Genomic DNA, 57,671 nt, shown 5'->3' with positions numbered 1-57,671 from the left:
TTAAAGGCCACGCAGGCAATTGCCGCGAAGAAGGTGGCTTCATTCAGCGGAGCGAACAGCAGCGCCGCCATACCGACCAGCGAAACCACCTGCCCAATCGTAATCACGCGGATGCGGGCGATTTTGTCGGACAGAATACCGAGGACCAGACGACCGGAGAGGTTAGCAATGGAGATGACGGTCACCGCGTTGGCCGCCGTGGCAGCATCCAGTTTCACCATCCCCTGCGCGATATCTTTCGCGACGCCGATGACATACAGGCCGCTCATGCAGGCCGTCAGGAACATCACCGCCAGCATCCAGTACTGCGGTTTACGCATGGACTGCGCGAGGGTGAAATCATTCTCCACGACGCCATTCACGGATTTCACTTCCTGCTGCGGCGCATCCTTCATCAGCGTGGCGCCGAACAGAATCATCACCAGCACGATTGCGCCCCAGATCATGAAGGTTTTTTCGAGACCGACGGACGCCAGCAGATGGGCATCGATAAATTTGAACCCGAGGCTGCCCAAACCATAAGAACCAATGGCAAACGCCGAGATTAAGCCTTTACGTTCCGGGAACCACTTCACGCAGTTTGACAGCGTCAGCAGATAGCCCGCGCCGTCCGCCAGTCCCACCAGCACGCCCGCACTCAGCCAGAGCATCATCAGGTTGCTGGAATGCGCGGTCAGGAAAAAGCCCAGCCCCAGCAGGATGCCGGACGCCATGGTCACGCGCTTCACGCCAAAACGCTCCTGCAGCTTGCCCGCGACGGAAGATGAAATCGCCAGACCCAGGCTCAGCAAACCAAAGGAGAACGCGACCTGGCTGACCGGTGCGCCGAGTTTGTCAGAAAGCGCACTGTTAAACAGGCTCCAGGTATAGACCGATCCCAGCGCAAACTGAGTGACGATGGTGCCAAAGAGCGTGAGCCAGCGCGTGCGGTTATAGGTTGATGTGTTCATGGCAGTTGTCCTGCAAGATAAATTGAGGGAATTCGCTGAGGACAACGATAAACAAAACCTCAATATGCCTGGGGTAAAACGGCATGAAATGCAGGCGGAACGGAATGAAATGCCTGGAATCGGGAATGAACGACCTGGCACGGGAATAAAGCGACAGCATGTTAGTATCTGCTATCGCTGTAAAGCCCGTGGGTATTGTATTCGAGATGTTATCGTAACGTTTAAAAAAGTAACAACTCTAGAAATTGGCGCTGACGCCGAGGGTGTATAAAAACTCCTCACCGGTGGTGGTATGCTCCCCCTGAGCCAGCGAGGCATAGGCCGCCATGTGCGTATTAAAGGGAATATCCGTTCCCACGGTGACATCCATCCAGCTGCCATTTTGGGCAGGAGCTGGCGTTTGCGGCATACCAAACTGCGATTTCCACTGGTTTTCACCAAACTGTTGGTTATAGCTGATCTGCGCCCAGGGCCGGAGATCGCCGTACTGGGTGTTAACGCGCCACCCCAGCGTGCTGACGCTGGCATGCCAGAGCGGGTCCGTAACTGACTGTGTCGACGCGCTATCACCAAACTCGTTGATCATCATGGGAGCCGTGCCGTCGTACCGCCACGCCACCACCGGGCCGGTGGTAATTCGCGCTGAAACGGGAAAATTCCAGCCTACGCTCATCGCCCCCTCTGTCGTGCTGCCAGACGGTATATTCAGAGCAAGACCCGGCGCATTTTGCGAAGACTGAATACGCTCCGCGAGAATATCCTCATAGCGCGGTTGGTGATCCGCGTCCCATGTATAGCGTTCCGCCGTATTATTTTGGGCGTCTGAAACGATATATTCCTGTTGCCAGGCAGACGCTGTATTACAAAAAAACAGGCAGGCTGAAATCCCCACCAGGCCAGACACAGCATGGCGACCACTGATTTTTTTTATCATCTTCAACGCGACCCCAGAGAGAGCCGAATTCGGCGATATTTGTCGTTATTCAGGAAGAGCTTAGAGAGCATATGGCCCTGTATTAACTATTGTCTTTATAGTAAACACGTCAAGCCAGTCAGAACGAAATTTTTGCGAAATCAGTATCAATAAGGGAGATGACGGATGGAACGTTGCGGTTGGGTAAGCCAGGATCAGCTTTATATCGACTATCACGATCGGGAATGGGGCGTGCCGGAAAGGGATGGCAAAAAGCTCTTTGAGATGATCTGCCTGGAGGGCCAGCAGGCGGGGTTATCATGGATTACGGTACTGAAAAAACGCGAAAATTACCGCAGCGCTTTCCACCAGTTCGACCCCGTCGCCGTCGCCGCGATGACCGATGAGGACGTCGAGCGACTGGTGCAGGATGCCGGCATCATCCGCCATCGCGGCAAGATCCAGGCCATCATCGGTAACGCACGCGCTTATCTGGCGATGGAACAAAACGGCGAATCATTTTCAGATTTTGTCTGGGCGTTTGTGAATAACGATCCGCAAGTCACGGAGGCGACCACGCTCGCGGAAATTCCGGCCGCCACTCCGGCCTCGGATGCGCTCTCGAAGGCCCTGAAAAAACGCGGCTTTAAGTTTGTCGGCTCCACCATCTGCTACGCCTTTATGCAGGCCTGTGGCCTGGTCAACGACCACGTTACCGGCTGCTTCTGTCATCCGGGAGGCCATCATGATCCGCAAATGGCAAAATGAAAATACCGCGCCGCTGCTGAGCCTGTGGCTGGAAAGCACCACGGAAGCGCATCCGTTCATCGCGCCGAATTACTGGAAAGAGAATGAGGCCATGGTGCGGGACGTTTATCTGCCGTCCGCTGAAACCTGGGTCTGGGAGCAGGACGGCGAACCTTGCGGATTTATCAGCGTGATGCAGTCTCAGTTTGTCGGCGCCCTGTTTGTGGCGCCGTCATGCATCGGGAAAGGCATCGGGCGCGCGCTGCTGAACCATGTTCAACAGCGCTTCCCGCACTTAACCCTGGAGGTGTATCAGAAAAATGTCCGGGCGGTGAATTTCTACCATGCTCAGGGCTTTCGCATTGAAGACAGCGCCTGGCAGGATGACACCCAACACCCGACGTGGATCATGAGCTGGCAGGCGGATCAAACGCCGTTAAGGTAAGCTCGGGACCCGTATATTTCTCGACCCAGGCCAGCGCCGTGTTCCCTGCGCAACCATTCCCCAGCTTCGAGCTGGGGAGATCTTTGGTCAGCACGTTAACCGCCCCGTTTTTACAGATACCGCCTTCGGCGAGCTCAAGGTCAGGCCATGCGCCCTGATGAATGCAGATCACGCCCGGCTTAATCCCGTCGCTCACCACCGCCCCTGCCAGCACCTGTCCACGCGCGTTCCAGACGCGCACCACGTCGCCGTCCGCAATCCCGCGCGCTTTCGCATCAAGGGTATTCAGCGTGATGGGCTCTCGCCCGGCGACCGCATACTGCTCGCGCAGGGAGGTATAGTTAAGCTGGCTGTGCAGACGGTGCGCGGGATGGGCAGATAACACCTGCAGCTGATCCGGCCGGGCGTTGCCGTGCCATTCGTCCGGCTCGAGCCACGTGGGATGCGGCGGGCAGTCAGCATAGCCAAAGCTGGCGATGCGCTCGCTGTAGAGCACGATCTTGCCGCTCTCGGTTTTCAGCGGGTAGTTATCCGGATCGCGGCGGAAATCGGCAAAACGAACAAACTTCGCGTTCTGTTCGCTCTCCGGCATTTCGACGATCTGGTTCGCCTCCCAGAACTCAGTAAATGGCGGGAGCGTCACGCCCTGCGCCGCGCCGCGCTGTCCGGCAATCTGGTAGAAGGTTTCCAGCCATTCGAGATCGGTTTTTCCCTCGGTAAAACGCGCGCGACCGCCCGCTTCCCATCGCTCGCTCAGTTCAGCAAACACGTCGAAATCATCACGCGCCTCATCGCGCGGGGCCACCACGCGCTTCATCGGGACCATATGCTGATTGCTGTAGTCGCCGGTCATGGTGAGATCGTTACGCTCAAACGAGGTGGTCGCCGGGAGGACAATATCGGCGTGTTTCGCCGAGGCGGTCCAGAAGCACTCTGAAATCACCACCAGCTCCGGCTTCTGCCAGGCGCGGATCAGGCGGTTGGTATCCTGATGGTGCGTGAAGTTCGACCCGCCCGCCCACCAGATAAATTTAATATCCGGGAAGTGGCGGTCGAGACCATTGTGCTGATAAAAACCGCCCGGATTTTCCAGGGCTTCAACAATACGCGCCACCGGGATTTTATCCACGGCGTCCACGCCGCCCTGCACCGAACCTTGCAGAGACGCCAGCACCGCCGCTTTACGCGTGGGGTTACCGCCATTGGCAAAGTGATAGGAGAGACCAAAACCGCCGCCCGGCGTACCGATCTGCCCCAGCATCGCAGCAAGGGTCACCAGCATCCAGTGTTTCTGCTCGCCAAACTGCTGGCGCTGCATCCCCCAGCCGGACATCAACATCGTGGTGTTTTTATGGAATAACGCCGCCAGTTCGCGGAATTTATTCGCAGAAACACCGCAAATCTCTGCCGCCCACTCAGCCGTTTTGGCCACGCCATCCGTTTTACCCGTCAGATAGTCGGCGAATTTATCGAAGCCGGTGGTACAGCGCGTCAGGAATTCGACATCGTGCCAGCCGTTTTCCACCAGGGTATGGGCGATACCCAGCATCATTGCCACGTCGGTGCCCATATGTGGGGCAATCCACTCGGCGCTGTCGCCGAAGAAATCCAGGGTTTCAGAGCGCATCGGGTCAATGCAGATGATGCGCTTGCCGCTTTTGCGCAGCGCGTCGAAATAGCCAATGCCCTGCTCGTCGCTGGCATTCCAGGCAATTTTCAGCGTGTTAAGAGGGTTAGCGCTCCACAGCACCACCACGTCGGTATGTTCCAGCACCAGCGGCCAGCTGGTCTGCTGCTGGTACACCTCGTTCCCGCCCACGACGTACGGCATGATCGCCTGCGCCGCACCGGTGGAGTAATCCCCCAGATGACCGGTATAGCCGCCCGCCAGGCTCATATAGCGCTGCAGCAGCGTCGACGCCTTGTGCAGCACCCCGTTAGAGCGCCAGCCGTAGGACCCGGCGAAAATGGACGACGGACCGTAACTGTCGCGAATGCGCTTGTGCTGGGTGTGGATCAGCGCCAGCGCGTCATCCCAGCTCACGCGAACAAACTCATCCTGACCGCGAATGCCCTGCGGCTTGTCAGGTGAGGCGAGAAAACCTTTACGCACCATCGGCCAGCGCACGCGTGTTTTGCTGTGCACCTGATCGCGAACGACGGTCTGTAAAGAGTTGGGATGTTGTGTTGGCAATGCTCCGCGAGACGACAGAACATTTTCGCCATCGGTTTCGACCAGCATTGGCCCCCAGTGGGCGGCGGTCAGAATGGTTTTCGTTGAGGTGCTCAAGCGTGCGCTCCTGGTTGCGTGCAGGTTTTACGGCCTTCTTGCTGAGACCGTTTATGGTTTGTCACAAATTTCAGAGTTATACCCGGAATTTTCTCCGTATCTGGACGTCATAATCAACTGCCACGTTCGCCGTGGCAAAGAATAAAAAGGATTAAGGAAAGAAGATGAAAAAACGCGTACTCGTTATTGCCGCTCTGGTGAGCGGTGAACTGGCTGTTTCTGGCTGCACAACCAACCCTTACACCGGTGAGCGCGAAGCGGGTAAATCCGGCATTGGCGCGGGTATCGGCTCGCTGGTCGGCGCAGGCGTTGGGGCGCTCTCCTCCTCCAAGAAAGACCGCGGCAAAGGCGCGCTGATTGGCGCAGCGGCGGGCGCGGCCCTGGGCGGCGGCGTCGGTTATTACATGGACGTGCAGGAAGCAAAACTGCGCGACAAAATGAAGGGAACCGGCGTGAGCGTGACGCGCAGCGGCGATAACATCATCCTGAACATGCCGAACAACGTCACCTTCGACAGCAGCAGCGCAACGCTGAAACCCGCGGGTGCGAACACCCTTACCGGCGTGGCGATGGTGCTGAAAGAGTACAACAAGACCGCCGTGAACGTGATTGGCTACACCGACAGCACCGGCAGCCAGGATCTGAACATGCGTCTGTCCCAGCAGCGCGCCGACTCCGTGGCCAGCTCGCTGATTACCCAGGGCGTTGAAGCAAACCGCATCCGCACCAGCGGCATGGGCCCTGCCAACCCTATCGCCAGCAACAGCACGGCGGAAGGCAAAGCGCAGAACCGCCGCGTAGAGATTACGTTAAGCCCAATTCAGTAGGTAAAAGCAAAACGGCAACCCCGTTGCCGTTTTTAGTGTTTGCTCCCTCTCCCGTGGGAGAGGGTTGGGGTGAGGGCATCAGGCCGCAACCTCCGGTAAGCGCAGCGCCACCGGGCAAATTACTTGATTCGTCCGATTTTCCCGCTAAGGTATTCTCACTAAATTCAGGGAAATCAGCGATGAGCAAACCAGCCCGGGCCACCATCAGCGACGTGGCGAAAGCCGCCAAAACCGGCAAAACCAGCATTTCGCGCTACCTTAACGGCGAGAAACACCTGCTGTCCGATGCGTTGCTGGCGCGTATTGAACAGGCCATTGCCGATCTCGACTACCGTCCCAGCCTCATGGCGCGCGGGCTCAAACGTGGCCGCACCCGCCTTATCGGGCTGATCATCGCCGATATCACCAACCCCTACTCCGTGAACGTGCTCAGCGGTATCGAAGCCGCCTGTCGCGAGAAAGGCTTTACGCCGCTGGTCTGTAATACCAACAACGAAGTCGACCAGGAGCTGCATTATCTGGACCTGCTGCGCAGCTATCAGGTGGAAGGGATTGTGGTCAACGCGGTAGGCATGCGTGAAGAAGGCTTAAATCGCCTGCAGCAATCCTCCCTGCCCATGGTCCTCATCGACCGTAAAATCCCGGAGTTTGCCTGCGACGTGGTCGGGCTGGATAACACCCAGGCCGCCACGACCGCCACCGAACATCTGATTGAACAGGGCTTCGAGGCCATTCTGTTTCTGAGTGAACCGCTGGGGATGGTCAACACCCGACGTGAACGCCTGAGCGCATTTCGCGCCACGCTGGAGCGTTATCCCGGCGTGATCGCCGAAAATGCCGAAACGCCGCTTCACGAAGCCGGGCAGCTCGACAATACCCTGCGTCAGTTCCATACGCGCCATCGTGGGATGCGCAAAGCGGTTATCTCCGCCAACGGGGCGCTGACGCTGCAGGTTGCCCGCTCGCTCAAGCGCATTGGCCTGCACTGGGGCAGCGACATTGGTCTGCTGGGATTCGATGAACTGGAGTGGGCGGAACTGGCTGGCGTAGGCATTACCACCCTCAAACAACCCACCTGGCAGATTGGCTATGCTGCTGTTGAACAAGTGGTTCGTCGTATTGAAGGCACCAGCGATGCCGTTCGCGAGCAGGTCTTCTCCGGTGAACTGATCGTTCGTGGCTCTACCGCGCGTTAAATTTCCCTTGTGATAGCGATCATAAATTCAACATCCTGACCTTTTCTTTGGAACCGGTTCCATCTAGCGTAATAGTATTGATATGTTGCGATGGAGTCCGAAGATGGGCAGAAAAATTATGGTGGTCACCGCCGCGTACGGTGCGGAACAGGTGCGGCAGGCGGGAGGTCAACGGGCGATGCTCCCTGTTATTGCTGGCGCGGGGGCAGACGGCGTGGAGATCCGCCGCGAGCTGTTCAACAGCGAAGAGCTGCTGGCGCTGCCTGCGCTGGGCGAATCCATTGAGCTGCTGGGCCTGCTGGCGTGCTACTCCGCACCCGCCGCCCTGTTTATGCCTGACGGCACCCTCAACCCGGACCTGCCCCACTATCTCTCTGAAGCCAACACCCTGAACGCCCTGTGGCTGAAGGTTTCCCTCGGCCATTTCAGCGACACGCAACCGCTCGACGCCCTGCGTACGCTATTGAACACCAGCGGTATGGCGCTGGTCGTGGAGAACGATCAGACCGACTGCGGACAGCTCGCGCCCATGCAGCGCTTCCAGGCCGCCTGTCGGGAAATGGCGCTCCCCGTCACGCTGACCTTCGACATGGGGAACTGGCTGTGGGTGGGCGACTCGCCGGAAGAGGCCGCGCGTCATCTGGCCTCTGCAGTGAGCTATATCCACGTGAAAGCCGCCGTGCCGCATAAAGATAACTTCCGCGCCGTCGCACCGGACCGCGCCGATGCACGCTGGCTGGATCTGCTCGGCCAGCTGCCTGCCGATGCCCCGCGCGGTATCGAATTCCCGCTGGAAGGGTCGGATTTAACCGCCGTTACCCGCCATTACGTCAACCTGCTGCGCGAGGAGTAAACCATGCACAAGACGCTGGATGTCATCACGATTGGTGAAGCCATGGCCATGTTTGTCGCCACCGAAACGGGTGAGCTGAGTGCGGTGGAGCACTTTATCAAACGCGTCGCAGGCGCAGAACTGAACGTCGCGACCGGCCTGGCGCGTCTCGGCCTGAACGTGGGCTGGGTCAGCCGCGTGGGGGATGACAGCTTTGGCCATTTCGTTCTCGATTCGCTGAAAAAAGAGGGGATTGATGCCACTGGCGTCACCCTCGACGGACGCTTCCCTACCGGCTTTCAGCTTAAATCTAAGGTTGAAAATGGAACCGATCCCATCGTGGAGTATTTCCGTAAAGGCTCGGCCGCAAGCCACCTCTCTGTCGCGGATTACCACGCCGATTACTTTGCCTCCGCGCGCCATCTTCATCTGAGCGGCGTGGCAGCCGCGCTGTCTGCCAGCTCGTATGAGCTGCTGGATCATGCCGCGACCACCATGAAAGCCCAGGGGAAAACCCTATCGTTCGACCCCAACCTGCGTCCGGTGCTGTGGAAAAGCGAAGCGGAAATGGTGGAGAAACTGAACCGTCTGGCGTTCCGGGCGGACTGGGTTCTGCCAGGCCTGAAAGAAGGGATGATTCTGACCGGCGAAAGCACGCCGGAAGGCATCGCCGACTTCTACCTGAATAAAGGGGTAAAAGCGGTGGTGCTGAAGACCGGTGCCGATGGCGCGTGGTTTAAAACGGCCAACGGCGAGCAGGGCGCGGTCGCGGCAGTGAAGGTCGAGAACGTCGTCGACACCGTCGGCGCAGGTGACGGCTTTGCCGTGGGCGTGATTAGCGCCCTGCTGGAAGGTAAAACGCTGCCGCAGGCCGTCGCGCGAGGCAACAAGATTGGCTCGCTGGCCATTCAGGTGCAGGGCGACAGCGAAGGATTACCAACACGAGCACAGCTCGGCGTTTAAATTCCCTCTCCCTGTGGGAGAGGGCCAGGGTGAGGCAGCAAGCCGCACCAGATAATTAAGCCACCGTGTACCCTACAGACAACGGCGGTAACAACCTCAACAACAGAGGCAAGCCTATGAACAGTTCGACCAATGCAGTAAAACGCTGGTGGTACATCATGCCAATCGTGTTTATCACGTACAGCCTGGCGTACCTTGACCGTGCCAACTTCAGCTTCGCGTCCGCCGCAGGGATCACCGAGGACCTCGGGATCACCAAAGGGATCTCCTCCCTGCTGGGTGCCCTTTTCTTCCTGGGCTACTTCTTCTTCCAGATCCCCGGCGCGATCTATGCGGAACGCCGCAGCGTGCGTAAGCTGATCTTCATCTGTCTGATCCTGTGGGGCGCCTGCGCGTCGCTGACCGGCATGGTGAACAATATTCCTGCCCTGGCCGCCATTCGCTTTATCCTCGGCGTCGTTGAGGCGGCGGTTATGCCCGCGATGCTGATCTACATCAGCAACTGGTTTACCAAATCTGAGCGCTCGCGCGCGAATACCTTCCTGATCCTCGGTAACCCGGTCACGGTACTGTGGATGTCGGTGGTGTCCGGCTACCTGATCCAGTCCTTCGGCTGGCGCGAGATGTTTATCATTGAAGGGGTACCGGCAATTATCTGGGCCTTCTGCTGGTGGGTGCTGGTGAAAGATAAACCTGCCCAGGCGAAGTGGCTTTCCGAAGATGAAAAAGCAGCGCTGCAGGCGCAGCTGGACAAAGAACAGCAAGGTCTGAAGGCGGTGCGTAACTATGGTGAAGCCTTCCGCTCGCGTAACGTGATCCTGCTCTGCGCGCAGTACTTTACCTGGAGCATTGGTGTGTACGGCTTTGTGCTGTGGCTGCCGTCCATTATCCGCAGCGGCGGTGAAAACCTCGGCATGGTCGAAGTAGGCTGGCTGTCATCCGTACCGTATCTGGCGGCAACCATCGCGATGATCGTCGTTTCCTGGGCGTCGGACAAGCTGCAGAACCGCAAGCTGTTTGTCTGGCCGCTGCTGCTGATTGCCGCCTTCGCCTTTATTGGCTCCTGGGCCGTGGGCGCAAACCACTTCTGGGTCTCTTATACGCTGCTGGTGGTTGCCGGTGCGGCCATGTACGCCCCTTACGGACCGTTCTTTGCCATCATCCCCGAGATGCTGCCGCGTAACGTGGCGGGGGGCGCGATGGCGCTGATTAACAGTATGGGTGCGCTGGGTTCGTTCTGCGGCTCCTGGTTCGTCGGTTACCTGAACGGTGCCACCGGCAGCCCATCCGCATCGTACATCTTTATGGGGGTGGCGCTTTTCGCCTCGGTATGGCTTACTCTGATTGTTAAGCCTGCTAATAATCAACAACACCCTGTCGGCGCTCGCCACGCCTGAATCCTTAAAAAATCAACGGAGATTAGCATGAAGCCGTCCGTCATTTTGTATAAAACCCTGCCGGAAGATCTGCAGAAACGCCTTGAAGAGCACTTCACCGTCACGCAGGTGAAGAACCTGCGCCCGGAAACCGTGGCACAGCACGCCGACGCGTTCGCGAGCGCGGAAGGCCTGCTGGGTTCAAGCGAAAAAGTGGATGTCGCCCTGCTGGAGAAAATGCCGAAGCTTCGTGCTACCTCAACCGTTTCCGTGGGTTACGACAACTTCGACGTGGATGCGCTTAACGCCCGCAAAATCCTGCTGATGCATACCCCGCATGCTCTGACGGAAACCGTGGCCGATACGCTGATGGCGCTCATGCTCACCACGGCCCGTCGCGTGGTGGAAGTGGCTGAGCGCGTCAAAGCGGGCGAATGGGCAAAAAGCATTGGTCCGGACTGGTTCGGTGTGGATGTTCACGGCAAAACGCTGGGCATTGTCGGTATGGGGCGTATCGGGCTGGCGCTGGCGCAGCGCGCGCATTTTGGTTTTAACATGCCGATTTTGTATAACGCGCGTCGCCATCACAGTGAAGCCGAAGAACGCTTCAACGCCCGTTACTGCGAGCTGGATACCCTGCTGCAGGAAGCCGATTTTGTCTGCCTGGTGCTGCCGCTGACGGATGAAACCCGTCATCTGATCGGTAAAGAGGCGTTTGAAAAAATGAAGGCATCTGCCATTTTCATCAACGCGGGTCGTGGCCCGGTGGTGGATGAGAAGGCGCTGATTGAGGCTCTGAAAAACGGTGAGATCCATGCAGCAGGTCTGGACGTGTTTGAGCAGGAGCCGCTGCCGGTGGATTCGCCACTGCTTTCGCTGCCTAACGTGGTTGCCCTGCCCCACATCGGCTCAGCCACCCATGAGACGCGCTACAACATGGCGGCCACCGCGGTCGATAACCTTATTGCCGCCCTTAGCGGAAAGGTGGAGAGAAACTGCGTGAACCCGCAGGTGCAACGATAGAAACGAAAAAACCCGCCAGAAGGCGGGTTTTTAAATTCTTTGCTACTGGGTTGGAAGCTTACAGGCTTACAACGTTACCAGCTGCTGGGCCTTTAGCGCCGCTTTCGATGGTGAAGGACACTTTCTGACCTTCGTCCAGAGATTTGTAGCCATCGTTCTGGATAGCAGAGAAGTGTACGAACACGTCTTTAGAGCCATCGTCAGGAGTGATGAAGCCGAAACCTTTATCAGCGTTGAACCATTTTACCAGACCAGTCATTTTAGCAGACATAGAAATTACCTTATTAACAAATATATTGTGCCTTCCGGCTTGATGGATTGCGTTACAGATTTTTAAGCGATGAAGGAAGGGTCACTACGAAGGGTATCTATGGATAACAATCTGGACTGCTTTACTAAACTGCTTTAGGTCTGTGTAACAAACCGACGGGAATAGTTATACCGATGTGGTAGAGGAATGACAAGCGTTATTTTCGCAACGCATAAAAAAACCCCGCCAGAAGCGGGGTTTTTTCGGTTTATTCTGTGGCAGCGACTGCGGCACTCCAGGCCTGGCTGAAGGCCTGATGCTGAGAGGCCAGCGGCCCAATCAGCGTATTGTACTGGCTTGCCTGCTGGGAGGTCGGGAACTGAATACCGTTGGCAACAAAGCTTACCTGCGTATTCTGCTGGGCAATAAAATCACCCACCTGGACCAGCTGCTGCGTGAAGATTTGCGCGGCCGGAATCAACGGTTGCAGTGCTTCTGACGGTTTGGTCACCACTTTCTCATACACTTTGTCGAAGACCGGTTTGAGATCGTCGCCCTGCTTCAGCGCAGAACGTGACGCGTCAGCCTGCATTTTCGCATTCTGCAGCTGCTGGCTCAGCACGCCAAGCGCACCGTTGGACTGGCGCAATGGTTCACGCTGCGTCATGTAATCCTGTGGAACGCGGATGGCGTTCACGCTATCCACTACCGGGCGGATACCGGAATCCATCGCCTGGCTCACCTGCTGTGAATAACCATAAAGAATGGCGTAATCGGACACAAAGGGGCCAAACTGTTTTTTCTGATCCGCAGTCAGCGTTGGCAACCGCTCGCCGCTGCGCATCACTGTATTCTGCAGAAAATCGATAAACGCTTTGCGCTGATCGCCTTCTTTATCAAAACACCCACTCAGGCTAACAACCATCAACAACGCCGCAATAGGCGCAAACCAGCGAGAGCAGGACTTTCCTGTCGCCATTTTATTACTCCTTTCACCCAAAAAAGCGCACACCGGCACACGCGTGCCCGACGCTGACAAGGATAGTCCAGGTCAGCCTTGCAAGATACTCTTTTCATGCAAAACGGCTATTGCCGATTTATTTCTTACCATTTACAAAAAAATACCTGGCGAAGCTGACATATGACTAATCAGGGAATTAGCATAACTCTCCATATTGCTGAATCGGATACAGCGATCGTTACCGCACGATTAATCACACCCGTGACGATCCTGGGTTGGTATTAGGGACTATTCTTAATTGGCTCTCTGATGTTCTTGATCACGATGTGAGATTTAAGAGGAGTCCTCAATGGAATATAAAGATCCTGAGTTTGAGCTGCTGAGCAGCCTGGAACAGATCATTTTTAAAGATGTACCGCAGACGATTACCCTGCAACAAAAATCCAATCCCTTTACAGAATATGAGCAATTGCGCAAAGGGACAGGACTGAAAACCGAAGAATTCGCCAGAGCGATGGGTGTCAGCGTGGCTATGGTGCAGGAGTGGGAGTCAAAACGTGAGAAACCCACCCCAACCGAGTTACGGCTGATGCGCCTGATTCAGGCCAACCCTGCACTCAGCAAGCAGATCGCGTAGTGAAGATTGAATGCCCCCGCCTTTGCGGGGGCTTGTGTTTTACAGGCTATCACAACGCCACCCCGCCTCTTCCCACACCAGCTCATGCGTTAACGTTAAGCCGCTTAAAAACGCCTCATCGTGTGATACCACCAGCAGTGCCCCAGGGAAACCGGCCAGCGCCGCTTCAATGGCCTGGACTGAAGCCAGATCCAGATGGTTGGTCGGTTCATCCAGCAGCAGAAGCTGCGTGGCTTCCGCGCGCCACAGCACGCAGGCCAGGGCAGCCTTAAGACGCTCACCGCCGCTGAGCGCCGCCAATGGGAGCATCACTTTGTCAGCCCCCAGTTGAAGCTGCGCTAAACGGGTTCGCAATACCCCCTCTTCCAGAGGAGTATGACTCAAATTGAGATGCGTCATGACCGACTGCGAGAGATCGAACCGGGAGAGATGCTGGTCGAGATAAGCGCAGCTGACGGACACTTTACAGCTACCCGAACGGGGGGCAACCTCGCCGAGGAGGGTTTTTAACAGCGTCGACTTCCCGCAGCCGTTCGGTCCCTTTAACGCCACGCGCATCGGTCCGTCCATCCGCCAGTTGAGCGGAGGAACAGGTACATGCTGCAGCACCAGATCCTCCAGCACCAGCACCTGCTTCCCCTCCGGGATCTGACTTCCCGGCAGAGTGAACATGACCGGGTTATCGTCTTCAACGCGTTCACGCGCCTTGTTTACCGCGGCGTTCAGCGCTTCGTTTTGCTCGCTGTGCTGTTTTTTCCAGGTGCCGATACGTTCCTTTGCCGCGCCTTTATATTTGACCCGCTCGAACGACGCGATATTCAGGGTATCGACGGTGCGTAACGTCTTTGCCGACCGCCGCTGGCTGTCATCATGCTCTTTTTGCATGCGCGCGCGGGTGCGTTTGCGCTCGGTTGCCGCATGTTCCAGCGCCGCGCGGGCAGCCTGCTGTTCGGCATCGCGCTGGGCTTGATAATCCGCATAATTTCCGCCGTAGCTGCGCAGACCCGAGGCGCTCAGCTCAAGAATACGCGGCACCTGCTCCAGAAGTTCGCGGTCATGCGAGGCCACCAGCACGCCGCCCTGATACCGACTCAACTGGTCGTAGAACCACGCCCGGCCTTGTCGATCCAGATGGTTAGTCGGTTCGTCCAGCAGAAGAAAGTCCGCGCCCGCCGTAAACGCCCCGCACAGCAGGGCGCGGATGCGCTCGCCGCCGCTGAGTTCTATGGCGGGCTTATCAGGCTCAAACGGTGGGAGCGTCGCATTGATAAACGCTTCGCTCAGACGTTCGGCTATATCCCAGTGGCCGTCGAGCAACGCCAGATCGTCAGGCTGATAATCGCCGCTGTCAATGCGCTTACGCGCCGCAAAAATCGCGTCATACCCGAGAAGTTCAGCCAGCGTCGTCTGCGAAGAAATAACATGCTGCTGCGCTACCCAGGCATGCGAGCCAAAGCGTTCAATATGACCGGTAGCCGGTTCGTCCAGCCCCGCCAGCAAGCGCAGCAGACGCGTTTTTCCGCTGCCGTTGCGGCCAACCAGCGCGCAGAGGGAGGGTTCCAGCGTGAGATTCAGCGGACCAAAAAGGGTATCGCCCGTCGGAAACTGACAGGTGACCTGATGCAAAATAAAAGAAGGGGACTGCGCAAAATGAGCCATAAGCACTCCTGAATGAAATCAAAACATCCCCTGCCGACGCGATGGCGTTTAGCAAGGATCGAAATTCATCAGTCGTGTTTGTTCATTTTTGGGGGGCACTCCAGCGCGAGAAAGTTAACGGGGATAAGGATAGCGGGAATGGGTTGACCATTTCAAGGTTAAATTTTCAGCAACACACTATAAAAAAACCCGCCGAAGCGGGTTTTTAGCATTTGTCACAACGGGCGCATTACTGCAACAGCGAAATATCCGCCACGCGCAGGAACAGCTCACGCAGTTTCTCGAGCATAGAGAGACGGTTAATACGCAGCTCTTTATCTTCTACGTTTACCATCACTTTCTCGAAGAAGGCGTCGATGACGTCACGCAGCTCGGCCAGCTCCACCAGCGCTTCCTGGTAGCGACCTTCCGCGAAGACCGGCTCGAGCTTGTCGCGCAGCACCACAACCTGCATCGCCAGGGCAATCTCTTCCGGCTCTTTCAGCGTCGCGGCGTTTACGCGCTCGTTCAGCGTCTCGTCGGACTTCGCCAGGATGTTGGAGACACGCTTGTTGGCCGCCGCCAGAGCAGATGCCGCTTCCAGCGTACGGAAGTGGGAAACCGCCTTCATACGCGCATCGAAATCAGCCGGACGGGTCGGACGACGCGCCAGAACCGCCTGAATGGTGTCGACGGTGTAACCTTCATCCTGATACCAGGCGCGGAAACGACCGAGCATAAAGTCGATCACGTCATCCACAACGTTGGCGTTGGTCAGCTTGTCGCCGTACAGACGCACCGCTTCTTCGGTCAGGGTCTGCAGATCCAGGTTCAGGTTCTTCTCAACGATGATACGCAGCACGCCCAGCGCAGCACGACGCAGCGCAAACGGGTCTTTGTCGCCTTTCGGATGCTGGCCGATACCGAAGATACCCGCCAGGGTGTCCATCTTATCGGCAATTGCGACAGCACAAGCTACCGGGTTGGACGGCAGTTCGTCACCCGCAAAGCGCGGCTGATACTGCTCGTTCAGGGCAACCGCCACGTCTTCCGCTTCGCCATCGTGACGCGCGTAGTGCATGCCCATCACGCCCTGGGTGTCGGTAAATTCGAACACCATGTTGGTCATCAGGTCACACTTGGAGAGCAGGCCTGCGCGGGTCGCGTGGTTAACGTCGGCACCGATTTCACGAGCGATCCAGCCGGACAGCTCCGCAATACGGTCGGTCTTGTCGCGCAGCGTACCCAGTTGCTGCTGGAACAGTACGGTCTGCAGGCGTGGAAGATGATCTTCCAGACGCTTTTTACGGTCGGTGTTGAAGAAGAACTCGGCATCCGCCAGACGTGGGCGCACCACTTTCTCGTTACCGGAGATAATCTGGCTCGGATCTTTCGATTCGATGTTCGCCACGAAAATGAAGTTTGGCAGCAGCTTGCCGTCGTTGGCATAGACCGGGAAGTACTTCTGGTCACCCTTCATGGTGTACACCAGCGCTTCAGCCGGAACGGCCAGGAATTTCTCTTCGAACTTCGCGGTCAGCACAACCGGCCATTCCACCAGCGAGGTCACTTCTTCCAGCAGGCTGTCGCTCAGATCGGCTTTACCGCCAATCTTACGCGCCGCGTCTTCCGCGTCCGCTTTGATTTTGGCTTTACGCTGTTCATAGTCAGCAATGACCTTGCCGCGCTCCAGCAGGATTTGCGGATACTGGTCGGCATTGTCGATGGTGAACTCAGGCTCGCCCATAAAGCGGTGGCCGCGAATCACGCGATCGGACGCCACGCCCAAAATGGTCGCCGGAATAACGGTGTCGCCCTGCAGCAGGGTCACGGTGTGAACCGGACGCACGAAGTGCACGTCGGACGCGCCCCAGCGCATCAGCTTAGGAATGGGCAGCTTCGCCAGAGACGTGGCAATCATGTCCGGCAGCAGCGCTTCCGCGCTTTCGCCTTTCACATGGGCACGATACAGCAGCCACTCACCTTTATCGGTGGTCAGACGCTCGGCCTGATCGACGGTGATGCCGCAGCCGCGCGCCCAGCCTTCCGCCGCTTTGCTCGGCTTGCCTTCCGCGTCAAACGCCTGGGCAATCGCCGGGCCACGTTTTTCGACTTCGCGATCCGGCTGAGACGCCGCCAGGTTTGCCACTTTCAGCGCCAGACGACGCGGAGCAGCAAACCACTCAATTTTACCGTGCGCCAGGCCAGCGTTATCCAGCTCGGCAGTCACGTTCGCAGCAAAAGATTCAGCCAGGCTGCGCAGGGCTTTTGGTGGCAGCTCTTCGGTGCCAATTTCCACCAGGAAAGTTTTCTCAGACATGGCCGCCTCTTATTTGTTTCGGTTGCACATCGGGAAGCCAAGGGCTTCACGGGACGCATAGTAAGCTTCTGCAACGGCTTTGGTCAGGGTACGAATACGCAGAATGTAGCGCTGACGTTCAGTCACGGAGATCGCTTTGCGGGCGTCCAGCAGGTTGAAGCTGTGGGCGGCCTTCAGAATACGCTCGTAGGCAGGCAGCGGCAGCGGAGTCTCCAGCGCCAGCAGCTGCTGCGCTTCTTTCTCATACTGCTCGAAGCAGGTGAACAGGAAGTCCACGTCCGCGTATTCGAAGTTATAGGTGGATTGTTCCACTTCGTTCTGATGGAACACGTCGCCGTAGGTGGTTTTACCCAGCGGGCCGTCGCTCCAGACCAGGTCGTAAACGCTGTCTACGCCCTGAATGTACATCGCCAGACGTTCCAGACCGTAGGTGATCTCACCGGTGATCGGCTTACATTCCAGACCGCCAACCTGCTGGAAGTAAGTGAACTGGGTCACTTCCATGCCGTTCAGCCACACTTCCCAACCCAGACCCCAGGCACCCAGCGTTGGATTTTCCCAGTTATCTTCCACGAAACGGATATCGTGGATGGTCGGATCCATACCCAGCTCTTTCAGCGACCCGAGGTACAGTTCCTGAATGTTGTCGGGTGATGGCTTAATCACCACCTGGAACTGATAGTAATGCTGCAGACGGTTCGGGTTCTCACCGTAACGACCATCGGTCGGACGACGGGAAGGCTGCACATACGCGGTCGCCATTGGCTCTGGCCCCAACGCGCGCAGGCTGGTCATCGGGTGTGAAGTGCCGGCGCCGACTTCCATGTCCAAAGGTTGAACAATGGTACAGCCCTGACGAGCCCAGTAATCCTGTAAGGTCAGGATCAGGCCCTGGAAGGTCTTGGTATCAAACTTTTGCATAGTATTTCGTGCTGGATACGTGTGGTTTTAAATGGAAGGGACCAGTATACCCGCTGGCTGCAAGATATACAGTACGAAACGGGGTTGTTTAGGGAAAATTGGGAAATAAGCATTCACGCCAGGGCGCTGCCGGCGTCTGGCTGTTGATTATGCGAGCAGGCTAGCGCATGGAGAGGTGTAAAAACTGGCCGTCCGCATCAAACGAGCAGACAAAGCCTTCTTTACGCGCCGTATAGCCCTTGAGCTCATAGCTGCCCTGAAAGCGCTCAAACCCGGTGACGTTGATTTTCTGCACGTCCGAGTTATAGCGGCGTGCGGCCTGGTCCTTGCAGAGTGACTCCATATTCAGTGAACGTTCCGGGCTCATTTTGCCCTGCTGGGCTTTTTGCACTGGTGCTTCTTGTGGCGCACTGCATCCTGCCAGCATGAAAAGCAGAATGAGTGATGCCACACGCTTCATCATCATTTTTATTACCGTCCTGGTCAGTGGCTGTTATTTTTAGTATCAACACGTTTATAGATTATGGTCAGCCATTCTGCGAATCTCGCGGTCTCCCGGCAAGCCTGCGAATAAAACTCAGAATTTTCCAAACGAAGACTTTTGGACAATGGGAGTCACACTCACTTTACAGGGAATACGAGGAACTGATGCCGTCAAAAATTAACTGGATTGATAACCTGCGAGGAATAGCGTGTCTGATGGTGGTCATGATCCACACGACGACCTGGTACGTCACGAACGCCCACAGCATCAGCCCCGTTAACTGGGATATCGCCAATATTCTCAACTCTGCGTCGCGCGTCAGCGTGCCGCTGTTCTTTATGATTTCCGGCTTTCTCTTTTTTGGTGAACGCAGCGCGCAGCCGCGACACTTCATCCGCATCGCGGCCTGCCTGGGGTTCTACAGCGCCGTTGCCCTGCTCTATATCACCCTGTTCACCTCCATTAACGCCGGGTTATCCCTCAAATATTTGCTGCAAAAGCCGGTGTTCTACCACCTGTGGTTCTTCTTCGCCATTATCGTGATCTATCTGGTCTCTCCGCTCATTCAGGTGAAAAACGTTAGCGGGAAAATGCTTCTGGCCCTGATGGTGGTGATTGGCATTGTCGCCAACCCGAATACGGTCTCGCAGAAAATCGACGGATTTGAGTGGCTGCCGGTGAACCTCTATATCAACGGCGATACCTTCTATTACGTGCTTTACGGCATGCTGGGGCGCGCCATCGGGATGATGGACACGCAAAAACGCGGTCTGAACTGGCTCTGCGGGGCACTGTTTATCGCCGGCGTGGCGGTGATTTCACGCGGGACGCTGCATGAGCTGCAGTGGCGCGGTAATTTTGCCGATACCTGGTATCTGTACTGCGGCCCGATGGTCTTTATCTGTGCCGTATCGCTGCTCACGCTCGTTAAAAACACCCTGAATGCGCGTCCCCTTCCCGTACTGAGCGTCATTTCACGACACTCTCTCGGGATTTACGGTTTTCACGCGCTGGTGATCCACGCGCTTCGGACACGAGGCATCGAGCTTAAAACCTGGCCGGTGCTGGATATCATCTGGATTTTTGCTGCGACCCTGGCGATCAGCCTGCTGCTGTCGATGCTGCTGCAAAAAATAGACGTTCGCCGCTTCGTCAGCTAACGCTTCGCTGCCGGGCGCGATGGTACTGGCGCGGGGAGGAAAACCCTGCCGCCAGGGAAGCCTGCTCCACGCCGCGCCCCTGCAATAGCCACTGTTCCGCCACCGCCAGACGCAGCTGCTCCAGATAATCGCGGACACTAATGCCTAAATGAGTCTGGAAAAGCCGGGTAAGATGGCGCGGGCTGACGTGCGCCAGCGCGGCGATATCAGGCAAGTTCCACGCTTTTTGCGGCTCGGCTGTGAGCGCATCCTGCGCCCGATGAATCGCCGGATGAAGATGATTGCGGTAGCGTAGCCACGGGGAGAGCTGGGGATCGTCACCAGAACGGCGGAACCAGACCACCATCTCGCGCGCCACATTCAGCGCCTTTTCGGGGCCGCACAGGCGGTTAATCATATGCAGCGCCAGGTCGATGCCCGACGTGATCCCCGCGCTGGTCCAGATGTTCTCGTCCTGCACAAAGATGCGGTTTTCTTTAATCGTCGCCGTAGGGGCCGCGGTGCGTAAACGGCTGATAACGTCATGGTGAGTTGTGCACTGTTTGTTATTCAGCAGGCCAGATTTCGCCGCCAGCAGCGCGCCAGAACAGACGCACATCACCGTGATATCCCGGCGCTGAATAATCGGCTGCAGGCGCATCAGCCAGTGCTGTATCCGTAACGCCTGCGGCGTCGAAAACTGAGAGCGGGAGTCGCTCACGCCGGGCAATACCAGCAGGCTCCCCTCTGGAAGACGTTCCGGCAGCGGCTGAATGCCGCTCATCGTCAGGCCTATCGACGTCGGCACGTCAGGTTGCGGGCCAATGTAATGCAGACGAAACGCGTCGCCAGCCAGCACAAAGGTTTCTGCCGGGCCCGTCATATCTAATGACAGCACCCCGGGCAACATCACGAACCAGACGTCGATGGGCATTACAGTGACTCCAGCGTCTCCGCTACCGTTTTAATGTCGGCAAAACGCCCGGACAGTACCGTTTCGGTACGGTGGCGAATGTCCGCTGCGCTAAGGGTAATGCCCTTGTAGGTCATGGGGAACGTCAGCGTGGCCTCGCTCACAAAGGTCACAGCATAACCCAGATCGGATGCCACCCGGGCGGTGGTTTCACAGCATTGCTCCGTGCGAATGCCGCAGATAATCACACTATTGATATCACGCTCGCGCAGCCAGCGATCGAGCCCGGTATCCGTGAAGGCATTATGAACGTGTTTCTGGAAAACCACATCCGGCTGATGACGCAAAAAGGCCATCGGTTTGACATAGCCGCTTTCCAGCGTAAAAGGGCCGTCTCCATCCACATGAAAAATATCAACGACCGGAATACCGCGCGCCTGGCAGCCTTCAATCAGCCCCAGCATCCCCTGCTGAAAAGCGGGAATGTCATCCTCCTGCCAGTAATTGCGGTGATGGAAGGACTGCTGAGTATCAATGTTGATGAGTGCAATGCGTGACATGATGGTTCTCCTCGCCAGTGGGTGTGACACCATACTGGCAAGGAAAGGAAGGCACGCACAGACCAAAAAAGGACATCCTCGTGCCTCTCCCGGACAAGCGAATTTACGTCATCAGCGGCAGCAGTTGCTGGTAGATTTTGCGGAACACGTCGCGCCTTTCCGCGTACCGCGCATGGCGCGCCGCGTCAGGCAAATGCGCCTGTTCAAGCGTAAGCTGCGGCAGCAGTTGTGAAAGCGGTTTTTCCGGGTTCATAGCAATCTGCGCCAGACGCGCGGCGCCGAGCGCGGGGCCAACATCGCCACCGGTGCGGAAATCCAGCTGCAAGCCGCTGATGTCCGACAGCATTTGTCGCCAGTAAGGGCTTCGCGCACCGCCGCCAATCAGGGTGACGCTTGCGGGTTTCAGGCCGCAGTCGTGAACCACGTCCATTCCGTCAGCCAGCGCATATCCGACGCCTTCGAGAACCGCACGCGCCAGTTCTGCCGGACCATGCTGATGGGTTAAGGCAAAGAACACCCCTTTCGCTTCAGGGTTGTTGTGTGGCGTACGCTCGCCGGACAGATACGGTAAAAACCAGACGGTACCGGCATTTTCATCCGCCTGCTGTGCTGCGGCAATCAACGCAGGAACATCGGCCATCCCGGTCAGCTTCGCCGCCCAGTCCAGGCACGACGCTGCACTCAGCATCACCGACATCAAATGCCATTTTCCAGGCAGCGCATGACAGAAACTGTGCACCGCGCTTTCGGGATTGCTGCGATAGCCGTCGCTGACGGCAAAATAGACGCCAGAGGTTCCCAGCGACAGCATCGCCTGACCTGCCTCAACCATGCCGACGCCCACGGCCCCTGCGGCATTGTCACCGCCCCCGGCAACCACCGGTACGGCAGGCATATTCCAGCGTTCCGCAACGTCTGGCAGCAGTGTGCCTGTTACCTCGCTACCTTCGAACAGCGCAGGCATGTGTTCACGGGTCAAATGGCAGGCATCCAGCATCGCCTCGCTCCAGTCGCGTTTCGCCACGTCGAGCCACATCGTGCCGGCGGCATCAGACATGTCGGAGGCAAAATCGCCCGTCATGCGAAAGCGCAGATAGTCTTTCGGCAGCAGGACTTTCGCCACCTGACGGAAAATCTCCGGCTCGTGGCGCTGTACCCACAAAAGTTTTGGTGCGGTGAAGCCCGGCATCATCAGGTTGCCGGTGATCGCGCGGGAAGTGGGTACGCGTTCCTCAAGAAGCGCACACTCTTCTGCACAGCGGCCATCGTTCCAGAGAATGGCGGGTCGCAACACGCGATGCTCGCTGTCCAGCAAGGTTGCACCGTGCATTTGCCCGGCAATCCCCAGCGCTTTCACGTCACGCAGAGAATGCTGTTCACCTAACGCCTTGATTGCACGATCCGTTGCCTGCCACCACTGCTCCGGGTCCTGTTCCGACCACAGCGGATGCGGACGTGAAACCTGCAGCTTTTCAGTCTGCGTTGCTAACACCTCGCCCTGCTCGCTTAACAGGATGGCTTTCACACCCGATGTGCCCAGATCGATCCCGATATACATATAGTGGATTCCTTAAGTGAAAATGCCCGGTGGCGCTGCGCTTACCGGGCCTACAAGCTGGATGCCGTTATTTATCGAACAGGTAGTGGTTGACCAGATTTTCCAGCAGCTCCTGGTGCCCGCTCTGGTGCTGCGGCGCCAGCTGATGGTGTTCAGCGTACTTCGCGATCTCCGCAAGCGATAACTGACCTTTCAAAATTTGCTGGCCCAGCTCACTGTTCCAGCCGCTGTAGCGCTTCGCCACGCGTTTATCGAGCTCGCCGTCTTCAATCATACGTGCCGCCACCTTCAGCGCCAGCGCCATGGTGTCCATCGCGCCAATGTGGCCGTAGAACAGATCGTATTTGTCGGTGCTCTGGCGACGCACCTTGGCGTCAAAGTTCAGGCCGCCGGTAGTGAAGCCGCCCGCTTTGACGATCTCATACATCACCAGCGCATTCTCTTCCACGCTGTTCGGGAACTGGTCGGTATCCCAGCCCAGCTGCGGGTCGCCGCGGTTCGCATCGACCGAGCCGAAGATGCCCAGCGCAATCGCCGACGCGATCTCGTGGTGGAAAGAGTGGCCCGCCAGCGTGGCGTGGTTGGCTTCAATGTTCACTTTGATCTCTTTTTCCAGACCGAACTGCTTCAGGAAGCCATACACCGTCGCCACGTCGTAGTCATACTGGTGCTTCGTCGGCTCCTGCGGCTTCGGCTCAATCAACAGCGTGCCGCGGAAGCCGATTTTGTGCTTGTGGTCGACAACCATCTGCATAAAGCGGCCAATCTGCTCGCGCTCCTGACGCAGGTCGGTGTTGAGCAGGGTTTCATAGCCTTCACGGCCTCCCCACAGGACATAGTTTTCGCCGCCCAGCTGATGCGTGGCATTCATTGCCGTCACCACCTGCGTGGCCGCCCAGCTAAACACTTCCGGATCCGGGTTGGTTGCCGCACCTGCGCCGTAGCGTGGGTTAGTGAAGCAGTTTGCCGTGCCCCACAGCAGCTTCACGCCGCTTTGCTGCTGTTTTGCCGCCAGTACATCCACCATCTGCGCAAAGTTGTTCAGGTACTCTTTCAGCGATGCGCCTTCCGGCGACACGTCGACGTCATGGAAGCAGTAGTACGGCACGTTCAGCTTGTGGAAGAACTCAAACGCCACATCGGCTTTGCGCTTTGCCAGCTCGATGGCCTCACCCGGCTGCTGCCACGGGCGGTCAAAGGAGCCCACGCCGAACATATCGGCGCCGTTCCAGCAGAAGGTATGCCAGTAACAGGCGGCAAAGCGCAGATGATCTTCCATGCGCTTACCCAGCACCAGCTCATCCGGGTTGTAGTGACGAAATGCTAAAGGATTGGTCGTTTTCGGGCCTTCGTAACGAACACGATCGAGTTGGTCGAAATAAGCTTGCATATTGAGCTCCATAATCAGGGTATGCGGCGAGTCGTTGATACAGGAGTAATAGTGAATAGACATTTTGGGTTGCTCAATTACGTTATTTCACACTGCTATTGAGAGAATGCACAACTGTGCGCTGGCTCGCAAAATAATGCGCAGACGAACTATTTTTCGGCGCGGATTCCAGAATCAAATGTAATTAAGACGTTACGTATTTTAAAATCCGATCGCGGTCATAAATTCAGAAATAAACCAAATATCATAATGAGAAGATAAAAATCTGTAATTGCCAGCCTGCCTTTCCGCGTTAAAAATTTGCTGCGTCCCAGCAGTGAATGTTTCTTTTATCTCAGCAACACATACCCCTACAAAAAGGCCTAATAATTATGAAGATAAAGAACCTGACCCTAACGCTCTGCACTACGCTCCTCCTTGCAAGCTTTGCAGGGCATGCCAAGGAGGTCAAAATTGGCATGGCGATTGACGACCTGCGTCTGGAGCGCTGGCAAAAAGATCGCGATATTTTTGTGAAAAAAGCGGAATCACTCGGCGCAAACGTGTTTGTCCAGTCGGCTAACGGCAACGAAGAAACACAAATGTCGCAGATCGAGAATATGATTAACCGCGGCGTCGATGTGCTAGTCATTATCCCCTATAACGGCCAGGTATTAAGTAACGTAGTGAAAGAAGCCAAACAAGAAGGCATAAAAGTGCTGGCCTATGACCGCATGATTAATAATGCGGACATTGATTATTATATTTCGTTCGACAATGAAAAAGTCGGCGAATTACAGGCACAAAGCCTGATCGACAAAGTGCCTCAGGGCAATTATTTCCTGATGGGCGGCTCGCCGGTAGATAACAACGCCAAGCTGTTCCGCGAAGGGCAAATGAAGGTCCTTAAACCGTACATCGATAACGGGAAAATAAAAGTGGTTGGCGATCAGTGGGCCGACGGATGGTTACCCGAAAACGCCCTGAAGATTATGGAAAACGCGCTGACGGCCAACAACAACAAAATTGACGCGGTTGTGGCCTCCAACGATGCCACCGCAGGCGGTGCGATTCAGGCCCTGAGCGCCCAGGGGCTGGCGGGTAAAGTCGCCATTTCAGGGCAAGATGCCGATCTGGCTGGCGTAAAACGTATTATCGCCGGCACCCAAACCATGACGGTCTACAAACCGATTACCGAGTTGGCCAATACGGCGGCGGAAATCGCCGTGGAACTGGGCAACGGTAAGCAACCAAAAGCAGACGCCACGCTGAATAACGGGCTGAAAGACGTTCCGGCTCGCCTGCTCACCCCTATTGAAGTCAATAAAGAGAACATTGACGCCACCGTCATTAAGGACGGTTTCCACAAGAAGAGCGAACTGTAATCCGGCGCGGCCCCTGCTCTGCGGGGGCGCATCACGTTGCACTGTTCTTTCCTCGGGTTATGTGGAGCAGTTATGCCTTATTTACTTGAAATGAAAAGCATCACCAAGCGCTTCGGCACGGTGAAAGCCGTCGACAACGTCAGTCTCCGGTTGAATCCCGGCGAAGTGGTTTCGCTGTGTGGCGAGAACGGTTCAGGCAAGTCAACGCTGATGAAAGTGCTGTGTGGGATCTACCCGCACGGCAGCTACGAAGGCGAAATCGTCTTTGCCGGCGAAGTGATCCAGGCAACTCACATTCGCGATACCGAACGCAAAGGTATCGCCATCATCCACCAGGAACTGGCGCTGGTGAAACATCTCACCGTGCTGGAGAACATTTTCCTCGGAGCCGAAATCTCCCGCCACGGCGTGCTGGATTACGACACCATGACGCTCCGCTGTGAAAAGCTGCTGGCGCAGGTGAGCCTCCACATTTCACCGGATACCCGCGTGGGCGATCTGGGCCTGGGGCAACAGCAGCTGGTTGAAATCGCTAAAGCGCTCAATAAGCAGGTCAGGCTGCTGATCCTCGATGAGCCAACGGCCTCGCTCACCGAACAGGAAACCGCGGTTCTGCTCAATATCATCCGCGATCTGCAAAACCACGGCATCGCCTGTATCTACATTTCGCACAAGCTGAACGAGGTTAAAGCCATTTCGGACACCATCTGCGTGATCCGCGACGGTCAGCACATCGGCACGCGTGAAGCCGCGGGCATGAGCGAAGATGACATCATCACCATGATGGTGGGGCGCGAGCTGACGGCGCTCTACCCGAATGAGCCTCACACCAAAGGTGATGAAGTGTTGCGCGTGGAAAATCTGACCGCGTGGCACCCCGTTAACCGCCACATCAAGCGCGTCAATAACGTCTCGTTTTCTCTGCACAGCGGCGAAATTCTCGGTATTGCCGGGTTAGTCGGCGCCGGGCGCACGGAGGCCGTACAGTGTCTGTTTGGCGTATGGCCGGGGCGCTGGGAGGGCACGATTTATATCGACGGCCAGCCGGTGAAAATCGACAACTGCCAGCAGGCGATTGCCCACGGCATTGCTATGGTGCCGGAAGACCGCAAAAAAGACGGCATCGTGCCGGTCATGGCAGTGGGGAAAAACATTACGCTTGCGGCACTCGATCGCTTCTCCGGCGCGCTGAGCAGCCTGGACGATGCAGCGGAGCAGCAGTGCATCCTCCAGTCGCTTGCCCGTCTGAAGGTCAAAACCTCCTCACCGGAACTGGCCATTGGCCGCCTGAGCGGCGGCAACCAGCAGAAGGCGATTCTGGCGCGCTGCCTGCTGCTCAATCCACGCATATTAATCCTTGATGAGCCGACGCGCGGGATTGATATCGGCGCCAAATATGAAATCTACAAACTGATTAATCAGCTTGTACAGCAAGGGATTGCCGTCATTGTCATTTCGTCTGAGTTACCCGAAGTGCTCGGCCTGAGCGACCGTGTGCTGGTCATGCACGAGGGAAAACTGAAAGCCAACCTGATTAACCAGAACCTGACGCAGGAGCAGGTGATGGAAGCCGCTTTAAGGAGCGAACGTCATGTCGAAAAGCAATCCGTCTGATATCAAAGTCGCCGTTCCGACGCCCGGTGCGTTCGCAGGGCTAAAAGCGCTGAACCTGCAGGTGTTCGTGATGATCGCGGCCATTATCGTCATCATGCTCTTTTTTACCTGGATGACGGATGGCTCGTACCTGAGCGCGCGTAACGTCTCCAACCTGCTCCGCCAGACCGCTATCACCGGCATTCTGGCCGTGGGCATGGTGTTCGTGATTATCTCCGCGGAAATCGATCTGTCGGTCGGCTCGATGATGGGGCTCCTCGGCGGCGTGGCGGCCATTTTTGACGTCTGGCTCGGCTGGCCGCTGCCGCTGACCGTGGCGGTCACGCTGGTGCTGGGTCTGGTTCTGGGGGCCTGGAACGGCTGGTGGGTAGCCTACCGTAAAGTGCCGTCGTTCATTGTCACCCTGGCGGGGATGCTGGCCTTCCGCGGGATCTTAATCGGCATCACCAACGGTACCACCGTCTCCCCGACCAGCGCGGCCATGTCGCAGATTGGTCAAAGCTATCTCCCGGATGGCGTGGGCTTTACCATCGGCGTGGCGGGGCTGCTGGCGTTTGTCGCGTGGCAGTGGCGTGGACGCATGCGCCGTCAGGCGCTGGGGCTGGCGTCGCCAGCATCAACCTCGGTGGTGGGACGTCAGGCGCTGACGGCGGTCATTGTGCTGGGTGCCATCTGGCTTCTGAATGACTATCGCGGTGTCCCGACCCCCGTCCTGCTGCTGGCGCTTTTACTGCTGGGCGGCATGTTTATGGCGACGCGCACCGCGTTTGGCCGCCGTATTTATGCCATCGGCGGCAACCTTGAGGCTGCCCGTTTGTCGGGGATTAACGTCGAACGCACTAAACTCGCGGTCTTCGCCATTAACGGCCTGATGGTCGCCATCGCCGGGCTGATCCTCAGCTCGCGCCTGGGGGCCGGTTCTCCCTCCGCGGGCAACATCGCCGAGCTGGATGCTATCGCCGCCTGCGTTATTGGCGGCACCAGCCTCGCAGGGGGTATCGGCAGCGTCGCGGGCGCGGTGATGGGGGCATTTATCATGGCGTCGTTGGATAACGGGATGAGTATGATGGACGTCCCGACGTTTTGGCAGTATATCGTCAAGGGAGCCATTCTTTTACTGGCAGTCTGGATGGACTCGGCCACCAAGCGACGGGCCTGATAACGGTATTGTGACTTAATTGGGAAGTGAGCCATGTTTGAAAAGCGTCACCGCATTACGTTGTTATTCAATGCCAACAAAGCCTATGACCGTCAGGTGGTAGAAGGCGTGGGTGAATATTTGCAGGCGTCGCAATCCGAATGGGATATTTTTATTGAAGAAGATTTCCGCACCCGTCTGGAGAACATTAAAGACTGGCTGGGCGATGGCGTTATTGCCGACTATGACGACCCCGTCATTGAACAGCTGCTGACCGACGTCGACGTGCCGATCGTGGGCGTCGGCGGCTCCTACCACTCGCCCGAACACTATCCGCCAGTTCACTATATTGCCACCGATAACCATGCCCTGGTCGAAGCCGCGTTTCTCCATTTAAAAGAGAAAGGCGTCCACCGCTTCGCGTTTTATGGTTTACCCGTCACCAGCGGCAAGCGCTGGGCCGTTGAGCGTGAACACGCATTTTGCCAGCTGGTCGCGCAGGAGAAGTATCGCGGCGTGGTCTATCAGGGGCTGGAAACCGCCCCGGAAAACTGGCAGCACGCGCAAAACCGTCTCGCTGACTGGCTGCAAACGCTGCCGCCGCAAACCGGGATTATTGCCGTAACGGACGCCCGCGCCCGCCACGTGCTGCAGGTCTGCGAACACTTACATATTCCGGTGCCCGAAAAGCTGTGCGTGATTGGCATTGATAACGAAGAGCTTACCCGCTATCTGTCCCGCGTGGCGCTCTCCTCCGTCGCCCAGGGCACGCGTCAGATGGGCTATCAGGCGGCGAAGCTGCTGCACCGTCTGCTGGATAAAGAATCTCTGCCGCTTCAGCGACTGCTGGTGCCTCCTGTTCGCGTCGTGGAACGTCGCTCGACCGATTATCGCTCCTTAAGCGACCCGGCCGTCATTCAGGCCATGCACTATATTCGCAACCACGCCTGCAAAGGGATTAAGGTCGATCAGGTGCTGGATTCGGTGGGCATTTCGCGTTCGAATCTGGAGAAGCGTTTTAAAGAAGAGGTGGGCGAAACCATTCATGCCGTCATCCATGCTGAAAAGCTGGAGAAAGCACGCAGCCTGCTCATCTCCACGTCGCTGTCGATCAACGAAATCTCGCAGATGTGCGGTTACCCGTCGCTGCAATATTTCTACTCGGTGTTCCGCAAAGAGTATGACACCACGCCCAAAGAGTACCGGGATCGCCACAGCGAGGTGCTGATATAGAAAAGAAAACGCCTTCCAGTGGAAGGCGTTTTTTTGAGATTACATATGGGCGGCGATTAAGCGCTGGTTATCCTGGTACATGGCGAACAGATAGTTGTTATAGCTCTGTCCCTTCGTCGAATACCCTTTCAGCTTGTGGATCATCGTACTGGCCGTCACTTCCTGGTCCGCTTTACGCAGCTGAGCGCGTGATTTACGGAACGATGAGTAGGCCGGGTGCGTGTTCAGATTCACCACATAAGCGTTCACGGAATCTTTCACGGATTCAAACTGCGAATAGCCTTTCACCTTGCCAGGCGCATTCGTACAACGGCCTTTCACGCATTTCATGCCGAAAAGGTTGTTGTTGTTACGCGCAAGCTTAGACGTTCCCCAGCCGCTTTCGGCTGCAGCCATAGTCGCAACCATGCTGCCCGGGATGATATCCACACGCTCAAGGAGAGCATTCCACGGCACACGACGCGTGTTACCGTTCCAGCTCAGCTTATAGCGCTTCGTGATATCTTTCAGACGCGCGCGCTCGGATGGCGACCAGCGACTATCGTACTGTTTGGAAATCAGCCAGTTACGATCCGCAGTAATCGCGGCATTTTGACTCGTGATGTAAGGCATTACCGTCCGGAGAAACGCTTTTTTCCTTGGTGTTCCGGAAGGGTATTTTCGCAAATCAGGAAGTGAACTACTCTTTGCACTATTGCGAGAATACTCTTGTTTACTGCTAACCTTACTGCTTGTCGTCTTTATTACGTGGGCTTTCTTACTCGTTGTATCCGTGTGCGTCTTCGCAAGCACCCCACCCGAAAATGCCGTGGTGAGTAACATGAGTATCGCAGCCCCATATCGTCGAATGGGAGTCGATATCATTAGGTCTCCTGGTCGGATGTAATCATCCCAACACCTTATTTTTTTCACAAATTTGAGAGCGGAATCTCAAATCATATCAAAAATAGACTTCAAGAGCACGTATAGAAATAGTCCAATTCCGAAACTATGTCACCTGAAACTTGCTCATAAAAACATCATTTCTGGAAAAATGTGTGCGTTATCGCAGATAACTGCCTAATTTTGCGCAAGATCACTCATCCTCACGCATCCTCCTGGCAGAAAGCGACAGGGGATGAGTTTTTCCCGCCCGCCTGCTGGCACACTGGTCAAAAATGCCGCGACAGGAACCTGGAATGAAACGCACCGCAATAGCCTTTCTGATGTTACCCGCACTGGCACATGCCGACTGGTCATCGCCGGGGTTTGACGCATTTCGCGCCGAAGGCACCGGGATTTTCACCAGCCAGGCAAAGCTTGCGAAGGGTACGCGTCCTCTTACGCTCAGTTTTGACAAGACGTGCTGGCAGCCCACAGGCGCGATAAAACTCAATGAGATGCTGTCGCTCAAGCCCTGTGACGGTACACCGCCGCAGTGGCGCCTTTTCCGCGACGGTGAATACCAGATGCGAATCGATACACGCTCCGGCACGCCCACGCTGCTGCTGGCGGTTCAGAGCGCGACAGAACAGCCGGTGACCAACGTTATCCGCCAGTGTCCGAAGTGGGACGGTAAGCCGCTGACGCTGGACGTCAGCCATACCTTCCCGGAAGGCTCCGTCGTGCGCGACTACTACAGTAAACAGACGGCGACCGTACAAGATGGGAAAATCACCCTGCAGCCAGCCGCCAACAGTAACGGCCTGCTGCTGCTTGAGCGCGCCGAAACCGACAGGCCGGCGCCGTTTAGCTGGCAAAACGCCACCGTCTATTTTGTACTGACCGACCGGTATGTGAATGGCGACCCGAGCAACGACAACAGCTATGGCCGCCATAAAGACGGCATGCAGGAGATTGGTACGTTCCACGGCGGGGATCTCAAGGGACTGACCAGCAAGCTCGATTACCTGCAGCAAATGGGGGTGAATGCGCTCTGGATAAGCTCCCCGCTTGAGCAGATCCACGGCTGGGTAGGCGGCGGAACCAAAGGTGATTTCCCGCATTATGCCTACCACGGCTACTACACCCAGGACTGGACAACGCTCGATGCCAACATGGGCACCGAGGATGACCTGCATCAGCTTGTTGATGAGGCGCATAAGCGCGGCATTCGCATCCTGTTTGATATCGTCATGAACCACGTTGGCTATGCCACGCTGGCAGACATGCAGGAATTTCAGTTTGGTGCCCTGTACCTTCAGGGTGATGAACTGAAAAAGACGCTGGGAGAACGCTGGACGGACTGGACGCCTGGCGCAGGCCAGACCTGGCATAGCTTCAACGACTACATCAACTTCAGCGACAAGGCCGCATGGGAAAAATGGTGGGGTAAAAAGTGGATCCGCACCGACATCGGTGATTACGACAACCCCGGCTTCGACGATTTAACGATGTCGCTGGCGTTTCTGCCCGACCTGAAAACGGAATCCACCGCCCCTTCCGGGTTACCCAATTTCTATCAACACAAACCCGATACCCACGCGAAAGCTATTCCGGGCTATACCCCGCGCGATTACCTGATCCACTGGCTCAGCCAGTGGGTACGTGACTACGGCATCGACGGTTTCCGCGTGGATACCGCGAAGCACGTTGAGCTTGCGGCCTGGCAGCAGCTGAAAGACCAGGCAAGCCAGGCGCTGGCCGCCTGGAAAGGCGCTCACCCGGACAAAAAGCTCGACAACGCACCGTTCTGGATGACCGGCGAATCCTGGGGTCACGGAGTGATGCTGAGCGATTATTACCGCCACGGCTTCGACGCGATGATCAACTTTGATTATCAGGAGCAGGCGGCGAAAGCGGTAAATTGCCTGGCCGATATGGATCTCACCTGGCAGCAGATGGCGGAGAAGCTGCAAAGCTTCAATGTGCTGAGCTACCTCTCATCGCACGATACGCGTCTGTTCCGCGAAGGGGGCCAGCGCGCGGCGGAGCTGCTCCTGCTGGCACCGGGCAGCGTGCAAATCTATTACGGGGATGAGTCCGAGCGTCCGTTCGGGCCGACAGGCTCCGACCCGCTGCAGGGCACCCGCTCGGATATGAACTGGCAGGACGTCACGGGCAAGCAGGCCTTAACCGTCGCCCACTGGCAAACGCTGGGTCAGTTCCGCGCCCGCCACCCGGCGATTGGTGAAGGCAAGCAAACCACGCTGTCGCTGAAAGAGGGGTATGGATTCGTACGTGAACATGATGGCGATAAGGTGATGGTCGTCTGGGCGGGGAATCAGTAGATCATACCCCTCACCCTAACCCTCTCCCCATGGGGAGAGGGGAGAAGCTCCAGAACTATTCACTACACAAATCCACTCCCGCCCTATAAAACAACAAATCCGACCACACCACCCGATTTGCACCAACACGGTGCTAGCGTTATGGTTACCCACTTTCAAAATAAGCTCGACAGATCACCTGCTATGACGTTTTCACTTTTCGGCGACAAATTTACCCGCCATTCAGGCATTACTCGCCTGATGGAGGACCTCAACGACGGGCTGCGCACACCGGGCGCAATCATGCTCGGCGGCGGAAACCCGGCTCAAATCCCGGAGATGAATACCTATTTCCAGACCCTGCTCGCTCAGATGCTGGAAAGCGGCAAAGCAACCGATGCGCTTTGCAATTACGACGGCCCGCAGGGGAAAACCGAGCTGCTGGCACTCCTCGCCGAAATGCTGCGTGACGAGCTGGGCTGGGATATCGAACCACAGAATATTGCACTGACAAACGGCAGCCAGAGCGCGTTTTTCTACTTGTTTAACCTGTTCGCAGGACGTCGCGCGGACGGCACCACCAAAAAAGTGCTGTTCCCGCTGGCGCCGGAGTATATCGGCTATGCCGATTCCGGCCTGGAAGAGGATCTGTTCGTCTCTGCGCGCCCGAACATCGAGCTGCTGCCGGAAGGCCAGTTCAAATATCACGTCGATTTTGAACACCTGCATATTGGCGAAGAGACGGGCATGATCTGCGTATCGCGCCCGACTAACCCAACGGGCAACGTGATCACCGATGACGAACTGATGAAGCTGGATGCGCTGGCCAATCAGCACGGTATTCCGCTGGTGATCGATAACGCCTACGGCGTGCCGTTCCCGGGCATCATCTTCAGCGAAGCACGTCCGCTGTGGAACCCGAACATTGTCCTGTGCATGAGCCTCTCTAAGCTGGGTCTGCCGGGCAGCCGCTGCGGAATCATCATCGCCAATGAGAAAATCATTACCGCCATCACCAATATGAACGGCATTATCAGCCTTTCTCCGGGCGGCATTGGCCCGGCGATGATGTGCGAAATGATCAAACGCAAGGACCTGCTGCGTCTGTCGAATGACGTTATCAAGCCGTTCTACTACCAGCGCGTTCAGGAGACGATCGCGACACTTCGTCGCTATTTGCCGGAAGAACGCTGCCTTATCCACAAACCGGAAGGGGCGATTTTCCTGTGGCTGTGGTTTAAGGATTTACCTATCTCCACCGAACTGCTTTACCAGCGACTGAAAAAGCGCGGCGTACTGATGGTGCCGGGCGATTATTTCTTCCCGGGTCTGGATAAGCCATGGCCGCATACCCATCAGTGCATGCGCATGAACTACGTCCCCGACCCGGAAAAAATCGAAGCGGGTGTTAAAATTCTCGCCGAAGAGATCGAAAAAGCCTGGCAAGAAGGCAATTGTTAAAAAATAAGGCTCTTCAAATGAAGAGCCTTATTTTTCCGTGATCTGAATCTTATATTAAGGATATATCCTGTAGCGCTTCATTTATCATTCCCATTGAGTTTTCTTAGGAATATTCCTTTAATTTAGGCTCGCTAACCACCCTCTCAATAATTAAGCAAAAATTAAATATGCTAACTTATTGTTATTTTAAATAACCCTCTTCAACGCAGCAAAATACCTTCCTGAGTCGCTTTCATGCATATTTAAAAATACTGCATATACTCACTAATACGCCGCTCGGCGTTCTTTTGCGTGGAGTATTCATATGCTACCTAATAATGTTAGTCGCATCAGCGCTATTGCTGTTGCGGTACTGCTCGCGTTCTCTCTTTCTGCCTGTAGTGGAAGCGGTGGCGGATCTCACTCAACGGCCAAAAATAACCCTGCGACGGGAAGCAGCAGCGGCTCAGATGATGGAAGTGGCACAACCGCGAGCAATGGCGGTTCGGGCAGCAACGGATCGGGCACCGGAACGGGTTCAGGTACCGGGACAGGCGCTGGCGGCGGAACGGGTTCTGGTTCAGGGTCGGGATCAGGTTCAGGCTCAGGCTCAGGCTCAGGCTCAGGCTCAGGAGGCAGTGGAGGAACCACTACCGCAGGCGTAAATACGATACTAGGTGATGCCGGTAAAACCGTGACCAGCGTCGGATCCACTGTGGATAGCCTCGGAAGCCAGCTTCCGACAAATAATCCCGTCACGTCAACCGTCTCAACCACCGTCAGCGGTGTTGGCAGTGCCGTGTCCACCGTGGGGACAGGCGTCACGACTGGCGTTGGCGATCCAAACAACCCGAACGGTGTGGGTACCACGGTTAAAGGCGTGACCACGTCGGTCACCTCCCTCGGCAATACCGTTTCAACAGTAGGCACGGGCCTGGCGAGTTCCACTTCCGGAACCCCGGTCAGCGGCGTAACCGGCCTGACGGGCAGCGTGGTCAACAGCACCGGGCAACTGGTCAGTAACACCGGCACGGGTCTCACCAACACGGTAAGCAGCCCTGCTGTCACTCAGGTAACAACCGATACCACGACCCTGGCTAACAAGACGCTGGGCGGAGTACAAGGCGTGACGCAAACCGTAGGCACCACAACGGGTCTCGGCACACCGGTTAACGGTCTGCTGACCCAGGTGGGTGGCACCGTCAGCGGCGTGGGGACCAACATTAGCAGCAGCAATAGCGGGCTTAGCGGTGTCGGTCAGGTCGTTCAAAATGTCGGCCAGACGGTCACGGATAGCGGTACGCTAGTGAAACCCACATCAACCACCGGAGGCAGCGGCACAGGATCTCTGACGGCCGATGCCAATGTGACAGCCACAAACAATAGCCTGAGCACAACGGTCAATACCACCCTCAATACGCTGACTGCGGGTGTAACGGCCAATGCAGGCACAACCCAAAACACATCTACGACAAACCCGATTAACGGGCTCAACACGTTAACCTCGAGCCTACTGACGCCAAAACAGTAATCCTTTTACTGCCTGTCTGCGCCCCTGGTTCAGGGGCGCTTTATTCAGCGACATTTACCCCAACCGGGGATGACGAACAGGGATAGCGCGATGAAACACCACTTCCTTTTTTCGCTGACGGGGCTGGTTGTGCTGAGCATGGCCCGCGCCGATACTCTGCCCTCTATTATTAACCCCGATAACCCGGCGCAAGTTTCTCGTAACGTTGCCCCCGAACAGACTGAGGCCGCGCCACAGCCGAACGTCAAAATAGAAAAACCGAAGTCAACGCTGACGCCTGAAACGCCTATTACCATTCATCACATTCAGTTTATTGGCGGCACGCGTTATCCCTTGAAGGAATTACTTCAGCCCTTCAGGCCTTACGCTGGAAAAACCGTGCCGCTAAAAACGCTTACGGGGCTGGTAAACGATATTACGGAACGCTATAAGGCCGACGGTTTTCCACTCTCTTATGCCTGGCTGCCCGATAATAATTTCCAGCAGGGCAATATTAAAATTGTTCTGGTTGAAGGCTATGTCGCTCATAGCGACATCACCAGTAATAACCCGCACATCGCCGAACGTCTTAAACGTTTGTCTGAAAAAATCATGGCGGAAAAACCGCTGTCTCAGGATACGTTCGATCGCTACAGCCAGCTGATGACGCGCACCCCGAACGTTCCGGTTACGGCTAACGCGCAGCTGCCAACCAATATCTATGGCGCAGCGGCGATGCAAATCACCGGTAATCAGGAGCGGAGCTGGAATATCGCTTCCACCATCGATACCCGTAAAGGGCAAGATTTAATGATGCTGAACGGCACGCTCAGCAACATGACAAGCTATGGCGATCAGCTTGGCGTGGCCACGCTTGTGCCGTTAGATAGCAACACGCGAAAAAACTATGTCGGGCTCAACTGGCAGCAGTTTTTAAACGACGAAGGGCTGACCATGCAGCTCAAAGGCAGCTATTACCGTGAAGATCCGCGAGATTTTTCGCCCCTGCTCTCTTTGCCGAATAATATCAGCGTCGATTCGAAGCAAAAAACAACGCAATACAACGGCGGCGTGACGTTTGGCTACCCCCTGCTGCTGACGCAAAAATCGCAAATTAATCTGACCAGCGGTTTTGATTACACCGACCGCCAGGATGATTATGCCCTGCAGGCCAGACTGCTGGGCAAAACCTATAGCCTGGACTCCGTCAACCAGCACGCGCGTTATCCCGCGCTGGAAGTGGGCATCAACGGTGCACATCAGTTCACAACCGCCAGCATCAGCGGCCGACTCAACGTGCGTCAGGGTATTGATGCGATGGGAGCCGATATCGTCTCGGCCCCCAGGCCCGATATTAATTTTACGCTCACGAAAAGCTATCTGGACGCAGCCTGGCTGTTTGCCGATAAGTGGCGGCTATCAACGTCCTGGGAGGGGGACTGGTCAAACAACACGTTGCCAGAGCCCGAACGCGTTAGCTTCGGTGCACAGCGGTTTGGCCGTGGATACCAGGACAGTGAAGCAAGCGGTGATTACGGCTATGGCGGGCAGGTAGAACTGCGCTATATCCAGATGCGAAAAGAGAGCACATGGCTTGCCACAATCCAGCCCTACATGCTGGCCGATACCGCGCAAACCTGGTTTAACACCTCCGGCTTGCCTCATCAGCGGCTCGGGTCAGTGGCGGCCGGCGTGATGGTAGGCGATACCCGCCACTATAGCATCACGGTTGAGGCGGCAAGACCCGTCGGGGATGTTCCGACAGACAGTCGCAACAGAGACTGGCGCTACAGTCTGACGTTTACGTGGAATTTCAATAAAATGCAGTAAGCCTTTCAGCCCGAATACTGGCAGGATCAACGCAGCGCAGCGCGTGGGTTGGACAGGCCTCCACGCAGGCCGGTCCGCCTTCGCGCTGCACACATAAATCACATTTCAGCGCTTGTGCCCTGCTTCCCACCAGCCGTACCTGCATCGCCCCAAACGGACAGGCGACCATGCAGCTTTTACAGCCAATACAGCGCGTCTGCTCAACAAGCCAGGCGCCTGCCGTAAGGCTGATGGCATGGGTTGGGCAGACATTGGCACAGGGGGCGTCCTCGCACTGATGGCAACCCACCGCCGTAGTGTAGGCGTCCCCCTTCACCACCCGCAGGCGAGAGGTAAAAGCCTCTGCGGTGAATTCATCCTGATGCGCGACCGCACAGGCCACTTCACAGGTGCGGCACCCGATGCATTTTTCCGCATTCGCCATGATAAATCGGTTCATCTGTTACGCCTCGCGTACGTTAAAACCCAGCTCTTTTGAGATCGCATACGGAACGCGGCCGTGGATATCAAACACCAGCTCATCATACATGGCGCTCAGTTCAGTGATGGTGTTCCGCGTCAAAGGTTAGATCTGTTCCTGATGGCCACACGCCATAAAGATCTTGCCCATTGCTGAGCAGTAGAGAGGCATATGCTAGCTGATTCAGATCCCGGTTATGCAGCAGGAGCTGCTCGACAAGCATTATCTGCGTAAGCACGGGGCGAATGCCTACTACGGGCAGTGATCGGGCATTGAGATGGGCTTTAAGGAACAGCACTGCAGGCAAGATCGTAGGCCGGGTAAGGCAACGCCGCCACCCGGCTTTACCGCATCAGAAACGCCAGGTCAGGCCGGTCATCAGCGCGAAGCTGTCGTCGCGGTCGATCATCGGGCTGTTCTTCACGTCGTCAGGCAACACGGTGTAGACCGCGCTGGCGTTGAGATACAGCTTCTGGGTTAACTGATATTTAGCCACCAGGCCAACGTATGGCGTCCAGCTGTCGCCGGCGGTGTATTGATCCAGTCCGGAGCGGCGAGACTCGCTGCCGGATACGCCGTAGTAGTAGTCGTTATAGCTTTCGTCGCTGTAGAACACACCTACGGAAGGCGTCAGGGTCAGGCGCTCCATTTTGATCGGACGGAAGTACGATACTTCGCCGATCACGCCGCCGCTTTCATCCGTGGCATCACCAGAGACCGCCACTTTCAGCGACCCCCAGCTTTCGTGGCGGTAGTACGCCCCACCGAGGAAGGCGGATGCTTTACGCTCATCAAGCTGCTTCATCTGATGATCGTCGTTATCGTCAGGGTCGAAATGCAGCGGCATCCACGTTGCGGTCAGGCTCAATTCATTTTTTGCATCTTTCCACAGGATCCATCCGCCCGTAGTCTGACGAACGTAGAAACGATCGCCTTCGTAGATAATCAACGGTACTGCGGTCGTATTTTCGTTATAGCCTTTGTAAGGAGACTCATTAAATACAGCCCCCGCACCAAGTGAAAATTCACCGGCCATGGCAGACGTTGATGCAAATAACGTGGCAGCGATCAGTAAATTGTATTTAATAGTCATTCCATGTAATCCATATATATGCCAAACAAGCGAGGCGCATAATAATGGTTACAAAATTGCCAATGCAACGCTGCGGTTTATATAATATTATATATAAAATCATATAGATGGGTGTGCATAATGAGTACATTACAGCTAAAACCACGCGAATTAAAAATTATCTCCGTCATTGCAGCCACCCACAGCATTGGTGATGCCGCCGCCCTGCTGGGTATGGCGCAGGCCAACGTCAGTAAATATCTGTCTGATTTTGAAACGCGGGTTGGGCTCAAGGTTTTTGAGCGCACCACGCGGCAGCTGGCCCTGACCCAGTTTGGTGAAGCGTTACTCCCCTACGTGAATGCTACGCTGGATAAGAACAGCCAGCTTGTTAACTTCATTGCTGATTATAAGCATGAAAAGCGCGGAAAAGTGACGATCTATGCCCCAACAGGTATCGTGACCTACCTCGCGCGACACGTGATCCATCAGATAGAAGACATCGGCGACATCCGCATCTCCCTGAAAACCTACAATCTGGACCGGAATGAATTTTCAGAAGGCGTTACCTTTCCGGATGACTGCGACATTTTAATTACCTATGCTCAGCCGAAAGACGAAAGCCTGGTTGCCAGCGTGTTGACACAATATTCCGTTACGGCCTTCGCAACCGTAGAATATTTAAATAAACATCCCTTAACCGGACCTGAAGATTTAATTAATCACTCCTGTATTCTCATTGACTCCATGCTGGTCGATGAAGCCAACATCTGGCGTTTCCGCGTGCACGGCAGCGATGACGTGCATGACTACCGGGTGACCGGTAATTATATTTGCGACAATACGCAGACGGCCCTGGAGCTGGCAAGGAATAATCTTGGGATTGTTTTTGCGCCAAAAGAGAGCCTGAAAAAAGAATTAACGAAAGGCATGCTCGTCCCCTGCTTCCCGCATCAGGAAGAGTGGTGGCTCGACCTGACGGCCATCTTCCGCAAACGCGAATACCAGCCCTGGCGCGTGCAATACGTTCTGGATGGCGTCCTTAACTGCCTGCGCCAGCAAATTGCTCAGGCCGCCCACGGACGGCCTGAGCTGGGCGATTAGAATAGCCCCAGTGGCTTATCGGAATAGCTGACCAGCAGACATTTGGTCTGCTGGTAATGCTCCAGCATCATCTTGTGGGTTTCACGCCCGATGCCCGACTGCTTATAACCGCCAAATGCCGCGTGTGCCGGATAGGCGTGATAGCAGTTGGTCCAGACGCGTCCGGCCTGAATGCCGCGGCCCATTTTATAGGCCAGATTACCGTTGCGGCTCCAGACGCCTGCCCCCAGGCCATACGGCGTGTCGTTGGCAATCGCCAGCGCCTCCTCCATCGTTTTAAAGGTGGTCACGGCCAGCACCGGTCCGAAGATTTCCTCCTGGAAAACGCGCATGGTGTTCTGCCCGAACAGGATCGTCGGCTCAAGGTAATACCCGTCCTGCAGATCCCCTCCGAGCACCTTACGGCGTCCGCCGGTGAGAATATCCGCCCCCTCCTTCTTGCCGATGTCGATGTAGTTGAGGATCGTTTCCAGCTGTCCATGCGAGACCTGCGCCCCCATCTGGGTGACATTATCGAGCGGGTTACCGCTGCGGATAGACTCGACGCGGCGAATGGCCCGCTCCATAAAGCGCTCGTAGATGGATTCCTGCACCAGCGCGCGGCTTGGGCAGGTGCAGACTTCGCCCTGGTTAAACGCAAACAGCGCAAACCCTTCCAGGGCTTTATCAAAGAAGGCATCCTCTTCCTCCATCACGTCCGCGAAGAAGATGTTCGGGGATTTCCCGCCCAGCTCGAGGGTCACCGGAATGATGTTTTGCGTAGCGTACTGCATGATCTGCTGGCCCACCTCCGTCGACCCGGTAAACGCCACTTTGGCAATCCGTTTTGAGGTGGCCAGATATTCCCCTATCTCACCGCCCGCACCGTTGACCACGTTAATCACGCCCGGCGGCAGCAGATCGCCAACGATTTCCATCAGCAGCAGGACCGAGAGCGGGGTCAGACGCGCCGGTTTGAGCACAATACAGTTTCCGGCCGCCAGCGCGGGCGCCATTTTCCAGCTCGCCATCAGCAGCGGGAAGTTCCACGGAATAATTTGGCCTACTACCCCCAGCGGTTCGTGGAAGTGATACGCCACGGTGTCGCTGTCAACTTCGCTGATCCCGCCCTCCTGCGCGCGAATACAGGAGGCAAAATAGCGGAAGTGGTCGATAGCCAGCGGCACGTCAGCCGCCATCGTTTCCCGGATCGGCTTGCCGTTATCCCAGGTTTCCGCCGTCGCCAGCAGCTCCAGATTTTGCTCCATCCGGTCGGCGATTTTGAACAGGATCGCCGCCCGGTCCTGCACGGAGGTGTGAGCCCATTTCTCTTTCGCTTTGTGCGCCGCATCCAGCGCCAGGTCGATATCACGCTTACCGGAGCTGGCAATCTCGCACAGCGGCTGGCCGGTAACCGGGGTCAGGTTGGAATAGTATTCGCCGTCGACGGGCGCGACCCAGTCGCCGCCAATAAAGTTGTCATAACGGGGCTTCAGCTTGAGGGGAAAACCATACTCGCCGGGCTGGATACGCGATGAGGGAGGATTGTTTGTCATGTCCGTCTCCTTGCTGTTGGTGTACAACAAGGGTAGTTCCGGCTGGCGATTTTCTCGCCAACCGGTAACGGTGTTTACGACGGAGGTCACGGAGTTTCAGGAAATAATAACGAATCGCGCAACAGATGATCGTTACCGCGACGGCGGGTAAAGCCGATGCGGTTGAAGTATTCCAGGATCTGGATCGCCAGCTTACGGCCCACGTTCAGCCGATCGCGGAAATCCGCTGCGCAGGTCGAGCCGCGCGCCTGATCCAGCTCGCGGATCAGGTTGGCAAACGCCACAATGCGATCGTTACGGTAGTAACGATCTTTCACGATCGCGACGATTAGCCCCTGCTGCGCCGCATGGCGCAACACCTGCCGCATCAGCTGCTCTTCGGTATTCGTTTCGCGGGCCAGATCCCGAACCCACCACGGCTCATCGCCAAACAGCGGGGCTACTTTTTGCCATATCGCCTCCTGATCTGCGGTGAACCCGGCCTTGTGATCCGGCAGGTGCAGCCAGCCGTGGTGGCTTTTAATCACCCCGCTTTCGCGCATGTTTTCAATCAGCAGCAGCACCAGCGCATCGTCTTCCATCGGCAGCGCCATGCGTCGCAGACGCTCGCGCCCCGGGCCTGGCTCGTCCTGATGCTGTTCGTGGTAAGTCGCAAGTGTGTTCAGTATCTTACGCTGCCATTGCGCAGCAACCGGGGCATTGAGCAGGCTGTCTCCGGCCTGTATAAAGCCCGGCTCCTGGGTCAGCTGGCGTAAGCCTTCCCCGCTCAGCTGGCGTGCCCATGCAAAATCACGCAGACTCACCGCCCCGCGATCGAGGTGCACCCGCAGCGCGGCGTTATCCTCTTTGGCCTGCGCCAGCGCGGCCAGCCACTGCAGATATTCCGGCTTACGCTTGCCGCGTCGGGGTGGGTTAAGCGCCACCACGCGCGCCCCCGCCAGCGTTTCCCTTGCAGAAATGTCACGCAGTACCAGACGATCGTTGTCTGCCAGCCAGAGCGGCGAATCGAATACCAGCTCGGCAAGGTCGTTTTCCAGCAGCGACACGCGCCCGGTGATATGGCTGGCCGCGTGGTGAATATGCAGCGGCTGCCATTGGGTCAACGGCATGTGTGTCTGCAGGGAGACAATCACGCGTTCAGACGGTTCCGGCGGGGCATCGGCCAGCAGCCAGTCTCCGCGGTTCAGCTGCTCTTTTTCCGCATCCCCGGCAATGTTCAGCGCGATACGTTGTCCGGCGTGGGCACGGTCAGCGGGCTGGTTTTGTGCGTGCAGTCCGCGCACGCGCATCGGTTTATTCACGCCCGTCAGCCAGAGGGTATCTCCCACGCTGACTTCACCGCTCAGCGCGGTGCCGGTTACGACCAGCCCCGCACCTTTTACCGTAAAGGCCCGGTCGATCGCCAGACGAAAGCGGTGATGGCTGGCGTGAGCGCGTGATGAAAGGTGCTGTAAATGGTGGCGAAGTTCGTCGATACCACGCCCTTCTGTCGCCACGGTGACAAAAAGCGATGCGTCGGCAAAGCCATACTCCCGCAGGGTCACCTGGACCGTTTCGCGCACCTCGCTGACGCGCGCGTCATCCACGCGATCGGCTTTGGTCAGCGCCACGGTCAGCTGCGGGTTGCCGGTTAGCTGCAGGATCGCCAGGTGCTCGCGGGTTTGCGCCATCACGCCGTCATCGCAGGCCACCACCAGCAGGGCATGATCGATGCCGCCCACGCCCGCCAGCATGTTAGACAGAAACTTTTCATGCCCCGGCACATCAATAAAGCCCAGCACGCGGCCATCAGGCTGGGGCCAGTAGGCATAGCCCAGATCGATGGTCATACCGCGCTTTTTCTCTTCCGGCAGGCGGTCGGCGTTTACGCCGGTAATCGCCTGCAGTAACGTGGTTTTTCCGTGGTCAACGTGACCGGCGGTGGCAATAATCATTTCAACAACATCTCCAGAAATCGCTCTTCATCTTCAAGGCAGCGCAGATCCAGCCACATTCGGCCGTCGTAAATCCGCCCGATAACCGGCGTCGGCAGGCCACGCCAGCGTGACGACAGGGCGTCAAGATGGCTACCGCGCCCGTCACGCGGCGTGAACGTCAGCGCCTCACTCGGCAGCCTGTCCACCGGCAGCGACCCGCTGCCAATCTGCGACTGGCAGGGCTCAATGCGAACGTCAAAATCGGGGTAGTGCGGGGCGACGCGCGGCAGCAGTAATTCGGCCTGGGCGCGAATCGAGGCGGCATCGCGGCTTAACAGGCGCAGCGTGGGCAGGCGCTCAGCCAGTTTTTCCGGATGGAGATAGAGCCGCAGCGTCGCCTCCAGCGCGGCAAGCGTCATTTTATCGGCGCGCAGGGCGCGCTTGAGCGGATGCTGCTGCAGCTGCGCAATCAGCTCGCGCTTGCCGACGATAATCCCGGCCTGCGGCCCGCCCAGCAGTTTGTCGCCGGAAAAGCTGACCAGGCTAACGCCCGCCGCAATCATCTCTTGCGGCATCGGCTCTTTTGGCAGCCCGTACAGGCTCAGATCCACCAGCGAGCCGCTGCCGAGATCGGCAATCACCGGTATATTCAATTCGCGCCCAATCGCCGCCAGCTCCGCCTCTTCAACCGTTTTGGTGAAGCCTTCAATATGGTAATTGCTGGTGTGAACCTTCATCAGCAGGGCGGTATTTTCATTCACCGCCGCGCGATAGTCTTTCGCATGGGTACGGTTAGTGGTACCCACCTCATGCAGCGTACAGCCCGCCTGGCGCATCACGTCAGGAATACGAAACGCCCCGCCAATCTCCACCAGCTCGCCGCGGGACACCACCACCTCTTTGCCGCTGGCGGTGGCCGCCAGCATCAGCAGCACCGCTGCGGCGTTATTATTCACAATGCAGGCATCTTCCGCGCCGGTCAGCTGGCACAGCAGCTCCGCCAGCGCGCGGTCGCGGTGCCCGCGTCCGGCGCCGTCCAGATCGTACTCCAGCGTTACGGGCGCTTGCATGGCCTGCACGACCGCGGCAACGGCCTCTTCCGCCTGCTGCGCGCGCCCCAGGTTGGTATGCAGCACGGTTCCGGTCAGGTTTATCACCGGGCGTAATGCGCTTTGCGCCTTCTCATCCAGCCGCTGTTCAACTTCCTGCTCCCACGCGCTACACCAGGCGGGCAAGGCGTTTTCTGCCTGAATCGCGCATCGGGCTTCGTCCTGAAGCAGGCGTAACATTTCAACCGTCGCGGTATGGCCGAAACGCTCAGCAACGGCATGAATGCGGGGTTCGCGAAGAAGACGGTCGGTAGCGGGGATCTGGCTGTACAGCGAATGATGAGTAGTCATGAAGGCGCCTGGCGAGTAAATATCTTCCCCCCTCCCGACGGGAGAGGGAGTTAACATGTGGGGGGATTGTACCGCCTCCGACGGCGAAGTGTTATAACCCGCGTCAAGCCTTTGGTGGTTCGGTACGGGCAAAGCTCTCGCGGCTAAACAGCGTGTCTGCAAGCTTCACCAGCAGCGGACGGTCGACGCACCAGCCCGGGGAGACGTGGCGGAAGTTGAGATAACCAATCGCGCAGGCGATGGCGATGGTCCCCAGGTTCAGGCTGTCGGTGTCGATCTTTCCCTCCCGGATAAGCTGTTCACACCTGTCCAGGCTGCGGCTGATTTTTTCCCGCTGGCGTAACAGTTCCGTTTCCGACTGCTGGGCAGCGGGCCTTGCCTGCTCCCGTACGGAGGTTAATGCCGCATCCATAATACCGTCGGCCAGGGCTTCGACCTGCTTCACCGCCAGCGCCGCTTTTGGGTCAGCAGGCAGCATAGCCGGGGCAACGCCCAGCAGCTCAATGTACTCGGCAATAATTGGGGAATCGAACCAGTACTCGCCCTCGTCCGTGACCAGCGCCGGGACTTTTCCCAGCGGGTTGTACTGCGCAACGCCGTTTTCCGCGTTGTAAGGCTGTTCATTCACAAATTCAAATTCAATCCCCTTCTCCAGCAGGAGAATCGAGATTTTTCGCACGAAGGGACTGGTGTAGCTGCCGATGAGTTTCATTGCCTGATCCTTAATGCCGGAAAAAAGTCAGTATGGATCAAGCGATGAAAAAAGGGCAGGTCTGCATGTCGCATTCCTGCCCTGGAAGGATTAGTGATCGAGGTAGAGGTAGTGCATCCAGCTGGTCATACGCAGCAGTACTTTACGCATGACCGAGACGTGGGCGAAGTGGTCCGAATAGACCGCCACCTGGGCATAGATACCGTCCGGCAGGGCATCGACTTCAGCGTCAGGGCTCAGCTCGATGATGGCCTGCACGCCATCCGTGCCCGGCGTGACCGTCAGAGACTGGAGCGCACCCTGCGCCTGATAGGTTCCCCCCGGCACCACCGGCAGAATTGCGGTGAGCTTCCCGGAGAATACCTGGCCCGGCAGGGCGTTAAACACCACTTCCGCTTCATCGCCCGGTTTCAGACGCAGCAGCGAGTTCTGGCGGAACTGGGCCACAATCTGACGCTTCTGTTCAGGAATGAAGACCATCACCGGACGCAGAGGCAGCGCGGCGGCATAGGTCCCCGGACGGATCAGCACCTGGGTGATGTAACCATCGCTCGGCGCACGCACTACGGTCTGGTCCAGGTTATATTTGGCTTCGGCAAGCTGGGCACGTAACGAAGCAATCTGCGACTGCTCGCCGTTCACCATGCTGTCTAACTGGCTTTGAATCTGCACCTGCTCAGCCACGGAGCCTTTCACCATGGCATCCTGTGCCAGATAGTTTTGCCGCGCGTTATCAATATCGCTTTCAGAGAAAGGATTCACCTTCGCCTGACTGCCTTTCAGGTAGCGCTGATAATCTTTATAGAGGCGATCGCGCTCAGCGGAGACGCGTGTGGTATTGGCAACCGCTTCCGACAGCTGCGCTTTCAGGTTATCGATATTGTGCGTCGCGGTTACCAGGTCAGCCTGGAGTCTGTCGACGCGCGCCTGGTAGCGGCCAGGATCCAGTTTAAATAACACTTCGCCTTTTTTAATAAGCTGGTTATTTTTATCCGTGACTTCACTGACCACACCGGTCACCTGCGGCGTGATTGGAATAGAAATAACCGCTTTTTGCGCCGTAAAGGTATACGGATGGTTATAGTTCATTAACAGAATAAGACCGGCAACAATAAATACGCCGCCTAATGTTGCGGTGGCAAGCGTCCACTGGTTGACCGGAATTCGGAATATTTTAAAAATGGCCCAGGCAAATGCCACGTAGGTCAAAATAATCAACAGATCCATGATTAGCGCTCCAGCGTGTTCTTATCAGCAGTGGGCTGTACTGCAGCCAGCTTTTGTTCGAGTTCCGCCACGCGTTTGGCCAGCGCATCCATGCCCGGAACTTCATCAGGCTTTGTGATGTGGTTTTGCATGCCCCAGCCGCGATCTTCGCGGTACAGCGTGGCCCAAATCCACAGGAATGGCCAGATGGCATGGAGTGTAAACAGGCTAATCCAGCCTGCCGTATGAATGGCATCGGCATGCGGATGGTTACGCTTTTTGGCCATATTATAAGGAATATCATGGATGGCGATGATTCCGTAAAAGAGAACCAGAAATACAAAAATCAATACGCCCAGCGCAAAATAGTTGAGAAACATATTCTCCTCACTTAAACAACGTCAACTCATTAAATTAATAAAACGGTACGCAACCTAATTAATTTTTTTATAAACACGGGGATGTGCTTACTATTTCCGAGCCGGGGAGTATGAGTTTTTATAATATCTCCATGCAAGTTTATAAGCGTGTCAAAATATATCCTGAATAATAATAGACTTAACCTTACAATATGAGCGTAATCCACCTTTTAACTTTTCGCCATACCACACATCAAAAGTGGTTTTTTAGCTTATCGTGTCGTGCCATATCATCCTGGCGCTGAAACGCGAAGCAGAGTTTGCCGCCGATCACAGCCGGAGAAATCTGCATAAAAATATTTTGTGAAATCAGTCACAATCCAGAAACAAACACGCCATGACAAAACGTGACAGCAATCACACAAAGGGGTGGATTTTGCTTTTTTTCTCGCCATCGTATTTTTTTTGCCCACTTATTTTGTGATTGAGATCACTTCATTGACATCCCTACCCCCTGCCTTTACGTGACACGCATCACATAAATTTTCCCTGTCTGGACAGTTGAACGATTCAGTGCCAGATTTCACAGCATCAGAACAGGGCCCGGCTACCTCTGCCGCCTCATTAACAATAAACCTCGGGCCATAAGCCTAAGCGTAAACAGAAGAAGGGGTGTTTTATGTCATCCGATTTCAAGATCAAAGTTCAAAGCTTTGGTCGTTTCCTCAGCAACATGGTGATGCCAAATATCGGCGCGTTTATCGCGTGGGGTATCATCACTGCATTGTTCATTCCGACAGGGTGGTTGCCTAACGAAACGCTGGCGAAACTTGTTGGCCCAATGATTACCTATCTCCTGCCGCTGCTCATCGGTTTCACCGGGGGTCGTCTGGTGGGCGGTGACCGTGGTGGCGTCGTGGGTGCCATCACAACCATGGGTGTTATCGTCGGTGCGGATATGCCGATGTTCCTCGGTGCGATGATTGCCGGTCCTCTGGGCGGTTGGGCGATTAAGAAATTCGACGTCTGGGTTGATGGTAAGATCAAATCCGGCTTCGAAATGCTGGTGAACAACTTCTCTGCGGGCATCATCGGGATGATCCTCGCCATTCTGGCGTTCCTCGGCATTGGCCCTGCGGTTGAAGTGTTGTCTAAAGTTCTGGCGGCAGGCGTAAACTTCATGGTGGCGCATGAGATGCTGCCGCTGGCGTCGATCTTCGTTGAACCGGCGAAAATCCTGTTCCTTAACAACGCCATCAACCACGGTATCTTCTCGCCGCTGGGTATTCAGCAGTCTCACGATCTCGGCAAGTCCATCTTCTTCCTGATTGAAGCCAACCCGGGTCCGGGTATGGGCGTACTGCTGGCGTACATCTTCTTTGGCCGTGGCAGCGCAAAACAGTCTGCTGGCGGTGCGGCGATCATCCACTTCCTGGGCGGTATCCACGAAATTTACTTCCCATACGTGCTGATGAACCCACGTCTGATCCTGGCCGTTATCCTCGGCGGTATGACCGGCGTGTTCACGCTGAGCGTCCTGGGCGGCGGTCTGGTTTCTCCGGCCTCTCCGGGTTCTATCCTGGCGGTACTGGCGATGACGCCAAAAGGCGCTTATTTCGCGAACCTCGCAGCTATCTTTGCGGCAATGGCCGTCTCCTTCGTGGTCTCTTCTATCCTGCTGAAAACCAGCAAGGTGAAAGAAGATGATGACATCGAAGCCGCAACCCGTCGTATGCACGACATGAAAGCCGAATCCAAAGGCGCAACGCCACTGGCAGCAGGTGATGTTTCTAACGACCTGAGCCACGTGCGTAAAATCATCGTTGCCTGTGATGCCGGTATGGGTTCCAGCGCAATGGGTGCAGGCGTGCTGCGTAAGAAAGTGCAGGATGCAGGCCTGACCAACATCTCCGTGACCAACAGCGCCATTAACAGCCTGCCGCCGGATGTTGACCTGGTGATTACGCACCGCGATCTGACCGAACGCGCCATGCGACAGGTACCACAGGCACAGCACATTTCGCTGACCAACTTCCTCGACAGCGGCCTGTACACCAGCCTGACCGAACGTCTGGTTGCCGCGCAGCGTCACGAAGACAACGAAGTGAAAGTGCGCTCCAGCCTGCAGGACAGCTTTGACGAGAGCAATGCCCACCTGTTTAAGCTGGGTGCGGAAAACATCTTCCTCGGTCGTACCGCGGCCACCAAAGAAGACGCGATTCGCTTTGCCGGTGAGCAGCTGGTGAAAGGCGGCTACGTTCAGCCTGAATATGTCGACGCGATGCTGGAACGCGAAAAACTGACGCCAACCTATCTGGGCGAATCCATCGCGGTGCCGCACGGTACGGTTGAAGCGAAAGATCGCGTCCTGAAAACCGGCGTCGTATTCTGTCAGTACCCGCAGGGCGTGCGCTTCGGTGAAGAAGAAGATGACATCGCCCGTCTGGTCATTGGTATCGCCGCTCGCAACAACGAGCACATTCAGGTGATTACCAGCCTGACCAACGCGCTGGATGACGAAACGGTTATTGAGCGTCTGGCGAACACCACCAGCGTTGAAGAAGTTCTGGCTCTGCTTAACAAATAACGGTACTCCTCCCTCTCCCCCCGGGGAGAGGGCTAGGGTGAGGGGAAAACGTTCCTCACCCCAGCCCTCTCGGGTAAAAACATTGATGAAGGTTAACACTATGAAAGCATTACATTTTGGCGCAGGTAATATCGGTCGTGGTTTTATCGGTAAACTGCTGGCAGACGCGGGCATTACCCTGACATTCGCCGATGTGAATCAGGTCGTCCTGGATGCCCTGAATGCCCGTCATAGCTATCAGGTCCATGTGGTGGGCGAAAACGAGCAGGTTGAGACAGTATCTGGCGTCAACGCGGTCAGCAGCATCGGCGACGACGTTATTGATCTTATCGCCAGCGTCGATCTGGTCACCACCGCCGTGGGCCCGGTTGTGCTTGAGCGCATCGCCCCTGCGGTCGCGAAAGGCCTGGCAAAACGTAAAGCGCAGGGTATCGACACCCCGCTGAACATCATCGCCTGTGAAAACATGGTGCGCGGCACCACGCAGCTGAAAGGCCACGTTCTCAACGCTGTGGCAGATGAAGACAAAGCCTGGGTGGAAGCGCACGTCGGTTTTGTGGATTCCGCCGTGGACCGCATCGTTCCGCCGTCAGAATCTGCCACCAACGACCCGCTGGAAGTGACCGTGGAAACCTTCAGCGAGTGGATCGTTGATAAAACCCAGTTTAAAGGCGACTTGCCTACTATTCCGGGAATGGAATTAACCGATAACCTGATGGCATTTGTCGAACGCAAACTCTTCACGCTGAACACCGGGCATGCTATAACCGCGTACCTCGGAAAATTGGCCGGTCATCAGACCATTCGTGATGCGATCCTCGATGAGAAGATCCGCGCGGTGGTAAAAGGGGCAATGGAAGAGAGCGGCGCGGTGCTGATCAAACGCTACGGTTTTGATGCTGAGAAACACGCAGCATACATCCAGAAAATCCTCGGTCGCTTTGAAAACCCGTATCTGAAAGATGACGTTGAGCGCGTGGGCCGCCAGCCGCTGCGTAAGCTGAGCGCGGGCGACCGCCTGATTAAGCCGCTGCTGGGCACGCTGGAATACGGTCTGCCGCACGCCAACCTGGTGAAAGGAATTGCCGCCGCGATGCACTACCGCAGCGAGCAGGACCCGCAGGCGCAGGAACTGGCTCAGCTGATTGATACCCAGGGCGCGCAGGCTGCGCTGGCGCAGATTTCCGGTCTGGACGCCAACAGCGACGTGGTTGTGGAGGCGGTTAACGCATACAACGCAACCAAATGATGCAGAATGCGGCGCAGGTAATCCTGCGCCCTGATTACAGATTGTCAGATATGCAGGCAATAATGGAACAAACCCAGGCCTTTGAAAATCGTGTGCTTGAGCGTCTGAATGCTGGCAAAACCGTACGAAGCTTCCTGATTGCCGCCGTCGAGCTGTTAACCGAGGCGGTGAATATCCTGGTGCTTCAGGTGTTTCGCAAAGACGACTACGCGGTAAAATATGCTGTAGAACCGTTACTGGACGGAGACGGACCGCTGGGCGATCTATCCGTGCGTCTGAAGCTGATTTATGGTCTTGGCGTGCTGAACCGACAAGAGTATGAAGATGCGGAGCTGCTAATGGCGTTGCGCGAAGAACTCAACCATGACGGTAACGAATACACCTTTACCGACGATGAGATCCTGGGGCCGTTCGGCGAGCTGCACTGCGTCACCGCGCTTCCTCCGGCACCGCAGTTTGATAACAGCGACCCGGAGCTCTACGCGATGCAAAAGCTGCGTTATCAACAGGTTGTCCGTTCTACGATGGTCCTTTCCCTGACTGAGCTGATTTCCCGAATCAGCTTAAAAAAAGCGTTTCAGAAGTAAGCCTGCTCACATTGGTGTATCCTTCCCTGTAAATTCCCCGTTTTCAGAGTTATTTGTCATGAAAGAAGTCGAAAAGAACGAAATTAAACGCCTGAGCGACCGCCTGGATCTCATCCGCCACCAGATGGCGGGCCTGTCGCTGGTCGACTCCGCCGAGAAGTACGCCGAGCTTGAGAAAGAGACCGCGAAGCTGGAAGCGGAGATCGAGCGCCTGCGCGAGGTCAAAGGCCAGAAGCTGAGCAAAGAAGCGCAGAAGCTGATGAACATGCCGCACCGCCGTGCGATCACCAAAAAAGAGCAGGCCGACATGGGCAAGCTGAAGAAAAGCGTCCGTGGTCTGGTGGTGGTTCACCCGATGACCGAGCTTGGCCGCGAAATGGGCCTGAAAGAGATGACGGGTTTTTGTAAGACGGCGTTCTGATTTCATGCCGGGTGGCGCTGCGCTTACCCGGCCTACTCTTTTCCCCTTCGCGTGAATTGGTCCAACCAATAGCGCAATCAATCCTCCCCCGGTTCACAATTCCATTATTTCCGCTCACAAAACCATTGCTAGCTCATAACATCTGGTTAACCATTCATTGTCATTAACCCTACAACACAACATTGGCAGGACCACTTTTACACAGACTGTGACGCAGAGATGAGCGGAGACTCACCCGCAGCGCAGGCTGTCTGGTCCCCAGGAGACCTGCATGAGCCTCTGGCAACAAAACTACGACCCGGCCGGAAATATCTGGCTGTCGAGCCTGATCGCATCGCTGCCGATCCTGTTCTTCTTCTTTGCGCTGATTAAGCTCAAGCTGAAGGGCTACCTTGCCGCGACGTACACCGTCGCCATCGCCCTGATGGTGGCGCTGTTCTTCTACAAGATGCCGGTCGATCGCGCACTGGCCTCCGTCGTCTACGGTTTCTTCTACGGCCTGTGGCCGATTGCGTGGATCATCATCGCGGCGGTCTTCGTCTATAAAATCTCGGTGAAAACCGGGCAGTTCGACATCATCCGCTCGTCGATTCTCTCCATCACGCCGGACCAGCGCCTGCAGATGCTGATTGTCGGCTTCTCCTTCGGGGCGTTTCTGGAAGGCGCGGCAGGCTTTGGCGCACCGGTGGCGATCACCGCCGCGCTGCTGGTGGGGCTGGGCTTTAACCCGCTGTATGCCGCGGGCCTGTGCCTGATTGTGAACACCGCGCCGGTGGCGTTTGGCGCGATGGGTATTCCGATTCTGGTGGCGGGCCAGGTGACCGGTCTGGACAGCTTTGAGATTGGCCAGATGGTTGGCCGCCAGCTGCCGTTCCTGACCATTATCGTCCTCTTCTGGATCATGGCGATTATGGACGGCTGGCGCGGCGTGAAGGAGACCTGGCCTGCGGTGATGGTGGCGGGCGGTTCGTTCGCGATTGCCCAGTACCTCAGCTCGAACTTCCTTGGCCCGGAGCTGCCGGACATCATCTCTTCGCTGGTGTCGCTGGTCTGCCTGACGCTGTTCCTGAAACGCTGGCAGCCGGTTCGTATTTTCCGCTTCGCCGACATGGGCGCTTCGCAGGTCGATCAAACGCTGGCCCGCACCGGCTACACCGCAGGCCAGGTGATCCGCGCCTGGTCGCCGTTCCTGTTCCTGACCGCCACGGTTACGCTGTGGAGCATCCCGCCGTTTAAAGCCCTGTTCGCCCCGGGCGGCGCGCTGTACGACATGGTCATTAACGTTTCTGTCCCGTTCCTCGACAAGATGGTCGCCCGTATGCCGCCGGTAGTGCACGCCGCCACGCCGTATGCCGCGGTCTATAAATTCGACTGGTTCTCCGCCACCGGGACCGCCATCCTGTTTGCCGCTATTCTTTCCGTGGTGTGGCTGCGCATGAAACCTGCGGCTGCGGTACAGACCTTTGCGGCGACCGTTAAAGAGCTGATGCTGCCGATTTACTCCATCGGCATGGTGCTGGCGTTCGCGTTTATCTCGAACTACTCCGGTCTGTCATCAACGCTGGCACTGGCGCTGTCCCATACCAGCCACGCCTTCACCTTCTTCTCGCCGTTCCTCGGCTGGCTGGGGGTGTTCCTGACCGGTTCCGATACCTCGTCTAACGCCCTGTTTGCCGCACTGCAGGCAACGGCGGCCCAGCAGATTGGCGTGTCGGACGTCCTGCTGGTGGCCGCAAATACCACCGGCGGCGTGACCGGGAAAATGATCTCCCCGCAGTCCATCGCCATTGCCTGTGCGGCGGTGGGACTGGTCGGTAAAGAGTCGGATCTGTTCCGCTTTACCGTGAAACACAGCCTGATATTCACCTGCATGGTCGGGGTGATCACCACCCTGCAGGCCTATGTCTTAACCTGGATGATCCCATGATAGTGATGCCCAGACGCCTGTCCGACGAGATTGCCTCTCGCGTGCGGGCGCTGATTGAAGAACAACAGCTGGAAGCGGGCATGAAGTTGCCCGCCGAACGCCAGCTCGCCGCCCAGCTTGGCGTGTCGCGCAATTCACTGCGCGAGGCGCTGGCGACGCTGGTCAGCGAAGGGGTGCTGGTAAGCCGTCGCGGCGGCGGCACCTTTGTACGCTGGCAGCATGACGACTGGTCCGAGCAAAACATCGTTCAGCCGCTGAAAACGCTGATGGAGAACGACCCCGACTACAGCTTCGACATCCTTGAAGCGCGTCACGCCATCGAAACCAGTACCGCCTGGCACGCGGCCATGCGGGCAACCGAGGCCGACAAAGAGAAACTCATCGCCTGCTTTGAGGCCACGCAAAGCAGCGACCCGGATATCGCCTCCCAGGCGGACGTGCGCTTTCACCTGGCGATTGCCGAGGCGTCGCACAACGTGGTGCTGCTCCAGACCATGCGCGGGTTCTTCGACCTGCTGCAATCCTCCGTGAAGCAGAGCCGCCAGCGGATGTATCTGGTTCCGCCGGTGTTTGCCCAACTGACCGAACAACACGAGGCGGTGCTCAACGCCATTCTGGCCGGTGATGCCGAGGCCGCACGCAAAGCGATGATGGCGCATCTCGGTTTCGTGCACACCACGATTAAACGATTCGATGAAGACCAGGCCCGACAGGCGCGTATTACCCGTCTGCCTGGCGACAGTGATATTTCCAGGGAGAACAAAGCATGATTATTTCAGCAGCCAGTGACTATCGCGCCGCGGCGCAGCGCATTTTGCCCCCGTTCCTGTTCCACTATATTGACGGCGGGGCGTATGCCGAATACACCCTGCGCCGCAACGTGGAAGACCTGTCGGAGGTGGCGCTGCGCCAGCGCGTGCTGAAGAATATGTCTGACCTCAGCCTTGAGACGAAACTGTTCAACGAAACGCTCTCCATGCCGGTCGCGCTCGCGCCTGTCGGCTTATGCGGCATGTACGCCCGCCGTGGTGAAGTGCAGGCCGCCGCGGCGGCGGATGCCAAAGGCATTCCGTTTACCCTCTCTACCGTCTCGGTTTGTCCGATCGAAGAGGTCGCCCCGACCATCAAGCGCCCGATGTGGTTCCAGCTGTACGTCCTGCGGGATCGCGGCTTTATGCGTAACGCGCTCGAGCGCGCCAAAGCGGCGGGCTGCTCCACGCTGGTCTTTACCGTTGATATGCCGACCCCCGGCGCGCGCTACCGCGATGCCCACTCCGGCATGAGCGGCCCAAATGCGGCGCTCCGCCGCTACTGGCAGGCGGTAACGCATCCACAGTGGGCGTGGGACGTCGGCCTGAACGGTCGTCCACACGATCTGGGGAATATCTCGGCGTATCTGGGTAAACCCACCGGGCTGGAGGATTACATCGGCTGGCTGGCGAACAACTTCGATCCGTCCATCTCCTGGAAAGACCTGGAGTGGATCCGCGAATTCTGGGACGGCCCGATGGTGATCAAGGGGATCCTCGATCCGGAAGATGCCCGCGACGCGGTCCGCTTTGGCGCAGACGGGATTGTGGTCTCTAACCACGGCGGACGCCAGCTCGACGGCGTGCTCTCTTCCGCCCGCGCCCTGCCGGCCATTGCCGATGCGGTGAAAGGCGATATTGCCATCCTGGCCGACAGCGGGATCCGCAACGGGCTGGACGTGGTGCGCATGATTGCGCTGGGTGCCGACAGCGTGCTGCTGGGCCGCGCGTATCTGTACGCCCTGGCGACGGCGGGCCAGGCGGGCGTGGCGAATCTGCTTAACCTGATCGAAAAAGAGATGAAGGTAGCGATGACGCTGACCGGTGCAAAAACGATTAGCGAAATCAGCAGGGATTCTCTGGTTCAGGAGTTAAGCAAATTACCGGCAGCGCTGGCTCCGCTTGCTCAGGGAAACGCGGCCTGAATTACCCCTCGTTAACACCTCTTCTCATGCGTCCGATCTCCCCCTCGGGCGCTTTTTTACGCCAAAAATAACATCCAGATAACATATTGGATAAGAAAATTTGACATCTACCTGTCTCCCGCAATTGTATAGACAAGCAAAGACAAGAACACAAAAACAACATCACATCAGAGGGGAGCGTATGACCTATTCAGGTAAGGTGGATATTCAGCAGGTGATCGACGACAGCCGCTTTTCAGGGTTTCACTGGCTGCTCATTGTGCTGGGCTTTCTGGTTCTGGCGATCGATGGCTTTGATACGGCGGCGATGGGCTACATCGCGCCCACGCTGTCGGCAGAATGGGGGATCCATAAGCAGGATCTGGGGCCGGTGCTGAGCGCGGCGCTGCTGGGGCTGTCGCTGGGCGCGCTGATTGCCGGTCCGGTATCGGACCGGATGGGACGCAAGCGCGTGCTGGTCTTCTCCTGCCTGTTCTTCGGCCTCGCGAGCCTGGGGACGGCCTGGGCGCAAAGCCTGAATACCCTGACGCTGTGGCGCTTCCTGACCGGCCTGGGGCTCGGTGCCGCCATGCCGAACGCCATTACGCTGATCTCCGAGTTTGCCCCCCAGCGCTGTCGCGCGATGGCGATCAATACCATGTACTGCGGCTTCCCTCTGGGTGCGGCGGGCGGCGGCGCGATCTCGTCCTGGCTGATTCCCCACCACGGCTGGCGAAGCGTGCTGCTGACCGGGGCAATTGCGCCGCTGATTTTAACGCTGCTGCTGGCGCTGCTTTTACCGGAGTCGGTGAAGTTTCTGGTGCAGCGCGGGAAAGATGTCATGCAGATCCGCCGTATCGCCAGCCGGTTCTCGCGCAGCACGCTGGAGGGCGTCACGGGCTTTTCCTGGCGGAGGAGAAGGTCGCGTCTAAAAAAGGGAGCGTGTCGCAGCTGTTTTCCATGCCCTGGCTACCCGGCACCCTGATGCTGTGGATCACCTACTTTATGGGACTGGTGATTTATTACGTCCTGCTGAGCTGGATGCCGACGCTGATGCAGGGGATGGGCTATGCCCTGGCGGAATCCGCATGGCTGACTTCGCTGTTCACCTTCGGCGGTACCGCGGGGATCCTGCTCGCGGGCTGGATGATGGACCGCTGGGAAGCGCACAGGGTGGTTGCGTGTGGTTTCGTCCTGACGATGGGCCTTATTCTGTTACTGGGCATTGAGCATAACCATATCGCCCTGTTTGGCGGGCTGATCTTCCTGATGGGGATCGCGATGAACGGTGCGCAGTCGGGCATGCAGACCCTGGCCGCCACCTTTTACCCTACCGAGTGCCGCGCGACGGGCATCGCCTGGATGCAGGGCATCGGCCGCTTTGGCGGCGTGGCGGGAACCATGACCAGCGCCCAGCTTCTTTCCATGCAGTGGCAGGCAGACAGTATTTTAATGATCCTCAGCGTGCCCGCTCTGCTAGCCGCGGCGGCAACTGTCTACAAAATGCGGCATAAGGGGTCCGCTTGGAAAACGGAATCTATGGTCACTCCCGT

The 57,671-nt window shown here is 56.8% G+C and carries 49 protein-coding genes and 3 pseudogenes (1 of these 52 running past the window's edge); 29 read left to right on the top strand and 23 right to left on the bottom strand.

The features are described 5' to 3' along the window. A protein-coding gene (locus HMPREF3143_RS13695; protein ID WP_008502767.1) for an L-lactate MFS transporter crosses the window boundary here: on the bottom strand, positions 1-950 show its 5' portion. 253 nt of this gene lie to the left of the window's left edge; the window shows 950 of its 1,203 coding nt (coding positions 1-950); it begins with the start codon at positions 948-950; its stop codon lies off the left edge, out of view. 238 nt (positions 951-1,188) lie between these two features. Further along, positions 1,189-1,884, bottom strand: a complete 696-nt coding sequence (locus tag HMPREF3143_RS13690) for an autotransporter domain-containing protein (protein ID WP_021242477.1) — start codon at positions 1,882-1,884, stop codon at positions 1,189-1,191. A 165-nt stretch (positions 1,885-2,049) separates the two neighbouring features. On the opposite strand from HMPREF3143_RS13690, the gene tag reads away from it, so the two are divergent. Continuing rightward, the gene (gene tag / locus HMPREF3143_RS13685) at positions 2,050-2,631 is read left to right on the top strand and encodes a DNA-3-methyladenine glycosylase I (RefSeq protein WP_023617180.1); all 582 of its coding nucleotides are present in this window, start codon (positions 2,050-2,052) and stop codon (positions 2,629-2,631) included. After that, entirely contained in the window at positions 2,609-3,055 is a 447-nt protein-coding gene (locus HMPREF3143_RS13680) for an N-acetyltransferase (RefSeq protein ID WP_008502764.1), read from the top strand. Before tag ends, HMPREF3143_RS13680 begins: the two co-directional genes overlap by 23 nt. Here HMPREF3143_RS13680 and HMPREF3143_RS13675 read toward each other — a convergent pair. After that, complete coding sequence (locus HMPREF3143_RS13675; protein ID WP_070533383.1) at positions 3,018-5,297, bottom strand: molybdopterin guanine dinucleotide-containing S/N-oxide reductase; 2,280 nt, start codon at positions 5,295-5,297, stop codon at positions 3,018-3,020. The two genes, HMPREF3143_RS13680 and HMPREF3143_RS13675, sit on opposite strands and share 38 nt — an antisense overlap. 212 nt (positions 5,298-5,509) lie before the next feature. Between HMPREF3143_RS13675 and HMPREF3143_RS13670 the strand changes: the two genes are divergently transcribed. The 6 genes from HMPREF3143_RS13670 (at position 5,510) to ghrB (ending at position 11,562) form a co-directional block, all read left to right on the top strand. Further along, on the top strand, positions 5,510-6,172 hold the full coding sequence (locus HMPREF3143_RS13670; RefSeq protein WP_070533380.1) for an OmpA family lipoprotein: 663 nt from the start codon (positions 5,510-5,512) through the stop codon (positions 6,170-6,172). 179 nt (positions 6,173-6,351) lie between these two features. Next, entirely contained in the window at positions 6,352-7,368 is a 1,017-nt protein-coding gene (locus HMPREF3143_RS13665) for a LacI family DNA-binding transcriptional regulator (RefSeq protein ID WP_008502761.1), read from the top strand. Positions 7,369-7,471: 103 nt separating this feature from the next. Further along, positions 7,472-8,221, top strand: coding sequence for a sugar phosphate isomerase/epimerase family protein (locus HMPREF3143_RS13660; RefSeq protein WP_045907862.1), 750 nt, complete (start codon positions 7,472-7,474; stop codon positions 8,219-8,221). A gap of 3 nt (positions 8,222-8,224) precedes the next feature. Then, on the top strand, positions 8,225-9,163 hold the full coding sequence (locus HMPREF3143_RS13655; protein ID WP_070533378.1) for a sugar kinase: 939 nt from the start codon (positions 8,225-8,227) through the stop codon (positions 9,161-9,163). 116 nt (positions 9,164-9,279) lie between these two features. After that, positions 9,280-10,560 carry an MFS transporter gene (locus HMPREF3143_RS13650; RefSeq protein ID WP_063435967.1) on the top strand — a complete coding sequence of 427 codons (1,281 nt, stop codon included), beginning with the start codon at positions 9,280-9,282 and terminating at the stop codon, positions 10,558-10,560. A gap of 27 nt (positions 10,561-10,587) precedes the next feature. Continuing rightward, a complete protein-coding gene (ghrB, locus tag HMPREF3143_RS13645) occupies positions 10,588-11,562 on the top strand; it encodes a glyoxylate/hydroxypyruvate reductase GhrB (protein ID WP_070533376.1) in 975 nt (324 codons plus the stop codon). A 58-nt stretch (positions 11,563-11,620) separates the two neighbouring features. Here ghrB and cspA read toward each other — a convergent pair whose 3' ends face one another. After that, complete coding sequence (cspA, locus tag HMPREF3143_RS13640; protein WP_003860775.1) at positions 11,621-11,833, bottom strand: transcription antiterminator/RNA stability regulator CspE; 213 nt, start codon at positions 11,831-11,833, stop codon at positions 11,621-11,623. 247 nt (positions 11,834-12,080) lie between these two features. Beyond that, positions 12,081-12,791 (bottom strand): DUF3053 domain-containing protein, encoded by a 711-nt coding sequence (locus HMPREF3143_RS13635; protein WP_008502756.1) that lies wholly within the window; start codon positions 12,789-12,791, stop codon positions 12,081-12,083. A 331-nt stretch (positions 12,792-13,122) separates the two neighbouring features. Here HMPREF3143_RS13635 and HMPREF3143_RS13630 point away from each other — a divergent pair, with 331 nt between their 5' ends. Beyond that, positions 13,123-13,410, top strand: a complete 288-nt coding sequence (locus tag HMPREF3143_RS13630) for an HTH-type transcriptional regulator (protein WP_008502755.1) — start codon at positions 13,123-13,125, stop codon at positions 13,408-13,410. A gap of 39 nt (positions 13,411-13,449) precedes the next feature. Here the strand turns inward: HMPREF3143_RS13630 and HMPREF3143_RS13625 are convergent, their stop codons facing one another. The 4 genes from HMPREF3143_RS13625 to HMPREF3143_RS13610 all read right to left on the bottom strand — a co-directional run bounded on the left by HMPREF3143_RS13625 (position 13,450) and on the right by HMPREF3143_RS13610 (position 18,755). Further along, positions 13,450-15,069, bottom strand: coding sequence for an ABC-F family ATP-binding cassette domain-containing protein (locus tag HMPREF3143_RS13625; protein ID WP_065102760.1), 1,620 nt, complete (start codon positions 15,067-15,069; stop codon positions 13,450-13,452). A gap of 229 nt (positions 15,070-15,298) precedes the next feature. Further along, positions 15,299-17,368: a glycine--tRNA ligase subunit beta gene (gene glyS, locus HMPREF3143_RS13620; protein ID WP_070533374.1), complete on the bottom strand. Its 2,070-nt coding sequence runs from the start codon at positions 17,366-17,368 to the stop codon at positions 15,299-15,301. Positions 17,369-17,377: 9 nt separating this feature from the next. Beyond that, complete coding sequence (gene glyQ / locus HMPREF3143_RS13615) at positions 17,378-18,289, bottom strand: glycine--tRNA ligase subunit alpha (protein WP_003860141.1); 912 nt, start codon at positions 18,287-18,289, stop codon at positions 17,378-17,380. 160 nt (positions 18,290-18,449) lie between these two features. Continuing rightward, the gene (locus HMPREF3143_RS13610) at positions 18,450-18,755 is read right to left on the bottom strand and encodes a YsaB family lipoprotein (RefSeq protein ID WP_021242465.1); all 306 of its coding nucleotides are present in this window, start codon (positions 18,753-18,755) and stop codon (positions 18,450-18,452) included. 182 nt (positions 18,756-18,937) lie between these two features. Between HMPREF3143_RS13610 and HMPREF3143_RS13605 the strand changes: the two genes are divergently transcribed. Further along, the gene (locus HMPREF3143_RS13605; protein ID WP_023345230.1) at positions 18,938-19,933 is read left to right on the top strand and encodes an acyltransferase; all 996 of its coding nucleotides are present in this window, start codon (positions 18,938-18,940) and stop codon (positions 19,931-19,933) included. Here HMPREF3143_RS13605 and HMPREF3143_RS13600 read toward each other — a convergent pair. From HMPREF3143_RS13600 to xylA, 4 genes are all read right to left on the bottom strand, one after another. Continuing rightward, the gene (locus tag HMPREF3143_RS13600; protein ID WP_063452833.1) at positions 19,926-20,846 is read right to left on the bottom strand and encodes a GlxA family transcriptional regulator; all 921 of its coding nucleotides are present in this window, start codon (positions 20,844-20,846) and stop codon (positions 19,926-19,928) included. The two genes, HMPREF3143_RS13605 and HMPREF3143_RS13600, sit on opposite strands and share 8 nt — an antisense overlap. Beyond that, on the bottom strand, positions 20,846-21,385 hold the full coding sequence (locus tag HMPREF3143_RS13595; RefSeq protein ID WP_070533372.1) for an isochorismatase family protein: 540 nt from the start codon (positions 21,383-21,385) through the stop codon (positions 20,846-20,848). Before HMPREF3143_RS13595 ends, HMPREF3143_RS13600 begins: the two co-directional genes overlap by 1 nt. Before the next feature lie 103 nt (positions 21,386-21,488). Beyond that, positions 21,489-22,943: a xylulokinase gene (xylB, locus tag HMPREF3143_RS13590; protein WP_070533370.1), complete on the bottom strand. Its 1,455-nt coding sequence runs from the start codon at positions 22,941-22,943 to the stop codon at positions 21,489-21,491. A gap of 67 nt (positions 22,944-23,010) precedes the next feature. Continuing rightward, positions 23,011-24,333 carry a xylose isomerase gene (gene xylA, locus HMPREF3143_RS13585; RefSeq protein WP_087449766.1) on the bottom strand — a complete coding sequence of 441 codons (1,323 nt, stop codon included), beginning with the start codon at positions 24,331-24,333 and terminating at the stop codon, positions 23,011-23,013. A gap of 371 nt (positions 24,334-24,704) precedes the next feature. On the opposite strand from xylA, the gene xylF reads away from it, so the two are divergent. From xylF to xylR, 4 genes are all read left to right on the top strand, one after another. Further along, positions 24,705-25,697 (top strand): D-xylose ABC transporter substrate-binding protein, encoded by a 993-nt coding sequence (gene xylF, locus HMPREF3143_RS13580; protein ID WP_008502746.1) that lies wholly within the window; start codon positions 24,705-24,707, stop codon positions 25,695-25,697. A 72-nt stretch (positions 25,698-25,769) separates the two neighbouring features. Continuing rightward, positions 25,770-27,311, top strand: coding sequence for a xylose ABC transporter ATP-binding protein (locus tag HMPREF3143_RS13575; protein WP_008502745.1), 1,542 nt, complete (start codon positions 25,770-25,772; stop codon positions 27,309-27,311). Beyond that, on the top strand, positions 27,289-28,470 hold the full coding sequence (gene xylH, locus HMPREF3143_RS13570; RefSeq protein WP_008502744.1) for a xylose ABC transporter permease XylH: 1,182 nt from the start codon (positions 27,289-27,291) through the stop codon (positions 28,468-28,470). Before HMPREF3143_RS13575 ends, xylH begins: the two co-directional genes overlap by 23 nt. A 33-nt stretch (positions 28,471-28,503) precedes the next feature. Further along, positions 28,504-29,682, top strand: a complete 1,179-nt coding sequence (xylR, locus tag HMPREF3143_RS13565; RefSeq protein ID WP_049121972.1) for a D-xylose utilization transcriptional activator XylR — start codon at positions 28,504-28,506, stop codon at positions 29,680-29,682. A gap of 39 nt (positions 29,683-29,721) precedes the next feature. On the opposite strand, the gene HMPREF3143_RS13560 is transcribed toward xylR, so the two are convergent. Continuing rightward, on the bottom strand, positions 29,722-30,546 hold the full coding sequence (locus HMPREF3143_RS13560; RefSeq protein ID WP_021242459.1) for a protein bax: 825 nt from the start codon (positions 30,544-30,546) through the stop codon (positions 29,722-29,724). 314 nt (positions 30,547-30,860) lie between these two features. Between HMPREF3143_RS13560 and HMPREF3143_RS13555 the strand changes: the two genes are divergently transcribed. The 5 genes from HMPREF3143_RS13555 to HMPREF3143_RS13535 all read left to right on the top strand — a co-directional run bounded on the left by HMPREF3143_RS13555 (position 30,861) and on the right by HMPREF3143_RS13535 (position 37,650). Beyond that, complete coding sequence (locus tag HMPREF3143_RS13555; RefSeq protein WP_070533368.1) at positions 30,861-32,891, top strand: alpha-amylase; 2,031 nt, start codon at positions 30,861-30,863, stop codon at positions 32,889-32,891. Between the two features lie 183 nt (positions 32,892-33,074). After that, entirely contained in the window at positions 33,075-34,331 is a 1,257-nt protein-coding gene (avtA, locus tag HMPREF3143_RS13550) for a valine--pyruvate transaminase (protein WP_023294831.1), read from the top strand. Between the two features lie 317 nt (positions 34,332-34,648). After that, a complete protein-coding gene (locus HMPREF3143_RS13545; RefSeq protein ID WP_050488803.1) occupies positions 34,649-34,975 on the top strand; it encodes a hypothetical protein in 327 nt (108 codons plus the stop codon). Positions 34,976-35,004: 29 nt separating this feature from the next. Then, a complete protein-coding gene (locus HMPREF3143_RS13540; protein WP_223861891.1) occupies positions 35,005-35,841 on the top strand; it encodes a collagen-like triple helix repeat-containing protein in 837 nt (278 codons plus the stop codon). 90 nt (positions 35,842-35,931) lie between these two features. Further along, on the top strand, positions 35,932-37,650 hold the full coding sequence (locus HMPREF3143_RS13535) for a ShlB/FhaC/HecB family hemolysin secretion/activation protein (protein ID WP_070533366.1): 1,719 nt from the start codon (positions 35,932-35,934) through the stop codon (positions 37,648-37,650). Here HMPREF3143_RS13535 and HMPREF3143_RS13530 read toward each other — a convergent pair. Together HMPREF3143_RS13530 and HMPREF3143_RS25680 are read right to left on the bottom strand one after the other, a co-directional pair. Beyond that, positions 37,634-38,089, bottom strand: a complete 456-nt coding sequence (locus HMPREF3143_RS13530; RefSeq protein ID WP_032664685.1) for a 4Fe-4S dicluster domain-containing protein — start codon at positions 38,087-38,089, stop codon at positions 37,634-37,636. The two genes, HMPREF3143_RS13535 and HMPREF3143_RS13530, sit on opposite strands and share 17 nt — an antisense overlap. 27 nt (positions 38,090-38,116) lie before the next feature. Then, positions 38,117-38,284: pseudogene (locus HMPREF3143_RS25680) on the bottom strand (IclR family transcriptional regulator C-terminal domain-containing protein); the annotation flags it as partial. A gap of 10 nt (positions 38,285-38,294) precedes the next feature. Between HMPREF3143_RS25680 and araD the strand changes: the two are divergent. After that, positions 38,295-38,375: pseudogene (gene araD / locus HMPREF3143_RS24895) on the top strand (L-ribulose-5-phosphate 4-epimerase); the annotation flags it as partial. A gap of 87 nt (positions 38,376-38,462) precedes the next feature. Here araD and HMPREF3143_RS13525 read toward each other — a convergent pair. Beyond that, complete coding sequence (locus tag HMPREF3143_RS13525; protein WP_070533364.1) at positions 38,463-39,203, bottom strand: MipA/OmpV family protein; 741 nt, start codon at positions 39,201-39,203, stop codon at positions 38,463-38,465. A 120-nt stretch (positions 39,204-39,323) separates the two neighbouring features. Between HMPREF3143_RS13525 and HMPREF3143_RS13520 the strand changes: the two genes are divergently transcribed. Beyond that, positions 39,324-40,286 (top strand): LysR family transcriptional regulator, encoded by a 963-nt coding sequence (locus tag HMPREF3143_RS13520; protein ID WP_008502735.1) that lies wholly within the window; start codon positions 39,324-39,326, stop codon positions 40,284-40,286. Here the strand turns inward: HMPREF3143_RS13520 and aldB are convergent. The 6 genes from aldB to HMPREF3143_RS13490 form a co-directional block, all read right to left on the bottom strand. Continuing rightward, positions 40,283-41,821, bottom strand: a complete 1,539-nt coding sequence (gene aldB, locus HMPREF3143_RS13515) for an aldehyde dehydrogenase AldB (protein WP_023617402.1) — start codon at positions 41,819-41,821, stop codon at positions 40,283-40,285. The two genes, HMPREF3143_RS13520 and aldB, sit on opposite strands and share 4 nt — an antisense overlap. Positions 41,822-41,907: 86 nt before the next feature. Next, on the bottom strand, positions 41,908-43,755 hold the full coding sequence (selB, locus tag HMPREF3143_RS13510; protein WP_070533362.1) for a selenocysteine-specific translation elongation factor: 1,848 nt from the start codon (positions 43,753-43,755) through the stop codon (positions 41,908-41,910). Next, the gene (gene selA / locus HMPREF3143_RS13505) at positions 43,752-45,137 is read right to left on the bottom strand and encodes an L-seryl-tRNA(Sec) selenium transferase (RefSeq protein ID WP_045337114.1); all 1,386 of its coding nucleotides are present in this window, start codon (positions 45,135-45,137) and stop codon (positions 43,752-43,754) included. Before selA ends, selB begins: the two co-directional genes overlap by 4 nt. A gap of 103 nt (positions 45,138-45,240) precedes the next feature. Next, positions 45,241-45,849, bottom strand: coding sequence for a glutathione S-transferase (locus HMPREF3143_RS13500; RefSeq protein ID WP_008502731.1), 609 nt, complete (start codon positions 45,847-45,849; stop codon positions 45,241-45,243). 90 nt (positions 45,850-45,939) lie between these two features. After that, positions 45,940-47,076, bottom strand: a complete 1,137-nt coding sequence (locus HMPREF3143_RS13495) for an HlyD family secretion protein (protein ID WP_021242439.1) — start codon at positions 47,074-47,076, stop codon at positions 45,940-45,942. Between the two features lie 2 nt (positions 47,077-47,078). After that, positions 47,079-47,435, bottom strand: a complete 357-nt coding sequence (locus tag HMPREF3143_RS13490; protein WP_008502729.1) for a DUF3302 domain-containing protein — start codon at positions 47,433-47,435, stop codon at positions 47,079-47,081. 658 nt (positions 47,436-48,093) lie between these two features. Between HMPREF3143_RS13490 and HMPREF3143_RS13485 the strand changes: the two genes are divergently transcribed. The 8 genes and pseudogenes from HMPREF3143_RS13485 to HMPREF3143_RS13450 all read left to right on the top strand — a co-directional run. Beyond that, on the top strand, positions 48,094-50,001 hold the full coding sequence (locus tag HMPREF3143_RS13485; RefSeq protein ID WP_021242437.1) for a PTS mannitol transporter subunit IICBA: 1,908 nt from the start codon (positions 48,094-48,096) through the stop codon (positions 49,999-50,001). An 85-nt stretch (positions 50,002-50,086) separates the two neighbouring features. Then, a complete protein-coding gene (mtlD, locus tag HMPREF3143_RS13480) occupies positions 50,087-51,250 on the top strand; it encodes a mannitol-1-phosphate 5-dehydrogenase (RefSeq protein WP_084832029.1) in 1,164 nt (387 codons plus the stop codon). Next, positions 51,247-51,837 (top strand): mannitol operon repressor MtlR, encoded by a 591-nt coding sequence (mtlR, locus tag HMPREF3143_RS13475; protein WP_008502725.1) that lies wholly within the window; start codon positions 51,247-51,249, stop codon positions 51,835-51,837. The genes mtlD and mtlR overlap by 4 nt, the downstream gene beginning before the upstream one ends. Before the next feature lie 58 nt (positions 51,838-51,895). Continuing rightward, on the top strand, positions 51,896-52,258 hold the full coding sequence (locus HMPREF3143_RS13470) for a YibL family ribosome-associated protein (protein WP_008502724.1): 363 nt from the start codon (positions 51,896-51,898) through the stop codon (positions 52,256-52,258). A gap of 271 nt (positions 52,259-52,529) precedes the next feature. After that, the gene (lldP, locus tag HMPREF3143_RS13465) at positions 52,530-54,185 is read left to right on the top strand and encodes an L-lactate permease (RefSeq protein ID WP_025910565.1); all 1,656 of its coding nucleotides are present in this window, start codon (positions 52,530-52,532) and stop codon (positions 54,183-54,185) included. Continuing rightward, positions 54,182-54,955, top strand: coding sequence for a transcriptional regulator LldR (gene lldR / locus HMPREF3143_RS13460; RefSeq protein WP_032654503.1), 774 nt, complete (start codon positions 54,182-54,184; stop codon positions 54,953-54,955). The genes lldP and lldR overlap by 4 nt, the downstream gene beginning before the upstream one ends. Beyond that, positions 54,952-56,139: a quinone-dependent L-lactate dehydrogenase gene (lldD, locus tag HMPREF3143_RS13455; protein WP_008502721.1), complete on the top strand. Its 1,188-nt coding sequence runs from the start codon at positions 54,952-54,954 to the stop codon at positions 56,137-56,139. The genes lldR and lldD overlap by 4 nt, the downstream gene beginning before the upstream one ends. A gap of 181 nt (positions 56,140-56,320) precedes the next feature. Continuing rightward, a pseudogene (locus HMPREF3143_RS13450) lies at positions 56,321-57,671 on the top strand (MFS transporter); the annotation flags it as partial.

Source organism: Enterobacter sp. HMSC16D10 (assembly GCF_001807145.1).
Taxonomy (GTDB): domain Bacteria; phylum Pseudomonadota; class Gammaproteobacteria; order Enterobacterales; family Enterobacteriaceae; genus Enterobacter; species Enterobacter roggenkampii.
Note: the sequence above shows the minus strand (reverse complement) of the source record. Positions and strands in the feature narration are given on the sequence as shown.

Bases quoted from the DNA above. Each gene is read 5' to 3' on its own strand.
- HMPREF3143_RS13690 (WP_021242477.1), bottom strand. From the start codon at position 1,884: ATGATAAAAAAAATCAGTGGTCGCCATGCTGTGTCTGGCCTGGTGGGG.
- tag (WP_023617180.1), top strand. From the start codon at position 2,050: ATGGAACGTTGCGGTTGGGTAAGCCAGGATCAGCTTTATATCGACTAT.
- HMPREF3143_RS13680 (WP_008502764.1), top strand. From the start codon at position 2,609: ATGATCCGCAAATGGCAAAATGAAAATACCGCGCCGCTGCTGAGCCTG.
- HMPREF3143_RS13675 (WP_070533383.1), bottom strand. From the start codon at position 5,297: ATGCTGGTCGAAACCGATGGCGAAAATGTTCTGTCGTCTCGCGGAGCA.
- HMPREF3143_RS13670 (WP_070533380.1), top strand. From the start codon at position 5,510: ATGAAAAAACGCGTACTCGTTATTGCCGCTCTGGTGAGCGGTGAACTG.
- HMPREF3143_RS13665 (WP_008502761.1), top strand. From the start codon at position 6,352: ATGAGCAAACCAGCCCGGGCCACCATCAGCGACGTGGCGAAAGCCGCC.
- HMPREF3143_RS13660 (WP_045907862.1), top strand. From the start codon at position 7,472: ATGGGCAGAAAAATTATGGTGGTCACCGCCGCGTACGGTGCGGAACAG.
- HMPREF3143_RS13655 (WP_070533378.1), top strand. From the start codon at position 8,225: ATGCACAAGACGCTGGATGTCATCACGATTGGTGAAGCCATGGCCATG.
- HMPREF3143_RS13650 (WP_063435967.1), top strand. From the start codon at position 9,280: ATGAACAGTTCGACCAATGCAGTAAAACGCTGGTGGTACATCATGCCA.
- ghrB (WP_070533376.1), top strand. From the start codon at position 10,588: ATGAAGCCGTCCGTCATTTTGTATAAAACCCTGCCGGAAGATCTGCAG.
- cspA (WP_003860775.1), bottom strand. From the start codon at position 11,833: ATGTCTGCTAAAATGACTGGTCTGGTAAAATGGTTCAACGCTGATAAA.
- HMPREF3143_RS13635 (WP_008502756.1), bottom strand. From the start codon at position 12,791: ATGGCGACAGGAAAGTCCTGCTCTCGCTGGTTTGCGCCTATTGCGGCG.
- HMPREF3143_RS13630 (WP_008502755.1), top strand. From the start codon at position 13,123: ATGGAATATAAAGATCCTGAGTTTGAGCTGCTGAGCAGCCTGGAACAG.
- HMPREF3143_RS13625 (WP_065102760.1), bottom strand. From the start codon at position 15,069: ATGGCTCATTTTGCGCAGTCCCCTTCTTTTATTTTGCATCAGGTCACC.
- glyS (WP_070533374.1), bottom strand. From the start codon at position 17,368: ATGTCTGAGAAAACTTTCCTGGTGGAAATTGGCACCGAAGAGCTGCCA.
- glyQ (WP_003860141.1), bottom strand. From the start codon at position 18,289: ATGCAAAAGTTTGATACCAAGACCTTCCAGGGCCTGATCCTGACCTTA.
- HMPREF3143_RS13610 (WP_021242465.1), bottom strand. From the start codon at position 18,755: ATGATGATGAAGCGTGTGGCATCACTCATTCTGCTTTTCATGCTGGCA.
- HMPREF3143_RS13605 (WP_023345230.1), top strand. From the start codon at position 18,938: ATGCCGTCAAAAATTAACTGGATTGATAACCTGCGAGGAATAGCGTGT.
- HMPREF3143_RS13600 (WP_063452833.1), bottom strand. From the start codon at position 20,846: ATGCCCATCGACGTCTGGTTCGTGATGTTGCCCGGGGTGCTGTCATTA.
- HMPREF3143_RS13595 (WP_070533372.1), bottom strand. From the start codon at position 21,385: ATGTCACGCATTGCACTCATCAACATTGATACTCAGCAGTCCTTCCAT.
- xylB (WP_070533370.1), bottom strand. From the start codon at position 22,943: ATGTATATCGGGATCGATCTGGGCACATCGGGTGTGAAAGCCATCCTG.
- xylA (WP_087449766.1), bottom strand. From the start codon at position 24,333: ATGCAAGCTTATTTCGACCAACTCGATCGTGTTCGTTACGAAGGCCCG.
- xylF (WP_008502746.1), top strand. From the start codon at position 24,705: ATGAAGATAAAGAACCTGACCCTAACGCTCTGCACTACGCTCCTCCTT.
- HMPREF3143_RS13575 (WP_008502745.1), top strand. From the start codon at position 25,770: ATGCCTTATTTACTTGAAATGAAAAGCATCACCAAGCGCTTCGGCACG.
- xylH (WP_008502744.1), top strand. From the start codon at position 27,289: ATGTCGAAAAGCAATCCGTCTGATATCAAAGTCGCCGTTCCGACGCCC.
- xylR (WP_049121972.1), top strand. From the start codon at position 28,504: ATGTTTGAAAAGCGTCACCGCATTACGTTGTTATTCAATGCCAACAAA.
- HMPREF3143_RS13560 (WP_021242459.1), bottom strand. From the start codon at position 30,546: ATGATATCGACTCCCATTCGACGATATGGGGCTGCGATACTCATGTTA.
- HMPREF3143_RS13555 (WP_070533368.1), top strand. From the start codon at position 30,861: ATGAAACGCACCGCAATAGCCTTTCTGATGTTACCCGCACTGGCACAT.
- avtA (WP_023294831.1), top strand. From the start codon at position 33,075: ATGACGTTTTCACTTTTCGGCGACAAATTTACCCGCCATTCAGGCATT.
- HMPREF3143_RS13545 (WP_050488803.1), top strand. From the start codon at position 34,649: ATGTTAGTCGCATCAGCGCTATTGCTGTTGCGGTACTGCTCGCGTTCT.
- HMPREF3143_RS13535 (WP_070533366.1), top strand. From the start codon at position 35,932: ATGAAACACCACTTCCTTTTTTCGCTGACGGGGCTGGTTGTGCTGAGC.
- HMPREF3143_RS13530 (WP_032664685.1), bottom strand. From the start codon at position 38,089: ATGAACCGATTTATCATGGCGAATGCGGAAAAATGCATCGGGTGCCGC.
- HMPREF3143_RS13525 (WP_070533364.1), bottom strand. From the start codon at position 39,203: ATGACTATTAAATACAATTTACTGATCGCTGCCACGTTATTTGCATCA.
- HMPREF3143_RS13520 (WP_008502735.1), top strand. From the start codon at position 39,324: ATGAGTACATTACAGCTAAAACCACGCGAATTAAAAATTATCTCCGTC.
- aldB (WP_023617402.1), bottom strand. From the start codon at position 41,821: ATGACAAACAATCCTCCCTCATCGCGTATCCAGCCCGGCGAGTATGGT.
- selB (WP_070533362.1), bottom strand. From the start codon at position 43,755: ATGATTATTGCCACCGCCGGTCACGTTGACCACGGAAAAACCACGTTA.
- selA (WP_045337114.1), bottom strand. From the start codon at position 45,137: ATGACTACTCATCATTCGCTGTACAGCCAGATCCCCGCTACCGACCGT.
- HMPREF3143_RS13500 (WP_008502731.1), bottom strand. From the start codon at position 45,849: ATGAAACTCATCGGCAGCTACACCAGTCCCTTCGTGCGAAAAATCTCG.
- HMPREF3143_RS13495 (WP_021242439.1), bottom strand. From the start codon at position 47,076: ATGGATCTGTTGATTATTTTGACCTACGTGGCATTTGCCTGGGCCATT.
- HMPREF3143_RS13490 (WP_008502729.1), bottom strand. From the start codon at position 47,435: ATGTTTCTCAACTATTTTGCGCTGGGCGTATTGATTTTTGTATTTCTG.
- HMPREF3143_RS13485 (WP_021242437.1), top strand. From the start codon at position 48,094: ATGTCATCCGATTTCAAGATCAAAGTTCAAAGCTTTGGTCGTTTCCTC.
- mtlD (WP_084832029.1), top strand. From the start codon at position 50,087: ATGAAGGTTAACACTATGAAAGCATTACATTTTGGCGCAGGTAATATC.
- mtlR (WP_008502725.1), top strand. From the start codon at position 51,247: ATGATGCAGAATGCGGCGCAGGTAATCCTGCGCCCTGATTACAGATTG.
- HMPREF3143_RS13470 (WP_008502724.1), top strand. From the start codon at position 51,896: ATGAAAGAAGTCGAAAAGAACGAAATTAAACGCCTGAGCGACCGCCTG.
- lldP (WP_025910565.1), top strand. From the start codon at position 52,530: ATGAGCCTCTGGCAACAAAACTACGACCCGGCCGGAAATATCTGGCTG.
- lldR (WP_032654503.1), top strand. From the start codon at position 54,182: ATGATAGTGATGCCCAGACGCCTGTCCGACGAGATTGCCTCTCGCGTG.
- lldD (WP_008502721.1), top strand. From the start codon at position 54,952: ATGATTATTTCAGCAGCCAGTGACTATCGCGCCGCGGCGCAGCGCATT.